The 56,717-nt window shown below is 59.2% G+C and carries 52 protein-coding genes and 1 pseudogene (2 of these 53 cut by a window edge); 27 read left to right on the forward strand and 26 right to left on the reverse strand.

Annotated elements, in window-relative coordinates:
* A protein-coding gene (gene gorA / locus ACX1DW_RS07040; RefSeq protein ID WP_458993087.1) for a glutathione-disulfide reductase crosses the window boundary here: on the forward strand, positions 1–482 show its 3' end. The gene continues 877 nt to the left of window position 1, outside the view; the window shows 482 of its 1,359 coding nt (coding positions 878–1,359); the start codon falls outside the window, past its left edge; it ends in the stop codon at positions 480–482.
* Between the two features lie 43 nt (positions 483–525).
* On the opposite strand, the gene ACX1DW_RS07045 is transcribed toward gorA, so the two are convergent.
* Positions 526–1,029, reverse strand: a complete 504-nt coding sequence (locus ACX1DW_RS07045) for a copper chaperone PCu(A)C (RefSeq protein WP_063542938.1) — start codon at positions 1,027–1,029, stop codon at positions 526–528.
* A gap of 153 nt (positions 1,030–1,182) precedes the next feature.
* Here ACX1DW_RS07045 and groL point away from each other — a divergent pair, with 153 nt between their 5' ends.
* The gene (groL, locus tag ACX1DW_RS07050; RefSeq protein ID WP_458993088.1) at positions 1,183–2,796 is read left to right on the forward strand and encodes a chaperonin GroEL; all 1,614 of its coding nucleotides are present in this window, start codon (positions 1,183–1,185) and stop codon (positions 2,794–2,796) included.
* Between the two features lie 24 nt (positions 2,797–2,820).
* Here groL and ACX1DW_RS07055 read toward each other — a convergent pair whose 3' ends face one another.
* The 5 genes from ACX1DW_RS07055 to ACX1DW_RS07075 form a co-directional block, all read right to left on the reverse strand.
* Positions 2,821–3,516, reverse strand: coding sequence for a hypothetical protein (locus tag ACX1DW_RS07055; protein WP_458993089.1), 696 nt, complete (start codon positions 3,514–3,516; stop codon positions 2,821–2,823).
* Positions 3,497–5,908 (reverse strand): Lon protease family protein, encoded by a 2,412-nt coding sequence (locus ACX1DW_RS07060; RefSeq protein ID WP_458993090.1) that lies wholly within the window; start codon positions 5,906–5,908, stop codon positions 3,497–3,499. The genes ACX1DW_RS07055 and ACX1DW_RS07060 overlap by 20 nt, the downstream gene beginning before the upstream one ends.
* A gap of 127 nt (positions 5,909–6,035) precedes the next feature.
* A complete protein-coding gene (locus ACX1DW_RS07065; protein WP_458993091.1) occupies positions 6,036–6,779 on the reverse strand; it encodes a cyclic nucleotide-binding domain-containing protein in 744 nt (247 codons plus the stop codon).
* A 95-nt stretch (positions 6,780–6,874) separates the two neighbouring features.
* Positions 6,875–7,828: a ribose-phosphate diphosphokinase gene (locus tag ACX1DW_RS07070; RefSeq protein ID WP_458993092.1), complete on the reverse strand. Its 954-nt coding sequence runs from the start codon at positions 7,826–7,828 to the stop codon at positions 6,875–6,877.
* Positions 7,825–8,892 (reverse strand): phosphotransferase, encoded by a 1,068-nt coding sequence (locus tag ACX1DW_RS07075; protein WP_458993392.1) that lies wholly within the window; start codon positions 8,890–8,892, stop codon positions 7,825–7,827. The genes ACX1DW_RS07070 and ACX1DW_RS07075 overlap by 4 nt, the downstream gene beginning before the upstream one ends.
* 252 nt (positions 8,893–9,144) lie before the next feature.
* Here ACX1DW_RS07075 and acsA point away from each other — a divergent pair, with 252 nt between their 5' ends.
* The 6 genes from acsA (at position 9,145) to ACX1DW_RS07105 (ending at position 15,090) form a co-directional block, all read left to right on the forward strand.
* Positions 9,145–10,902, forward strand: coding sequence for an acetate--CoA ligase (gene acsA, locus ACX1DW_RS07080; protein WP_458993093.1), 1,758 nt, complete (start codon positions 9,145–9,147; stop codon positions 10,900–10,902).
* Entirely contained in the window at positions 10,902–11,894 is a 993-nt protein-coding gene (pdhA, locus tag ACX1DW_RS07085; protein WP_208218501.1) for a pyruvate dehydrogenase (acetyl-transferring) E1 component subunit alpha, read from the forward strand. Before acsA ends, pdhA begins: the two co-directional genes overlap by 1 nt.
* Positions 11,891–12,865 carry an alpha-ketoacid dehydrogenase subunit beta gene (locus tag ACX1DW_RS07090; RefSeq protein ID WP_458993094.1) on the forward strand — a complete coding sequence of 325 codons (975 nt, stop codon included), beginning with the start codon at positions 11,891–11,893 and terminating at the stop codon, positions 12,863–12,865. The genes pdhA and ACX1DW_RS07090 overlap by 4 nt, the downstream gene beginning before the upstream one ends.
* 25 nt (positions 12,866–12,890) lie before the next feature.
* Positions 12,891–14,054, forward strand: coding sequence for a dihydrolipoamide acetyltransferase family protein (locus tag ACX1DW_RS07095; protein WP_458993095.1), 1,164 nt, complete (start codon positions 12,891–12,893; stop codon positions 14,052–14,054).
* Positions 14,055–14,066: 12 nt separating this feature from the next.
* Positions 14,067–14,327, forward strand: a complete 261-nt coding sequence (locus tag ACX1DW_RS07100) for an acyl carrier protein (RefSeq protein WP_110777010.1) — start codon at positions 14,067–14,069, stop codon at positions 14,325–14,327.
* Positions 14,328–14,460: 133 nt separating this feature from the next.
* On the forward strand, positions 14,461–15,090 hold the full coding sequence (locus ACX1DW_RS07105) for an SAM-dependent methyltransferase (protein WP_208218508.1): 630 nt from the start codon (positions 14,461–14,463) through the stop codon (positions 15,088–15,090).
* Between the two features lie 94 nt (positions 15,091–15,184).
* On the opposite strand, the gene ACX1DW_RS07110 is transcribed toward ACX1DW_RS07105, so the two are convergent.
* The 8 genes from ACX1DW_RS07110 to ACX1DW_RS07145 form a co-directional block, all read right to left on the reverse strand.
* Positions 15,185–15,781, reverse strand: coding sequence for a cytochrome b/b6 domain-containing protein (locus tag ACX1DW_RS07110; RefSeq protein WP_458993096.1), 597 nt, complete (start codon positions 15,779–15,781; stop codon positions 15,185–15,187).
* 1 nt (position 15,782) lies between these two features.
* Entirely contained in the window at positions 15,783–17,366 is a 1,584-nt protein-coding gene (locus tag ACX1DW_RS07115; protein WP_458993097.1) for a tetrathionate reductase family octaheme c-type cytochrome, read from the reverse strand.
* Between the two features lie 119 nt (positions 17,367–17,485).
* Positions 17,486–18,700: a TsoY family (seleno)protein gene (locus tag ACX1DW_RS07120; protein ID WP_458993098.1), complete on the reverse strand. Its 1,215-nt coding sequence runs from the start codon at positions 18,698–18,700 to the stop codon at positions 17,486–17,488.
* A 23-nt stretch (positions 18,701–18,723) separates the two neighbouring features.
* The gene (locus ACX1DW_RS07125; RefSeq protein WP_458993099.1) at positions 18,724–19,704 is read right to left on the reverse strand and encodes an SLAC1 anion channel family protein; all 981 of its coding nucleotides are present in this window, start codon (positions 19,702–19,704) and stop codon (positions 18,724–18,726) included.
* 105 nt (positions 19,705–19,809) lie between these two features.
* Positions 19,810–20,454, reverse strand: coding sequence for a peroxiredoxin (locus ACX1DW_RS07130; RefSeq protein WP_458993100.1), 645 nt, complete (start codon positions 20,452–20,454; stop codon positions 19,810–19,812).
* 68 nt (positions 20,455–20,522) lie between these two features.
* A complete protein-coding gene (locus ACX1DW_RS07135; RefSeq protein ID WP_458993101.1) occupies positions 20,523–21,389 on the reverse strand; it encodes an MBL fold metallo-hydrolase in 867 nt (288 codons plus the stop codon).
* A gap of 149 nt (positions 21,390–21,538) precedes the next feature.
* Complete coding sequence (locus ACX1DW_RS07140; protein ID WP_458993102.1) at positions 21,539–21,727, reverse strand: YgaP family membrane protein; 189 nt, start codon at positions 21,725–21,727, stop codon at positions 21,539–21,541.
* Between the two features lie 36 nt (positions 21,728–21,763).
* The gene (locus ACX1DW_RS07145) at positions 21,764–22,303 is read right to left on the reverse strand and encodes a rhodanese-like domain-containing protein (protein WP_458993103.1); all 540 of its coding nucleotides are present in this window, start codon (positions 22,301–22,303) and stop codon (positions 21,764–21,766) included.
* A 260-nt stretch (positions 22,304–22,563) separates the two neighbouring features.
* Between ACX1DW_RS07145 and ACX1DW_RS07150 the strand changes: the two genes are divergently transcribed.
* From ACX1DW_RS07150 to ACX1DW_RS07160, 3 genes are all read left to right on the forward strand, one after another.
* Complete coding sequence (locus ACX1DW_RS07150; RefSeq protein ID WP_230485010.1) at positions 22,564–24,384, forward strand: Mu transposase C-terminal domain-containing protein; 1,821 nt, start codon at positions 22,564–22,566, stop codon at positions 24,382–24,384.
* Positions 24,381–25,244: a TniB family NTP-binding protein gene (locus ACX1DW_RS07155; protein WP_053069166.1), complete on the forward strand. Its 864-nt coding sequence runs from the start codon at positions 24,381–24,383 to the stop codon at positions 25,242–25,244. The genes ACX1DW_RS07150 and ACX1DW_RS07155 overlap by 4 nt, the downstream gene beginning before the upstream one ends.
* 107 nt (positions 25,245–25,351) lie before the next feature.
* The gene (locus ACX1DW_RS07160; RefSeq protein ID WP_230485009.1) at positions 25,352–26,296 is read left to right on the forward strand and encodes a hypothetical protein; all 945 of its coding nucleotides are present in this window, start codon (positions 25,352–25,354) and stop codon (positions 26,294–26,296) included.
* 221 nt (positions 26,297–26,517) lie between these two features.
* On the opposite strand, the gene ACX1DW_RS07165 is transcribed toward ACX1DW_RS07160, so the two are convergent.
* The 4 genes from ACX1DW_RS07165 to ACX1DW_RS07180 all read right to left on the reverse strand — a co-directional run bounded on the left by ACX1DW_RS07165 (position 26,518) and on the right by ACX1DW_RS07180 (position 29,449).
* Complete coding sequence (locus ACX1DW_RS07165; RefSeq protein WP_230485008.1) at positions 26,518–27,117, reverse strand: DUF6088 family protein; 600 nt, start codon at positions 27,115–27,117, stop codon at positions 26,518–26,520.
* Positions 27,118–27,131: 14 nt separating this feature from the next.
* The gene (locus tag ACX1DW_RS07170) at positions 27,132–27,395 is read right to left on the reverse strand and encodes a BPSL0761 family protein (protein WP_230485007.1); all 264 of its coding nucleotides are present in this window, start codon (positions 27,393–27,395) and stop codon (positions 27,132–27,134) included.
* A 66-nt stretch (positions 27,396–27,461) separates the two neighbouring features.
* On the reverse strand, positions 27,462–28,862 hold the full coding sequence (locus ACX1DW_RS07175; protein ID WP_230485006.1) for a DEAD/DEAH box helicase: 1,401 nt from the start codon (positions 28,860–28,862) through the stop codon (positions 27,462–27,464).
* Positions 28,859–29,449: a hypothetical protein gene (locus ACX1DW_RS07180; RefSeq protein ID WP_048329182.1), complete on the reverse strand. Its 591-nt coding sequence runs from the start codon at positions 29,447–29,449 to the stop codon at positions 28,859–28,861. Before ACX1DW_RS07180 ends, ACX1DW_RS07175 begins: the two co-directional genes overlap by 4 nt.
* Before the next feature lie 101 nt (positions 29,450–29,550).
* On the opposite strand from ACX1DW_RS07180, the gene ACX1DW_RS07185 reads away from it, so the two are divergent.
* The gene (locus ACX1DW_RS07185; RefSeq protein ID WP_048329181.1) at positions 29,551–29,781 is read left to right on the forward strand and encodes a helix-turn-helix domain-containing protein; all 231 of its coding nucleotides are present in this window, start codon (positions 29,551–29,553) and stop codon (positions 29,779–29,781) included.
* A gap of 80 nt (positions 29,782–29,861) precedes the next feature.
* Here the strand turns inward: ACX1DW_RS07185 and ACX1DW_RS07190 are convergent, their stop codons facing one another.
* Positions 29,862–30,851, reverse strand: a complete 990-nt coding sequence (locus ACX1DW_RS07190) for a DNA-binding protein (RefSeq protein WP_230485005.1) — start codon at positions 30,849–30,851, stop codon at positions 29,862–29,864.
* Between the two features lie 179 nt (positions 30,852–31,030).
* Here ACX1DW_RS07190 and ACX1DW_RS07195 point away from each other — a divergent pair, with 179 nt between their 5' ends.
* Positions 31,031–31,990, forward strand: coding sequence for a site-specific integrase (locus ACX1DW_RS07195; RefSeq protein ID WP_230485004.1), 960 nt, complete (start codon positions 31,031–31,033; stop codon positions 31,988–31,990).
* A 28-nt stretch (positions 31,991–32,018) separates the two neighbouring features.
* On the opposite strand, the gene ACX1DW_RS07200 is transcribed toward ACX1DW_RS07195, so the two are convergent.
* The 3 genes from ACX1DW_RS07200 to ACX1DW_RS07210 form a co-directional block, all read right to left on the reverse strand.
* Complete coding sequence (locus ACX1DW_RS07200) at positions 32,019–32,915, reverse strand: hypothetical protein (RefSeq protein WP_230485003.1); 897 nt, start codon at positions 32,913–32,915, stop codon at positions 32,019–32,021.
* Positions 32,916–33,304: 389 nt separating this feature from the next.
* A complete protein-coding gene (locus ACX1DW_RS07205; protein WP_230485002.1) occupies positions 33,305–34,681 on the reverse strand; it encodes a heavy metal sensor histidine kinase in 1,377 nt (458 codons plus the stop codon).
* A 2-nt stretch (positions 34,682–34,683) separates the two neighbouring features.
* Positions 34,684–35,361 (reverse strand): heavy metal response regulator transcription factor, encoded by a 678-nt coding sequence (locus ACX1DW_RS07210; protein ID WP_003452340.1) that lies wholly within the window; start codon positions 35,359–35,361, stop codon positions 34,684–34,686.
* A gap of 204 nt (positions 35,362–35,565) precedes the next feature.
* On the opposite strand from ACX1DW_RS07210, the pseudogene ACX1DW_RS07215 reads away from it, so the two are divergent.
* The 7 genes and pseudogenes from ACX1DW_RS07215 (at position 35,566) to ACX1DW_RS07245 (ending at position 42,961) form a co-directional block, all read left to right on the forward strand.
* Positions 35,566–35,921: pseudogene (locus ACX1DW_RS07215) on the forward strand (co-regulatory protein PtrA N-terminal domain-containing protein).
* 165 nt (positions 35,922–36,086) lie between these two features.
* Complete coding sequence (locus tag ACX1DW_RS07220) at positions 36,087–36,629, forward strand: cupredoxin domain-containing protein (RefSeq protein ID WP_230485001.1); 543 nt, start codon at positions 36,087–36,089, stop codon at positions 36,627–36,629.
* A 79-nt stretch (positions 36,630–36,708) separates the two neighbouring features.
* On the forward strand, positions 36,709–36,957 hold the full coding sequence (locus ACX1DW_RS07225; protein WP_009686142.1) for a DUF2933 domain-containing protein: 249 nt from the start codon (positions 36,709–36,711) through the stop codon (positions 36,955–36,957).
* Between the two features lie 5 nt (positions 36,958–36,962).
* A complete protein-coding gene (locus ACX1DW_RS07230) occupies positions 36,963–39,332 on the forward strand; it encodes a heavy metal translocating P-type ATPase (protein ID WP_081711492.1) in 2,370 nt (789 codons plus the stop codon).
* Positions 39,333–39,518: 186 nt separating this feature from the next.
* A complete protein-coding gene (locus ACX1DW_RS07235) occupies positions 39,519–41,246 on the forward strand; it encodes an ATP-dependent nuclease (protein WP_230485000.1) in 1,728 nt (575 codons plus the stop codon).
* The gene (locus ACX1DW_RS07240; protein WP_336315966.1) at positions 41,236–42,663 is read left to right on the forward strand and encodes a UvrD-helicase domain-containing protein; all 1,428 of its coding nucleotides are present in this window, start codon (positions 41,236–41,238) and stop codon (positions 42,661–42,663) included. The genes ACX1DW_RS07235 and ACX1DW_RS07240 overlap by 11 nt, the downstream gene beginning before the upstream one ends.
* Before the next feature lie 97 nt (positions 42,664–42,760).
* The gene (locus ACX1DW_RS07245; protein WP_003246756.1) at positions 42,761–42,961 is read left to right on the forward strand and encodes a heavy-metal-associated domain-containing protein; all 201 of its coding nucleotides are present in this window, start codon (positions 42,761–42,763) and stop codon (positions 42,959–42,961) included.
* Positions 42,962–42,980: 19 nt separating this feature from the next.
* On the opposite strand, the gene ACX1DW_RS07250 is transcribed toward ACX1DW_RS07245, so the two are convergent.
* Both ACX1DW_RS07250 and ACX1DW_RS07255 read right to left on the reverse strand, forming a co-directional pair.
* Entirely contained in the window at positions 42,981–43,295 is a 315-nt protein-coding gene (locus tag ACX1DW_RS07250; RefSeq protein ID WP_004374672.1) for a hypothetical protein, read from the reverse strand.
* A 287-nt stretch (positions 43,296–43,582) separates the two neighbouring features.
* Positions 43,583–43,861 (reverse strand): hypothetical protein, encoded by a 279-nt coding sequence (locus tag ACX1DW_RS07255; RefSeq protein ID WP_230484998.1) that lies wholly within the window; start codon positions 43,859–43,861, stop codon positions 43,583–43,585.
* 47 nt (positions 43,862–43,908) lie between these two features.
* On the opposite strand from ACX1DW_RS07255, the gene ACX1DW_RS07260 reads away from it, so the two are divergent.
* From ACX1DW_RS07260 to ACX1DW_RS07280, 5 genes are all read left to right on the forward strand, one after another.
* A complete protein-coding gene (locus tag ACX1DW_RS07260) occupies positions 43,909–44,085 on the forward strand; it encodes a hypothetical protein (protein ID WP_458993393.1) in 177 nt (58 codons plus the stop codon).
* A gap of 610 nt (positions 44,086–44,695) precedes the next feature.
* Positions 44,696–47,311 carry an AAA family ATPase gene (locus tag ACX1DW_RS07265; protein WP_230484997.1) on the forward strand — a complete coding sequence of 872 codons (2,616 nt, stop codon included), beginning with the start codon at positions 44,696–44,698 and terminating at the stop codon, positions 47,309–47,311.
* Between the two features lie 369 nt (positions 47,312–47,680).
* On the forward strand, positions 47,681–50,167 hold the full coding sequence (locus ACX1DW_RS07270) for a tellurite resistance TerB family protein (RefSeq protein ID WP_230485242.1): 2,487 nt from the start codon (positions 47,681–47,683) through the stop codon (positions 50,165–50,167).
* Positions 50,164–51,459, forward strand: a complete 1,296-nt coding sequence (locus ACX1DW_RS07275) for an ATP-binding protein (RefSeq protein ID WP_230484996.1) — start codon at positions 50,164–50,166, stop codon at positions 51,457–51,459. The genes ACX1DW_RS07270 and ACX1DW_RS07275 overlap by 4 nt, the downstream gene beginning before the upstream one ends.
* Positions 51,434–53,653, forward strand: a complete 2,220-nt coding sequence (locus tag ACX1DW_RS07280; protein WP_230484995.1) for a DEAD/DEAH box helicase — start codon at positions 51,434–51,436, stop codon at positions 53,651–53,653. The genes ACX1DW_RS07275 and ACX1DW_RS07280 overlap by 26 nt, the downstream gene beginning before the upstream one ends.
* 265 nt (positions 53,654–53,918) lie before the next feature.
* Here the strand turns inward: ACX1DW_RS07280 and ACX1DW_RS07285 are convergent, their stop codons facing one another.
* A complete protein-coding gene (locus ACX1DW_RS07285; protein WP_230484994.1) occupies positions 53,919–54,596 on the reverse strand; it encodes a transmembrane anchor protein in 678 nt (225 codons plus the stop codon).
* Between the two features lie 12 nt (positions 54,597–54,608).
* Positions 54,609–55,346 carry a HupE/UreJ family protein gene (locus ACX1DW_RS07290; protein ID WP_033985547.1) on the reverse strand — a complete coding sequence of 246 codons (738 nt, stop codon included), beginning with the start codon at positions 55,344–55,346 and terminating at the stop codon, positions 54,609–54,611.
* A 495-nt stretch (positions 55,347–55,841) separates the two neighbouring features.
* Between ACX1DW_RS07290 and ACX1DW_RS07295 the strand changes: the two genes are divergently transcribed.
* Positions 55,842–56,135 carry a metal-sensing transcriptional repressor gene (locus tag ACX1DW_RS07295; protein ID WP_003246772.1) on the forward strand — a complete coding sequence of 98 codons (294 nt, stop codon included), beginning with the start codon at positions 55,842–55,844 and terminating at the stop codon, positions 56,133–56,135.
* Between the two features lie 8 nt (positions 56,136–56,143).
* A protein-coding gene (locus tag ACX1DW_RS07300; protein WP_230484993.1) for a nickel/cobalt efflux protein RcnA crosses the window boundary here: on the forward strand, positions 56,144–56,717 show its 5' portion. 548 nt of this gene lie beyond the right edge of the window; the window shows 574 of its 1,122 coding nt (coding positions 1–574); the start codon lies at positions 56,144–56,146; its stop codon lies beyond the right edge, outside the window.

The raw sequence follows: 56,717 nt of genomic DNA on the forward strand, positions 1-56,717 counted from the left end.
CGGTGTCTTCGATCCTGGCGATCGGCGACGTGATCGGTCGCGTACAGCTGACCCCGGTTGCGCTTGCCGAAGGCATGGCGGTCGCCCGTCGACTGTTCAAGCCCGAGCAGTACCGCAAGGTCGATTACTCCACCATCCCGACAGCCGTGTTCAGCCTGCCGAACATGGCAACCGTGGGGCTGACCGAGGAAGAAGCCCGTGAGCAGGGCTACAAGGCCACCATCTTCGAGAGCCGCTTCAGACCGATGAAGCTGACCATGACAGACAGCCTGGAAAGAAGCCTGATGAAGCTGGTGGTGGACGCCGAAACCGACCGCGTGCTTGGCTGCCACATGGCCGGGCCGGAGGCTGGGGAGATCATGCAGGGGTTGGCCGTGGCGCTGAAGGCTGGCGCCACCAAGCAGGTGTTCGATGACACCATGGGCATCCACCCGACCGCAGCGGAAGAATTCGTCACCATGCGTACGCCTGCCGCTGTCTGAAGCGGGCCAAGGGCATGGTCAGTCGCATGCCCTTGGCCGACGGTCAGTGGTGATGGCCTGATGCCGAGCCGCCACTGACCGGGGCGTCTTCCTCGATGCTGACCTCGGCGGTGAGCTCGCTGCCGTTTTCGAACTGCAGCGTGATCGGGAAGCTCTCGCCGGCCACCAGCGGTTGCTTGAGTCCGAACAGCATCACATGGTTGCCACCGGGCTTGAATTCCACCTTGCCCGCGGCCGGCACCTCGACCGACGGAATCTGCTGCATCTTCATCATGTCGCCCTGATGGACATGGGTATGCAGCTCGGTTTTCCCGGCCCGCGGAGTCTGCGCGCCGACCAGCTTGTGCGCTCGTTCGCCACGATTCTCCAGCACGAAGTACACCGCGCCCGTGGGTGCGCTGGGGGGCATCGCCCGCGACCAGGCCTGGCTGACCACCAGCTCGCTGGGGGCTGCTTGCGTCGGGGCGTGATCGTGGTGGTGATCCTGCGCGAAGGCAGGCTGGCAGAGCACGGTCAAGGCGCCTGCGGCCAGTAAGCGAAGCAGCATGTGAATACTCCAGTTCCGGTTGAGAGAAGCGCCATATTACGCCGCTTGGTGCGACCCGGCAGTTCTCCCGTACTGACCGGACGTTGATTCCGATCAAACACGGCGCACCTACTCTGAACAATGCTGCTGGCAATGCCCAGGAGGATGCGTTCGATGAGCCATACCAAGCTTCTGTTTCGTAGCGCCGCTCGCGAAAAAGTGCTGCACGGCGCCAACCAACTCGCCGAGGCGATCCGCATCACCCTCGGCCCAAAATCGAAATCGGTTCTGATCCAGAGCGTCTATGGTGCGCCGAGAGTGTGCAACGACGGTGTCACGATCGCCAAACTGGTCAAGCTCGAAGACCCCGAGGAAAACCTGGGTGCACAAATGCTGCGTCAGGCAGCCGAGCGGACAGGCGATGCCGTGGGCGATGGCACCAGCACGGCGACGGTTCTGGCTCATGCCATCCTCACCGAGGGCATTCGCAACGTCGTGGCGGGCGCCAGTGCCATCGACATCAAGCGCGGGCTCGACAGGGGGCTGCGCGTGACGGTCGAATCGCTCCATCGGCAGTCTCGTGAAATCAGGACACGCAAGGAAAAGGCGCAGATCGCTGCCATCTCCGCACACAACGACCCGGAGACCGGCGAGCTGGTGGCCGATGCCATGGAACGGGTCGGGAACGAGGGCGTCATCACCGTCGAGGAATCCAAGACCACCGAGACCGTACTCGACGTGGTCGAAGGTATGCAGTTCGATCGCGGCTACGTTTCGCCGTACTTCATCACCGACAGCGAGAAGATGGAGGCCGTGCTGGAAGACGCGTTCGTGCTTCTCTGCGAGCAGAAGGTCGGACTGCTCAAGGACCTCATACCCCTGCTGGAAACCATCGCCAAAAGCGGTCGGCCGTTGCTGCTGATCGCCGAGGACATCGAAGGTGAGGCGCTGGCGACGCTGATCGTCAACCATATCCGCGGGGTGTTGCGGGTGGTGGCCGTGAAGGCGCCCGGCTTCGGTGACCGACGCAAGGACATGATCCAGGACATCGCGGTGCTCACTGATGCGCAAGTGGTGTCGGCTGATCTCGGTATTGCCCTGGAACAGGTCGCGATCGAGCAGCTCGGTCACGTCCAGCGCGTGGTGGTCGATCGCGAGCATACGACGCTGATTGGCGGCGCGGGCGACCGCTCGGCAATCGATGCGCGCATGCAGCAGATCCGCACGCAGATTGAAAAGACCACCAGCGACTACGATCGCGACAAGCTGCAGGAGCGCCTGGCGAAGCTGTCCGGCGGGGTTGCGGTAATCCGCGTCGGTGCACCGACCGAGTCGGAAATGAAGGCCCGCAAGGATGCCCTCGATGACGCCATTTCCGCGACCAAGGCGGCCATGTCCGAGGGCATCGTGCCGGGTGGCGGGCTCGCGCTGCTACGCGGCGTCCCGGCGCTCAGCGCAGAGGAAGCCAAGGCCGAGGGTGATGAGCGAACCGGGCTGCAGATATTGCGGCGGGCCCTGGAGGCCCCGGTACGCACGATCGCCGACAATTCCGCCGTGGATGATGGCGTGGTGGTCGCTCGTCTGCTGGCTGAACCTGGCGATATCGGCTTCGATGCGGCTGCGAACCGTTATGTCGACATGTACGAAGCGGGCATCATCGATCCCACCAAGGTCGTGCGGGTGGCGCTGGAGAACGCCGTCTCGATTGCCAGCGTGCTGTTGCTGACCGAAGCCACGATGATCGAGGTGCCGGACAAGCAGGACCATGAACCGCCGCTGCCGACGTGATCGATCAGCGGCAGCGTGGGCCGGTCAGAACGGCGGAATCAGCAGGATCGGGCAATCCAGATGCTCGGTCAGCTGTCGCAGTTCCGCCGCGGACCAATCGCCAGCGGCACCGGCCAACAGCACCAGGGTTGGCTGGCGGCAACGGAGCAACGGCAGCGACTGTTCCGTGCTAGCCCAGCGCATCGCCTCCCAGGCCAGCCCAGGGAGGCGCCCATTCCGATCCAGCGATTGCATTGCGATAGCGGCGTTCTGCAGGGCTGACGGTTGGCGGTAGAGCACCACGCCATGCCGATCTGGCGGCTGTGTACGCCAGGGCGTCCGTTGAGCGCGGCCGAATACCGTCACGTCGCTTTGTCTGATCTCGTTCAACAGCGTCTCGAGGCCTGGACCGCGCAGACTGCGCAGGGACCAGGCGATCCCGCTGGGACCGATCTGCCGGGCCAGTTCTTCGCGCAAGCGGTCCGCGCGCACCCGAAGGCTGCGCTCGAGCGTTGCCGGGTCCAGCATGCGCTCGGTGCCGCTGTGGCTGATTTCCCTGGCAAAGGGCAGGGCGGCGGCGCGCAGCAGGGCCACATCCTCCAGCAGCAGACTGGTCAGCTCGGCACGCAGGGTGCGTGACAGCTGCACGGCGATCTGCAACGAGCCCGGGTTGATGCCCGCCGGTTCCAGCGCCAGCAGCACCCGGCGTGGAGCCGTTGGATCACGCGTCGCGCCGATCACGGCCGTTACCTGCGCCCTGGATGTAGCGCCGACGCAGCTCGCTGAGCTCATCCAGGCGGTGCTGGACGGCGGCGTTCAGCGTGTCGGGCGGATAGCGCCCGGTATTGTCGGCGGTGCCGGCGGGCAGTCCGGTGAGCAACTCCATCGCCTGGTCGACATCGCTGACCGCGTAGATGTGGAACTGCTGCTGGCGAACGGCGACGAGCAGATCCTGACGCAACATCAGATGTTTGACGTTACCTGCCGGCACGATCACCCCCTGGGTGCCGCTCAGCCCACGAGCACGGCAAATGTCGAAGAAGCCTTCGATCTTCTCGTTGACGCCGCCGATCACCTGGACGTTGCCGTGCTGGTTCACCGATCCGGTAATTGCCAGATCCTGACGCAGCGGCAGCCCGGCCAGAGCGGACTGCAGCACGCAGAGTTCGGCCACCGAGGCACTGTCGCCCTCGACCGGGCCGTAGGATTGTTCGAAGACCAGACTGGCGGCCAGCGACAGCGGCGCTTCAGGCGAATAACGACTGGCCAGATAGGCGGACAGGATCATCACGCCCTTGGAATGCAGTGCCCCGCCCAGCTCGACCTCTCGCTCGATGTCGATGACCTTGCCATCGCCGAGCCGCGCGGTCGCCGTGATCCTGACCGGATGGCCGAAGGCATGGTTGCCCAGCTGCACCACTGCCAGCCCGTTGATCTGGCCCACGGCACGGCCGCTGGTTTCGATCAGTCGCAGGTCGCGCAGTACCGCATCGTGCATGCGCTCGCGGATCTGATCGGCGCGGTGGATGGATTCAGCCAGGGCGCGTTCGACGTCCTCGCGGCGGATCAGCTCGCTACCGTGCTCGTTCGCCCAGAAATCCGACTCGCGCAGCACATCGAGCATGTTAGCCAGGTGCAGGGACAAGCGCTCGGCGTCGTCGACGTGGCGTGAGGCATGCTCGATCAACCGCGCAACGGCACCGCGTTCCAGCGGCTTGAGCTTCTCCCTTCGCTGCAGTGTCGCCAGCAGTCGCGCGTACAGCAGGATGTTCTGCGGGGTGCGCTCGAAATCCTCGGCGAAATCCGCTTCGACCTTGAACAGCAGAGGGAACTCGGGATCGTACTGGTTCAGCAGGTAATACAGGCGCCGCTCGCCGACCAGCACGACCTTGACGTTCAGCGGAATCGGGTCCGGCTCGAGGGAAATGGTGCTGGCCATGCTGAGCACCTGCTCGAGTGACTGCAGCCGCAACTCGCGCGCCTGCAGCGCACGTTTCAGCGCCTCCCAGGCGAACGGCTGGCTCAACAGTTTTCGCGCATCGAGTACCAGATAGCCGCCATTGGCGCGATGCAGGGCGCCGCTCTTGATCAGCGTGAAGTCGGTAAGCAGGGTGCCCATCTGCGCCAGATGCTCGATGCGACCCAGCAGGTTCTGGTAGCTCGGATGATCCTCGTAGACCAGAGGCGCGCCGCTACTGCCGGAGTTATCGACCAACACGTTGACGAAGTAACGGTTGAATGGCGTCAGCCGGTGGCTGCCGAGCACCTTGTCGGGCTCGACGTTGGCAAAGTGGTCTTCGCCTCGTTCGATGATGTCCAGCTTGACCTCGGCGAGAAAGGTCATCACGCCCGGAAGCGTTCGATAGCGCGATTCGAGTTCCGCCATATGGATGTCCACCGTGGCGCTGATGGTCTCCTGATTGAGTTGCTCGATACGCTTGTCGTGCTCCCGATGCCATCCAGCAATCAGCTGCAGCCCTTGGCGCAGCGTCTGCCGCAGCGTTTCGCTGCTCTGCTCGATGCGCTGCTTCTCTTCGGCAGAGAGCTGCTCGTACTCCGCCGGCCCCATCACTTCGCCGCTCTTGAGCAGCGGTGCCAGGGTATAGCCGCTGGGTGTGCTCATCAGCATGATGCCCGCCTGGCGGGCTTGCTCGCTGACCGAGCCGAACAGGGTTTCCTCGCGCGCCTTGAACTCATCCTTGATGGCCTGCACCGCATTGCGATAGTCGTCGCTGTCGAATGCTGCGGGCAGAGCACCGAGCAGGGTGCGGATGAGTCGGCGCATGTCGGCTTGCAGCGTGTTGCCGGTTCCGGCCGGAACACAGAGCACCAGCGGCTTGTGCGGTGCTCGGAAGTTGTTGATGTAGCACCAGTCCTGCGCCTGCGGTGCCTCGGCCGAACGCTGCTGCAACAGCTTGCGTACGATCGCGTGCTTACCCAGCCCCGGTGCGCCCATCACGTAGAGGTTGTAACCCTCGTGACGCATACCGATGCCAAGGTGGAGCGCGCCGAGGGCGCGTTGCTGGCCCAGGGTCTCGTCGAGTTCGGCCAGCTCCTCGGTGGTCGAGAAGTCCAGCTGCCCGTCATCGCAGGCGTGATAAAGGCGTTCTGCTGGTAGTTCGTAGGACTGCAAGGCAAACCTCCGCTGCGGCAGGCTGTAGCTTCGTCACAGGCAGGGCGCATGACGAAGGAGGGTAGGGTTCCGATTATTGCGTCGCGGCAGGACGGAGCCTTGATGGGGGTCAACCGCCTGCCACGTCTTACTCGGCCACGCACGACAGCCGCAGTGGTGCCGTTTCGCAGGCATTCCACAGGGAGCGTATATCCAGTAGGCGGATGTCACGCCCGTTGCTTTCGATCAGCCCCAGTTGGCGGTAGCGGGTGAACAGGCGACTGACCGTTTCCGTGGTCAGGCCCAGGTAGCTGCCGATCTCCGCTCTGGTCATCGGCAGCGTGAACCTCGTTGCCGACAGCCCACGCCGGGCGAAGCGTGCGGAAATCTCGAGGAAGAAGGCAACGAAGCGCTGTGCGGCGCTCTCGCGGTGATGCCTGAGGTGTGCCTGTTCGACGAGCAGTTCGTGGCTGATCGACTTGAGCACGCGGCTGCGCAGCCGTGCGCTGTTGGTCAGCAATTCTTCGAGCGCCGAGACCGGAATGGCACACACCAGTGAAGGCTCCAGCGCCATGGCATGGTTGACGCAGCGATCGCCGGCGAACGCATCCAGGCCGACCAGTTCGCCGGGGAAAACGAAGCCGGTTACCAGCTCCTTGCCGTCGCTACCGGTCAGATAGGTCTTGAGCGAACCACTGCGCAATGCATAAACGTGAGTGGCCGGTTCATTCACTCGGTACAGGTGCTGCTGCCTGGCGACACGCCGGTTGTGCCGAATGATCGCTTCCAGGCACTGAAGTTCGGCATCCTCCAGTGTCGCCGGCAGGCATATTCGGCGCAGCGAACACTCGCGGCATCTCAGCGTCTTGCAGGCCTTGAACGTGGCATCCATGACGGTCCCCCGGACGTGCGTGGCGGTTCCTGGCTCCTTGCATGACTTTAGCCAAGAATTCGTCGGCGAGCAGCGTGGACACCACAACCATGACGTCAGCGGTACTCGGCGGCGAGCGCCGCGGCGACCGATGCGCTGCTATCCAGAATGGTCAGACGGCGTGCGACGAGCGCTGGGTCAAGCCGGAACGGGGGCACGGTATCGGCAACGACCAATCCGTCGAATACCGGGCTTTCCACTACTTCGGAACCACCGGTGAACAGGCCGTGCGTGGCGGCGGCGTGTACCTGCCGCGCGCCGGCATCCCGGCACGCCTGCCCAGCGCGCAGCAGCGTGCCGCCGGTGCTGATCAAGTCATCGACGATCACCGCGATCCGGTCGTGCACCTCGCCGACCAGCATGGCGCCGGTGACGATGTCGTTGCTGCGATACTTCTCCATGTAGGCGCTGCCGACTGCACGCCCGGTATGTCGCTCCAGCGCGCGGCGAAACGACTCGGCGCGCTTGGCGCCTCCTGCATCGGGCGAAACGGCTACCAGCTCGGTGTCGCCGGGCAGGCCGGCGAAGTGACCAGCGAACAGTTCGGCGCTCTCGATGTGCCGGGTCGGGATGCGGAACGCGTTGTCGAACGCGGCGACGTTGTGGACCTCCAGCGTGGTCAGCCGGTCGACCCGACAGGCTTCGAACAGCGCAGCCACGTAGCGGGTGATGATAGGGTCCTGATACTGCGTGCGACGCTCCTTGCGGGCGTAGCAAAGGTATGGTGCGACCACCTGGACGTGCCGCGCGCCGGCATCCTTGAGTGCGCCGCAGAAGAACAGCAGGCGGCAGAGCTTGTCGTTCACGCTGCGCTCGTCGTCACCATACAAGCCGTGGAAGACGACAACGTTGCGATTCTCCACCGGCGTCAGCGCCCGGCTCTTGTGCTCGCCATCTTCGAAGGCCCGTTCTTCCAGGTCGGCCAGCACGAGCCCCAGGTGCCGCGCGACCCGCGTCGCGTAATCACGGCTGCCATGTAGGGCGAACAGGAGAGGGGAGTGTGCGTTCATGAGCGGCTCCTGGTGGAACGAGATGGGTCGGGTGCCAGCTGCGGATAACCCAGGCCCAGGGCCTGGTGATCCAGCAGATAAAGCTGTGCCTGCTGCAAGAGCGCGCGGGCTTGGCTGGCCTTCGCCTGCGCCGCCTCGGAAGAGGACTGGCGCAGGGAGCTGCCGGCCAGGGTGAAGCAGCGGGTCGCTGCACGAACCGAGAGAAACAGCGGCAGCGGCAGGCAATCATCCGCCTCACCGCTTTCGTCCAGATAGGCCCGCAGCACCACCGGCGCGAGCTCACCAAGTCCGTGGTGCTGCAGGTCCATCAATACGAAAGCGAGGTCGTGCAGCACGTCTATGCAGGCGATCTCGTCGCTGAACTCGATGCCATCGAACAGTGTCGGGTGGCCGGCGAACAGGCAGATATTGGCCAGACGCATGTCGCCATGGCAGCGTCGTACCTGGCCAGCCAGGCGCCGCCGCTCGAGTTCGGCAGCCTGCTGTCGGAGCAGATCCAGCTGGTCGCGATACAACGCATTTACGCTGGATGCGTCGAGCAGTTGCCGGTAGCGAGCCAGTTCGACGTGATTGCTTTCGATCGCCTGACGAATCCCGGCGCTGCCGCCGAATGCCGGCGTGCGTTCCGCTGCGGCATGGAAGCGGGCGACTTCCTTGCCTAACGCTTGCATCAACGGGGGCGTCAGCCGGCCAGCCAGCGCCATGCGCTCGAACAGCGCCGATTGAGGGAATCGGCGCATGACCACGACCCAGTCGAGCACTTCGCCGTCTCCGCCAAAGGCGAGCCGACCGTCACGGCCGCGAGTAACTGCACGCACCTCGAGGTAGATGGCCGGCGCGGTCCGTCGGTTGAGGCGCAGCTCGGCATGGCAGGCGCGCTCGCGTTTGTGCAACGTCCGGAAGTCCAGCGAGGCATAGGCAATCTCGCGCTTGAGCTTGTAGGCGCGTTCACCGCACAAAAAGATCAACGAGCCATGGGTGTCGATGCGCTCGACGCTGTCGCCAGCCTGCCCGTAACTTTCGGCGCGGGAAAGAAAGTCGATGACCTCTTGCTGATCGCTCATCTGTTCCTCACGGTCGGCTCTGCGCATGGCGATGCCACCAGCTGGTGGTCGGGGACTGGATCAAGCACTGCTGCCAGCGAGTCTAGTCGCCCCGTCTCGGCGTGCCCGACTGCCGGACGGCCGTCGCCGGGCGTTGATCGGGATCAAACCCTTTTTCGATTTCAGTTCTAGCCTCTGAATAGCGGCTGTGCTGCCTCATGCCAATCTGCCTGGGTGTCGCACCGCGGCACGACCTGCTCAGGGGACCGCCTCATGCGTTCAGCGACCATTGAAAAAACATCTCGGGACCTGGCGGTAAAACCCAACTGGCCCGACGCGGCCTTCGACGTCAGTCGGTTCAGCTGGCAGGCCGCTGCCGGCGCGCTCACCGGCCTGCCAGGGGGAGGATTGAATCTGGCTCATGAAGCGGTCGATCGCCACGCTGCTGGCACGCGGGCGGGCCATCCGGCCCTGCGTTTCCTTGAACGCAACGGCAGCCGTCGCGAGCTGAGCTACCTGCAGCTCAAGCGCCAGACCAATCGCTTCGCCAACATGCTCGTCCAACTCGGCGTCGCTCCGGGCGAACGGCTGTTCGTGCTGTGCAATCGTGGCGTCGAGCTCTACCTCGGTGTGCTGGGCGGATTGAAGAACGGCTGCGTGGTCTCGCCGCTGTTCGCCGCATTCGGTCCCGAGCCGCTGGAAACTCGCATGCGTCTGGGGGAGTGCAGCGTTCTGCTGACCAGCGAGACGCTGTATCGCAAGAAGGTCGCCGGGCTGCGCGGGCGGCTGCCGTTGCTCAAGCATGTGCTGATCTATGACGAGAGCGGCGGTCACACCGGCATCGACGGCACACTGGACCTGCACCAGCTGCTGTCCAGCGCCAGCGAGGATTTCGAGATCGTGCCGACCACGGCCGACAGCCCCTCGCTGCTGCATTTCACCAGCGGCACCACCGGCACGCCGAAGGGCGCGCTACACGTACATGGCGCCGCACTGACTCACTATGTCACCGGCAAGTACGCGCTCGACCTGCACCCGGAAGACATCTACTGGTGCAGCGCCGATCCGGGCTGGGTCACCGGCACGTCCTACGGCATCCTCGCGCCACTGCTGCTGGGCGTAACCAGCGTGGTCGACTGCGGCGAGTTCGATGCCGAGCGCTGGTACGGCATCCTCGAGAAGGAGCGCATCAGCGTCTGGTACACCGCGCCGACCGCCATTCGCATGCTGATGAAGGCCGGACCGGAGCTGGCGCGTCGGCATTTCCATCCGCAGTTGCGCTTCGTCGCCAGCGTCGGCGAGCCGCTCAACCCCGAGGCGGTCTGGTGGGGCAAGGAAGTGCTCGGCCTGCCGATCCACGACAACTGGTGGCAGACCGAGACCGGCGGAATCATGATCGCCAACCTGCCAGCCATGCCGATCAAGCCGGGCTCCATGGGCAAGCCCCTGCCGGGCGTCGAGGCGGCGATCGTCCGCCACGGCGAAGACGGCAGCCTGATCCTCCTTGGCGACGAGGAGATCGGCGAGCTGGCCCTGAAACAGCCGTGGCCGGGCATGTTCCGCACCTACCTTGGTCAGGAGGAGCGCTATCGGCGCTGCTTCGCCGGCGATTGGTACCTGAGCGGCGACCTGGCCCGGCGCGATGCCGATGGCTATTACTGGTTCATCGGCCGTAGCGATGACGTGATCAAGTCCGCCGGCCATCTGATCGGCCCGTTCGAGGTGGAAAGCGCGCTGATGGAGCATTCCGCGGTGGCCGAAGCGGCGGTGATCGGCAAGCCCGATCCTCTGCTGGGCGAAACGGTCAAGGCGTTCGTCTCACTGAAGCGCGGCCGCGAGGCCAGCGAGGCGCTGCACGACGAGCTGATCGGCCATGCGCGCAAGCGCCTGGGGGCGGCCGTCGCGCCGAAGGAACTGGAGTTTCTCGCCAGCCTGCCGCGCACCCGCAGCGGCAAGCTGATGCGCCGGCTGCTCAAGGCCCGGGAGCTGGGGCTGCCGGAAGGCGATACCTCGACACTGGAGAACCCCTGATGAACACGCCGGCTGCCGTGAGCTATCCACCGGACCTGGCGCTGACCCTGCTGCGCGACATGCTGCGTATCCGCCTCATGGAGGAGCGCGCCGCCGAGCTGTACGGCGAGGGCAAGATCCGCGGTTTCCTGCACCTCTACATAGGCGAAGAGGCGGTGGCGGTAGGGGCACTGCATGCGCTGGCCGCCGATGATGCGATCGTCGCCACCTATCGCGAGCATGGCCACGCGCTGATTCAGGGAGTGTCGATGAATTCGATCATGGCCGAGATGTTCGGACGGCAGGAGGGCTGCTCGCATGGTCGCGGCGGCTCCATGCACCTGTTCGATGCGCGGACCCGCTTCTTCGGCGGCAACGCCATCGTCGCTGGCGGCCTTCCATTGGCGGTCGGGTTGGCGCTGGCCGAGCAGATGCAGAAGGGCTCGCGCATCAGCGCCTGCTTCTTCGGCGAGGGCGCGATGGCCGAGGGCGCGTTCCATGAATCGATGAACCTGGCGGCCCTGTGGCAGCTGCCAGTGCTGTTCTGCTGCGAGAACAACCTGTACGCGATGGGCACTGCCCTGGCCCGTTCGCAGTCGCAGACCGACCTGTGTGCCAAGGCCGCGGCCTATCGGGTGGCCGCCAGCGCGGTCGACGGCATGGACGTGGTCGCCGTGCACGACGCCACCCGTGACGCGGTGGCGCATGTGCGCAGCGGGCAGGGGCCGTACTTCCTGGAGCTGCAGACCTACCGCTTCCGGGCTCATTCCATGTTCGATCCGGAGCTGTATCGCGACAAGACGGAAGTGGAGCAGTGGAAGCAGCGCGACCCGATTCAAACCTACAGCGCGCGGCTCAGGGCGCAGGGCGTCCTCGACGAGCCGGGCTTTCTCGCCATCGAAGCTGGAGTGCGGCAGGAGGTGGAGCAGGCCGTGGCCTACGCCGAAGCCGGCGCGCTCGAGCCCATCGAGCAGCTGTATAGCGACGTCTACGCCCCGCAGGTGCAGCCATGAGCAGCCGGATCAGCTACCGCGAAGCCCTGCGGGAAGCGTTGCGCGACGCCCTGCAGCGTGACGAACGCGTTTTCCTGATGGGTGAGGATGTTGGTCGCTACGGCGGCACCTATGCCGTCTCCAAGGCGCTGCTCGACGAGTTCGGCGAGGCGCGCATCCGCGACACGCCCTTGTCCGAGCTGGCGTTCGTGGGGGCCGGGATCGGTGCGTCGCTCGGCGGCATGCGGCCCATCATCGAGGTGATGACGGTCAACTTCGCCCTACTGGCCCTCGACCCGCTGATCAACACCGCGGCAACGCTCAGGCATATGTCCGGCGGGCAATTTTCCGTGCCGCTGGTGCTGCGCATGGCCACCGGGGCCGGACGGCAGCTGGCGGCGCAGCACTCGCACAGCCTGGAGGGCTGGTTCGCGCATGTGCCCGGGTTGAAGATTCTGGCTCCGGCGACCGTCGAGGACGCACGCGGCATGCTCTGGCCGGCGCTATTGGACCCGAACCCCGTGCTGATCTTCGAGCATGCGCAGTTGTACAACCAGGAAGCCGATCTGGACGGCACAGCGACCGTCGACATTCACTCGGCGCGAGTGCGCCGGCAGGGCGATCACCTGACCCTGATCACCTACGGTGGCACCCTGCACAAGGCGCTTCAGGCGGCCGAGCAGCTGGCTGGCGAGGGCATTTCGGCGGAAGTCATCGATCTGCGCGTGCTGCGTCCGCTGGATGACGCGACGATTCTCGAATCGGTGCGCAAGACGCATCGTGTGTTGGTGGTGGACGAGGGATGGCGCAGCGGCAGCCTGTCGGCGGAGATCATCACGCGCATCATCGAGCAGGGCTTTTTCGAGCTCGACGCCCCACCGGCACGGGTATGCAGTGCCGAAATACCGATTCCCTACGCCAAACACCTCGAAGATGCGGCTCTGCCGCAGGTGCCAGGTATCGTCGAAGCGGCCAGACGGCTGCTCCAGTAGCCTCTACCACAGCCATGAGGTGTGCATGATCGTCTTCAAGTTACCTTCGCTGGGTGCGGACATGGATGAGGGCACGCTGCTGCAATGGAAGGTCGAGCCCGGCGAGCATATCGAGCGGGGCGAGGTGATCGCCGTGGTCGACACGGCCAAGGCGGCGGTCGATGTGGAGTGCTGGCACAGCGGCGAGGTGCTCGAACTGCTGGTCGAACCGGGTAGCAAGATCCCGGTCGGTACAGCCATGGCGATGCTGCTGGAACCCGGCGAAACCCGTGAAGCGGCCATGGCACAGCGCGCGGAGACGATTCCGGAGGTGGCAAGCCAGGCACCGATCGCGCCTGAAATGCGCGCGGCGTCGCCGGCCCAATCGGGGGGCGAGGCGGCGCGTCTGCGCATCTCGCCCGCGGCGCGCAAACGCGCAGCCGAGCTTGGCATCGACCCGGCAAGCCTTACCGGCAGCGGCCCACAGGGGTCGATCACGCTGCGGGACATAGACGCGGCCGCCGCCCGCACGTTAACCGTGGATCGACACACGGCGATGCGCCAAGCCATAGCAGCGGCCATGAGCCGCTCCAAGCGCGAGATTCCCCACTATTACCTGAGCGAAACCATGGCGTTCGGATCGGCCGCCAAGTGGTTGCAGGACTACAACGCCGAGCGCCCACCCGAGCAGCGGTTGTTGGCCAGCGTGGTACTGCTCAAGGCGGTGGCGTTGGCGCTGCGTGACTATCCGCAGCTCAACGGCTATTGGCGAGATAACGCCTTCCAGCCTGCGGAAGGCATCCACCTGGGGGTCGCGATCACACTGCGACGAGGCGGACTGGTCGCGCCTGCGCTTCGCGATGTCGCCGATCGCTCGCTGCCGGACCTGATGCAGGCGCTCAGCGATCTTGTTCAGCGTGCGCGTGCCGGATCGTTGCGCAGCTCGGAAATGAGCGATGCGACTCTCACCGTTACCCAACTGGGCGAGCAGGGCGTGGATAGCGTGTTCGGGGTCATCTATCCGCCTCAGGTGGCGCTGGTCGGGGTCGGGCGCATTGCCGAGCGCCCATGGGTGCAGGCTGGTGCACTTTGCGTGATGCCGACCGTGACGCTAAGCCTGGCGGCGGATCACCGCGTCAGCGATGGCCATTACGGCGCGCGATTCCTCGCCGAAGTGCACCGTCTGCTGCAGAGCCCAGACAGCCTGTGACAGGAGAGCGAGATGGACCAAGCGCAGATTCGCCACATTGCACTCGATGCGTTGCAACACATCGCGCCGGAAATCGACATGGAGACCCTGCGCCCCGACCGCCTGCTACGCGACGAGGTGGACCTCGATTCGATGGACTGGCTGCGCTACATCGCTGCGCTGCACCAGCAACTGGGGGTGAACATTCCGGAAGCCGATTACCAGTTGCTGACGAGCATTGATGCCGTTGTCGCCTATCTGCACGATCGCCTGCAGGAGCAGCCGCGCAACTGACTGCCAGCAGAGCAACTACCAGGCGGCTGACCGGTGGCCGTGCGGCTTGCCCTGATGGATACGGCAAGGGGTATATTGCGGGCAGCTTCCAGAGGCGTCGGCGACGCCGCATTCACGCTCAACCGGAGGGCGCATGGACCCAAAGATCGCAGAATGGAACGAACGCTACAGCGACGCGGAGTACCTGTTTGGTAAAGAGCCAAACGCCTTTCTGGCCAGCCAGCGAGAGCGTTTCACGCCAGGCATGAAGGTCCTGTCTGTTGCCGACGGCGAAGGCCGCAATGGCGTCTGGCTGGCTCAGCTGGGGCTGGATGTACTGGCCGTGGAGGCAGCGCCGCGGGCGATCGACAAGGCCCGCCAGCTGGCGGCCGAGCGGGGCGTCAACCTCGCTCACGAATGCGCCGATCTGCTGACCTGGGATTGGGGCAGCGAGCGCTTCGACGCGATTGTCGCGATATTCATCCAGTTCGTCGGCCCGGAGCTGCGTGCGCAGATGTTCGCCGACATGCAGCGCGCCTTGAAGCCCGGCGGGCTTCTGCTGCTGGAAGGCTATCGTCTCGAACAGTTGAGCTACGCCACCGGCGGCCCGAAGGAGCCGGCCAATCTCTACACCGCTGCAGCGCTGCGCGAGGCTTTCGCCGGCCTGCAGATCCTGCATCTGGCCGAATACGATGCCTACATAGAGGAGGGCAGCCGCCACCGCGGAATGTCCGCACTGATCGATCTGGTGGCGCGCAAGCCGACGGCTGAAATACCCGCTTGAGGCGGAACCTGCTGTAGCGGGCTAGAGGCATCCCTTTCGCAGCGATCGAATCGGGGCACTTCGGTGCCTCTACGTGATGGCGTCGAGCAACGTCTCAATGCCGCTCTTCCCAGCCTGTGATCATCGCCCTGATATGAGCCAATGGTGTCTGTCCGGTTGTGGTCAGGTACGCATGTACGATCAGGAAGATCAGCATCAGAAACGCGCCACCGGTATGTGCCAGGGCTACCGCCTCAAGGGCCAGCCAGTCAGGCAGCAAAGGCTCCAGGCGGCCCCAGAACAGATAGAGCAGCCCGCTGATCCAGATCAGCGGGTTGATCAGCACAAGTATGCCCAGGTAAGCGATGCGCTGAAGCGGATTGTGCTTGCGCTCGGCGGTGACCTTGTAAGGGTGCGGCGCGCCGATGAAGATGCCACGGGCGTAATAGAGCGCCACGCGTTGGATATTGGTCAGCGTCGGTATGTACTGCCTCCATTGGCCGGTCGTGAAGTGCCAGAAGATGGCGAAAATCCATAACGCGATGAGCAGCCAGGCGGCGACTTCATGAACCTCGACCGCAGTGCGGAAATCGAGCAGGGCGTGACTCCCATGAATGGCGAAGCCACTGAATAGCAGCGTGATGATCAACGCAGCTTGCGACCAGTGCCAGAAGCGCTCGAAGCGGGTGAACAGATAGAGGCGGTCGGCCATTTCAGTGTCTCCTTCGGCGCGCATGCGCGATGCCGCGAAGCATGGCGTGAAGCAGAACGCCGAGCAGGGCCAGCCCGGCCAGGCCGAAGCCGAGACGGTCGAGCAGCGGATTGCGATCCTTGCCGGGCAGCCAGATGCCGGGCACTGCCGCCAGCCGCCCTTTAGCCGCGTGGCACTGGGCGCAGTCGAGCGCTTGCTCCTTGGGCGCGACCATGTGGGTGATCGGCCAGAGCATCTGCGTATCGACAAAGCCGAACTGACCACTGTAGGGCGCGCCGGTGGCGTCGGCACCGGCCTGCAGCGCCTTGGCCCAATCGAAGTTGAACCAGAACGCCGTGTCATCGGGCAAGGCGGTATGTGGGACCAGCAAGGTGTGATGCACCAGGTCATACGGCTGGCGACTATGGAAAGTCTTAACCGGCCAGATCCGCGCATCCGCGGCGCCCGGCGTGCCGTGGAACGTATTGATCGGCACCAGGCTGTCCGGATCGATCCGGGTATCGGGCTGCACGTAAGTGACGGTGCCATCGAACCAGACATAGTCCGGCACCACGTTCTCGGCGAGGAGGAAGTCGCCCTTGCGGCTGTCGTAGATCACGTGGCCGTCGGCATCTCGGGTCAGGAAAGGCTTGCCTTCGGCGTTCATCTTGCCGGCTGTCGACCAGTCCCAGCCCATCTTCGTTGGCACGCCGCCTCGAGCGAAGGCCGGGATATGGCAGCTTTGGCAGGCCAGGACGCGGCTGTGATCGTTGAGCCGGCTGGCGTGTAGCAGGTCGCCCTGATGCGGACGCTCGCCGTGGCACGATTGGCAGGTCGAGGGATTGCGTGCGCTGCGCTCACCGCGCAGGATCGCCGCGTGAGGATCGGAGGCGGTGACACTGATGCGGCTCCCGGCGATTCGGTGCTCATCGGCGACGTGACAGGTCGAGCAGCTGAAATCCGGCCCCTGGCTGGACATATGCACGTCGAGGGTGCGCGGCGGATCGTTCAGAGAAGAGTCGAGATCGCCGTGCTTTACCCCGTCGCCGCCACCGCCGTAGTAGTGACAGGCGCCGCAGGTGCGGCGCGAGGTTGCGCCGACATTGCGGGCGACCGCGGCCAGGTTAACCGGTTCGACGAACTTGCCCGAGCCGGGTGAGGTTTCGGTGCGTACCAGGGGAGGGTGGCCGGCCAATCCGGCAAGTTTCAGGTAGCTGCCCGTGTTGTGACAGGCCAGGCAGTCGACCTTGGTTTCGTCCGAGAAGTCGAAGTTTGCATCCTTCCAGCCATAGCCGACGTGACAGGACTGGCAGAAGGCTTCGTTGGAGCGGTCACCGATGCAGAAGCCATTGAGCATGGTCTTCTTGCCCAGACGCTGGCCGGTGTCCGGGTTGGTGTAGTCCCACGTCCAGTGACGCGTGGCCATCACCTGAGAGGCAGCTTCGGTATGACAACCGAGGCAGGCTCGGGTGACTTCTTCGCCGCTGGTGAATGGTCCCTGCAACTGCCTGAAGCGGCTATGGTCGGCCGTGGCAGCCAGCAACGAAACAGGCAGCAGAAGGGCCAGGCATGCGAGCCAGGCCAGATCTCGGCGAAATACATTCATCGTTCCCGTCTCCATGGGGCGAAAATGCACAGCCTCTGCTGAAACGATAGTTCATCGCGTGGCCAGTATGGTGTTGGCATCAGGCTACGCGGCTTCCCAGATCCGGGCATTGAGGTGCGTCAGCCATCGACGCCGGCGATACGTACGTCTCGATGCAGCAACAGGTTCCAGGTCAGGCGCAACAGGGCCGCGACGGTGGCTACCTGGATCAGCACGAGCACCAGGATGGCCACCCAGTAGGCGGCGCCGAATGGCGCGATCAGGCCGCTGTTCACCCATACCAGGTGCCACCAGAACATGCCCATCACGAAGAGCGCAACGCCCGGACAGATCAGGCCGAAGCTCACTGGGCTGCGTGCTTGCCCCGAAAGGTGCGCACGCAGGTAACCGTTGAGCTGCATGACCCGGTAGCCGATCAGCATCACACCCAGTTGCAGCATGAAGATCGCGGTCAAGGTGACGAACGTCGTGGCGCTGCTCGCACCGCCGGAAAAATGGTGGCTGAGGCCATGCTGCAGGCGCAGCCATTCGATGCCGAGCAGGGTGAGAATCGGTACCAGCATCCAGATGCTGGGCGTCGCCTGGGATTGCAGGCCATGCGTCATCATCGCGCTGATGCCCGTTACCAGCACGATGATGCCGACCACCAGCGACAGTACGAGGAACAGAATCGACAGCGTCGCCGCCAAAGTCGACACCAGCTTCACGTGAGACATCGCGGCGGGCGCGGCGAAACCCACCGAGAGCATGGCGAAGGTGAATACGGCCAGCAGGGCGGACAGATGATTGTGCTCCTCGCTGCGATAGCCACCGCTCACCAGCATGCGGCTGAGGTAACGGCCGTAGATGCGCAGCGCACTCCAGGCTATGGCAGCAAAGGCGAGGAGGGCGAGCGGAAACAGGTACTCGACCACCGACCATAGTCCCGGAACGAACAAGGCGCCCAGCACGAAACAGACATTGACCGTCATGGCCAGGGTCAGCGGCACCGTCATCAGCTGCACTTCTGCCGGTGAGCTACGCAAGCTCACCAGCGAATTCTGACTGCTGGCGGCGCGGAACTCGCGGATGTTCCAGCCCAGCAGCAGAAAGTGCAGGACGGCCATGGCCGCGACGCCGCCACCAGCGATCAGCACGATTGCGGACAACGGCACCGGGCCGGCGGCGCCGTTGTGCCAGGCCGCTAGCAGGTGCTCCCAGGTGGGCATTGGATGATCCCGGTGCGGCACCATCCACATCAGGTACATGTAGAACGAAATCGCCAGCCCGCCTGCTCCGAGAGCGGCCAACCAGTAGCTGGGGTGATAAGGGATGTCCTGATTGCGCCGAAACATGTCGCAGCTCCTCTGCTGGTCGCTTACTCGGGTACGCAGATCCTGCCCTTGAGGGCGGCGGTCAGCGTCTTCCCGGCAAGTATTGCCACTACGCCGCTCAGCAACGCCAGCAAGGCCCAGCCCAGCCAACCGTAGAAAGGCAGACCGGTGCGAGCAGCCATTTCGAAGGTTGCCAGGGTCAGCGCTGCCATCGGGAACGAGTATGCCCAAGCGGAGATGAAGAACGGCACGCGGTAAAAGCGCGCAGCGTTACTGGCCAGCAGCAGGCCGAGGAACAGCGCCGTGAAGTACAGAGTGCGAGCAAAGGCATCCAGGCTGTCGGTCAGTGCCAGATAGGCGAGAAAGCCGACCGAGGGCGGCGCGAGAAGAATGAACAGGGTTGGTGTCAGGCGCACGGGCATCGGTTCGTGAAAGAACAGCCGGTACAGCACGATGGTCAGCAGCACCAGCCAGAAAACCAGGCCGATGCTGAAAAAGAACCAGCTGATGTCGCTATGAGCAAAGCTCGCGCCAACGACCGGCACCAGAATGTTGCCCACCACAGGGATGAACCAGGCCGGATTGACGTGCTTGATCTCGAAATGGGCGTGATGGATCCAGCCGCTCATTGCCAGCAGGGTAAAGACCAGGTGCGATGCGGCACCTAAGTTCCACAGCCATTGCGCCACGCCTGGTGCGGCATGGGCCCAGGCGATGGCGAGCAGAAGAACGCCGATGGAAATCGCAGGAAAGAAGTTCTGCTTGAGCGGATGTGCGCGTTCGGCCATTACCGCTGTGGGGTGCCGCGAGAGCTTGAGCACATAGACGAAGAGCAGGAATGCGAACAGGCCAGTGGCAGCCCAGCGTAGGCCACCGCCGATAGCCTCGGGCACCAACCCTGTCTGGGCGGCCTTGAGCCAGGCGATCGCCAGGCCAGCGACACCCATCACGCTGGCGAACAGCGCGACAGGAAAATGAGCGAGTCGGTGCTGAGCATCGATGCGGGTATCGATCGTGGTATCCATAACAAGCCTCGGCTTCCAGGCCGAAAGACATTTGCAGCGGGTCCGCTGACACCGCCAGCCGCCCCCGCGCTGAGCCTGGATATACGCGGAGGCGAGCTGATTGCTTCAGAGCGTCTTGGTCGAGTAGTACCAATCGACGGTGTCGTAGCCTTCCTTGCTGCGTTTTTCGGCATCATCGGCGGTCTTGGGCGGCGGCACGATCACCGGCTTGCCTGGGCACCAGTTCTCCGGCGTTGCCACACCATGGGTGTCGGATGTCTGCAGGGCCTCCAGCAGACGCACGAACTCATCGATGCTGCGGCCGTTGCTCATCGGGTAATAGACCATGGCGCGCAGGATGCCGTTGGGGTCGATCAGAAAGGTCGCGCGCACGGCCTGGGTATCGGCGGCGCCGGGGTGAACCATGCCGTAAGCGCTGGCGACCTTCATCGATATGTCTTCGATGATGGGGAAGGGGATTTCAACCCCGAACTTCTCCTTGATGTTGCGCATCCAGGCCAAATGGAAAAACAGGCTGTCGATCGACAGACCGAGCAGTTCGCAGTTCATCGCGGCGAACTTCGGTGCAGCCTGGGCGAAACCGATGAACTCGGTGGTGCAGACCGGTGTGAAGTCCGCCGGATGGGAGAACAGGATCAGCCATTTACCGCGGTAGTCTTCCAGCGAGCGATCGCCGGAGGTGGTACGTGCGCTGAAGGCCGGTGCCGGCTCGTTGAGACGAGGGAAACTGATTTGCGGTGCGTTATCCATTTTTCCTGACCTCTGCTTCGTTTGGTTGGTACTGAGGTGTGTCGCTGGTGGAGCATCCCGGCGTTGCGCTAGAGCACGTCGAGCGGAATCTTCAGATAGCGGGAGCCATTGCCTTCTGCTGGCGGCATGTCGCCGGCGCGCATGTTGATCTGCACCGATGGCAGGATCAGCGTTGGCATGCCGAGCGTGGCGTCGCGGCTCTGGCGCATGGCGACGAACTGCTCCTCGTTCACCTCGGCATTGATGTGCACGTTGCCGGTACGCTCGGCGCCAATTGTCGTCTGGTGCTGGAATTCGTCCCGCCCTGGCGCCTTGTAGTCGTGGCAAAGGAACACGCGGGTCTCATCGGGCAGCTGGAACAGCTTGTCGTGGATCGAGCGATACAGAGTGTGGGCGTCGCCGCCAGGGAAGTCGCAACGAGCCGTTCCATAGTCGGGCATGAACAGCGTGTCGCCGACGAAGGCAGCATCGCCGATGAGGTAGGTCATGCAGGCCGGGGTGTGCCCGGGGGTGTGAATGGCGCGGGCCGGAAGATCGCCAACCCGAAACGCCTCGCCATCGCGGAACAAGCGGTCGAACTGGCTGCCGTCAGTGGGGAAGTCAGGCCCGGCGTTGAACAGCTTGCCGAATGTGCTTTGCACGACGGTGATCTGCTCGCCGATGCCGATCTCGCCGCCCAGTTGCTGACGCAGGTAGGGCGCTGCGCTCATGTGATCGGCATGAACGTGGGTCTCGAGTATCCACTGCACAACCAGTCCACGTGAGCGGACGTGCTCGATCAGGCGATCGGCGCTGTGATAGGACGTGCGGCCCGAGGCAGGATCGTAGTCAAGTACCGAGTCCACCAACGCACAGCGTTGCGTGGCAGGGTCGCTGACTACGTAGCTATAGGTATAGCTCGCAGGATCGAAAAAGGCTTCGACATTGGGGGTCATAGCAAAGCTCCTCCTGTTCTTAATACCCCTGGGGGTATCGGATTGAGGTCAGCCTGACACATCCATCGGTTGAAGACTCGGGGGTTTTCTCTATCGGCTGGATAGGCCGGGCCAATCGTTGGCAGATGTGACCCGGCGGATGCAGCGCGCTACTTTTTCAGCGGACAGGCCTTGATGCCGAGCAACGAATAGGCTGGGCACCAGCCGAGCAGTCCGGTTGCCAGCGGCAGTACACCAATCCAGGCCCATACCGGACCGCCGAGCGCGGCCCATACGAGCAGCGCAACGCCAATCACGATGCGAGCGACCTTGTCGATACCGCCAATGTTCTTTTGCATGATTTGATTCCTCTGGTGACCCCGGATGGGCCGGCGTTACGGGCGGTACATCTTTTCGGCGTTCATCTTTGGCGACCATGGCAGGTTCGAATTCTGCCAACCGCTCAGCAGGCGGAACCCGGCCTGTGGGCCTTCCTTGATCGCTGGGCCCTGGAAACCGTCGATCACGTAGCGGGCGTTGGGAAAGCCGTTGTCGCGCAGGTAGTCGGCGCTGGGCTTGCCGCGTTCACTGCCGGAGCGGCACATGGTGATGATCTCGGCGTTCTCGTCGAGGCCGCGTTTCTTCAGTTCCGTGCGGATTTCAGAAAGGAAATTGGGGTTCTGCGAAACCTTGTAGGTCCCGCGTTGTTCGTCCCAGGTGTTGCGGTCCACCAGCAGGTAAGGGACGTTCACATGCACCGCATCGGTGAAGCCGACGAACATGATCTCCACCGGATCGCGCACGTCGACAAACAGCAGCTTCGATTCGTTCTGTTGAACGCGGTTATAGACGGCCTGAGCGGTAACACCGAGATCATCGGCACTGGCGGCAAAGGCGCAGAAGCTCAGCGCGCTGGCTAGCAGAAAACGTTTCATGGGATTCTCCTTCATCAATTCATTCGGCGAAGGCGGGGGCTGTCGATCGACGGTGTGATGCCTGCTCAAAAAAGAGACTAGATTTTTCATATATAAATCAGTGACATAGTTTCGTTTCAGTTTAAAAAAAAGACAAAATTGGCGAAATAACATCTCATAGTCTATTTTTTAAATGCCGTCTGCGTTGTGACAGGCAATATCACCCTTGGCGATATGTTGCCGAAAGATGTTTCTCTCCAAATTTTGCAGCGAAACTATATATGACAGATCAACTAAGTGTTGGGGAGCTAGTAGTCGCAAAGGGAAAGCTTGCCACAATTCAACAGATTCTTAGCGTAAAGAGCATTAGGGTAGTCGTTAAGGCAACTGGCGAAGCTTTGATGGTTTCTCAGCGCGATATTGAGAGGATTGTTGGTCTCACAGGAGGGGTGGCTGGGGGTAATGTAATAAATTTGAATGTGAATGATTATGGAGAAGACGAGCTATCGCTAGCTGTAGAGCGGTACAACGTTATTAGCCAGTGGAGGGTGAAGGAAGTAACAACCGCTCAAGCTTGTGTGAAGCTGAATTTGTCGCGGAGCTATTTTTTTCGTTTGGCTAAGATGTGTGATGAGGAAATTGGTCCTCTGTCATTGGTTCTTCAGCGGCGTGGGGTTAAGAAAGGAGTTACTAGATTAGATGAAGCTGTAGAGGTAATTATTTTTGATGCGACTCATAAAGTTTACAATTCGAAAGGTGCTAGCTATAGCAAAGTGTGGCTCGAGGTAGATGTCGCATGTAAAGAGCAGGGGTTACCATCCCCTTGTAAAGCTACAGTTTTACGACGTGTAGAGTTAATTCTCTCAGAGAAAAAAAGAGTCAAAATCAAAGCCGGGGCCGATGCCGCAGCACAACAGTTCTCGGCGCGACCGGGAAAGAAAAAAGTCGAAAGGCCGTTGCAATGGGTGCAAATGGATCACACGTTGGTCGACATTATCCTTTTAGCGGATGATCGTATCAATGTGATTGGCCGCCCTTGGTTGACGGTGATAATTGATATATATACAAGAGTGATTGTCGGCTATTACCTCAGCCTTCACGTTCCGTCGTCAGTTTCTGTGGCGTGTGCACTTAGTCAAAGTGTGCTTCCTAAAATAGGTTTTGCCAAAAGCATGGGCATAGATCCCGTAGACTATCCCTATTATGGTAAGCCAGACGTTTTGCACATGGATAATGCTGCGGAGTTCACCAGCCCCAAATTTAAAGCTGGATGCGAGTCATTTGGAATACATCCCGAATATCGACCAGTTGGTGAAAAGCACTTTGGTGGTCATGTTGAACGATTGATTGGTACTTTCATGACGACAAAAGTCCACCTCTTAAAAGGAACAACAATGTCGAACTCAGTTGCACGAAGAGATCTCGACAGCGAAAAGAATGCCACAATGACATTCTTCGACTTTTCTCGTTGGTTTGCACGCGAAGTGGTTGTTTATCACTCGACCATTCATAGTGCGTTGAAAGTTAGTCCGCGGCAAGCTTGGTATGACTATTTTGCTCCCTCCGGTGGGCTTCCGTATCCACCGAAAATTTCAGAACCGGAGCAGCTGAAGCTTTGGTTTATGCCTCAAGAAGTACGAAAAATTAACCCCGAAGGTATAAAGTTACACGGCCAGACGTATTGGGATCCTATTTTAGTGCCCTTTGTTGGGACTAATAAGGCGGTTGTTAAATTTGATCCGTTTAATTTGAATGAGGTGTGGGTTAAGTTAAATGGACAGTTCTGCTCAATTCGTCTATCCGACTTAACGATCCAAGCACCAAATTATGAAGAATATCGTGCAAGCAGGTTAAATAGGCGGCCAGTTCGAGTCGGGGCAATTGATAGTGCTGGAGGGCTTAAAGCCTACAGGGAAAAGCAGGGCATCGAGAAAGAGAGCATCGTCTTAACGCGTAAGCAAAGACGCCGAAAAGCTGCGGAAAAAGCCTATCTTGATGCCTACCCTGGTCCTATTGGCGACAATCCGGCAGTTAAGCCCGAAAAAGTCAAGCCTGACTATTCAGCTCTTCCGGAAAGATTCAGATCTGGGGGGAGCAAATGAGTAGCGAACACGTTCGATCTGACATACAGAAGTATTTATCCGCCGATGTGGATACTCGAATAGCCGCAATTCATAATGAGCTTTGGGTTGATAATAATTCCAGCGAAGCTGTTTTTAGAATGATGAATAATATTGCGGAAGTCCCAGATCGCATTAATGCCCCCGCGCTGCTCGTGATCGGCCCTGGTGGTTCGGGGAAAACGGCCATAATATCACAAATCCCGAAGCGAATTAAGAATAGTGAAGGGTTGGTTGTTATATCCATGGCCGAGTCGCCTGAGATAAGCGTCAAGAAAAGCCTTAAAGCCGAACTCGCCTTGGCTCTCGGTTTGCCTCTAGCCTCTGGGGTGAGACCTAAAAGCGGCTCGGATATTATCCCAAATGAAATTAGAGAGGTTATCAGGCTTAGAAGAGTTTGGGGCTTGGTTATCGATGAATTTCATGATGCACTTTTGCGTCCTAAGCAAGAGCAGCGAGTTAATATGTCAATCCTCAAGAAATTACTTGGGGTTGAGTATGGATTGAAGTTATTTTGCTTTGGCACCGTTAGCGCGCGGAATGCCCTGCAGTCCAATGATGAATTTAAAAGGCGATTTCATGAGGTTACGCTTACGGATTGGTGTGAAGATGAGGGTTTTAGATCGTTCTTGCTAGAAGTCGAGGAATCATTGCCATTGCGAATGCCATCGCAGCTCTATTCTGAGGAGATGGTAAGGTCGATTTTATCTATTACCTATGGCCGAATGGACAAGACTCTCGAGTTGATTAGAAGTGCTGCATGTTATGCAGTAAAGCTAGGCGTTGAGAAAATTGATCTGAATATGCTGCAGCGTGCAAACAAAAATCTCTGGGGCTACTAGATGTGAGATTAAGTGCGCTACTAACGCCGAATTTTGACGAGACGCTATCGTCATGGCTTTTTCGGTGCAGCCTTAATCGGCATATAATAAAATTTACGCGCCTGGAATTGGCCGAACGCCCGTTGCATTGGTGGGAAGGGCTAGAGTTCAGGTCCGCTGATCCAGATGTTGATTTTTTTTCAGCGTCTCAACGCCTGGGGGAAGGGCGTGAGGACATTAATCCAGAATGGTTGAGTGTTTATTTCGGTTTACGTAATGGAACTGCAGTTGAATGGAGTTATCGCCGTTTCTTTTGTCCGGACTGTTTGCGAAATGACGTAGCCAATGGTCATTTACCTATATGGCGAAAAAGTTGGTGCTATTCCCATTCATGTATTTGCAGTATGCATAAAAAGGAATTGGTCGCGCTATCTGATGCGTCTCGTTACTCGAAAGCGTGGGATGCTTTTGTCCAAGAATGTAATTCGGTCTCAAGAAGTAATGTGGCGGAAGACCCATGGTTTTCACGTTTCCGCTCTACCACTCTTATGAAGATTGAGCACTTTCTTACTGGTAGCAGAGCTAGTCGGAGATATATCGTGGTTGATTTATTCAATAAGTTATTCTGTATTTTTCTTCAAGCTCCTTTTCATGGTGGTCGAGGTGGATCTGCGAGAATCCATTTTCAGACAGAGAGAGGTATGCGGTTTTCTGATCCGACCTCCTTTGAGAAAAGCATATTCAAGGGGGCTTCCATCGCGGACCCGCCAAGTAGATTTGGAAGCATGATATTTGCTGCTTCATTGCTAGATATTATTCCTTATTCAAGATTTTTGATGTTCATTGAAGCGTGTGAGGATGCAAAGATTGGTCTACTAATACCTAGGGACTTACATCGGGCTGCAGCCTTTCCTTATGTCGATGGGGCCGGGTATAGAGCACTGCATCGTTATTTGGGTGGTTTTCCCAGGAAGGACTTTCCGTTATTGGATCGCCACCTTCAACTCCAAGAGGTCAGATATGCTCGTGAGGGTGTGCTCGGCCTGCATTTGTTCGGAACAGTTCTTGACTAGCGGTTGTTAGTCTACGCAACTCTGTTCGTGCATAAATATGACAAATCGTGAATCTTGTTTCTGCCTATGAAAAGGTATTTTGGTACTGCGGAAAATTGACAAGCTGAAGCAAGTAATTCCTATCCTTACTTGTCAACTCAAAATCCTTCAATGATCGGTCGATACCGATCGCATTGGGCATCAAGGGGCGCTGTACCAGGGCGTTTTTTCATTAGGGCAGGTTATGCCTCCAACGCAACGCGCATCCATTTTGGCATTTTGGATGTCATTAGTTTCGCTAGGTCTTCAGGTCTAAGCGCCTTTTTAATTGTGACAATACACTCCGGGGTAGAGTTGTCTTTACCGAGGTAAAATAATGCGCTGATGGCGGTGCCTACCTCGGTTCCGCAGTGCTGCATGACCATTGGCGGAGCATGAACCAAACGGATTTCAGCTTTCCCTATAAAAATTGATCGACTGGGGCCGCTTGTGTAATAGATCGGAATAAGCGGCATTTGGGTGCTCAGTCCAAACAATCTGACCGCATCTGCGCCATGAAGCTGCAGAACCTGGTGGTTCTGGCTGGCAATCAAATTTGTCACTTGCCATACGTTTGGGCGAACCCATGCTGTGTATTGACCGGATTTCGGTCGCATGTAGATTCCTCGATACACCCGCTCAAGTTCACCTCGGTTGACCAGTCGATTTATTGCTTTGGATACGGCGCTTCTCGTTCCAAATTCCGCGAATCGCCGGATACTGAATGGCTGTCCTTTGGGAGTCAGCTTGACTCGTTGAGCAACGCGGGCAGTTACCGAAAGGACTCTATCAGCGCGGATCATTACTTACCCTATGGCTATAGCGTGTAGTTTAATGACGAACTGAAGAGCGACTGATGTAAAGCAATTACCCTTCGTCGATATTCATCATCTTGCGCATCAATCACCAGGCACTCTTCGAGGCGCCCTAACGAGAAAATTTGGTTAGCTGACGGGTAATGCCTGAGCAGGCTTTTTGCATAGCTGCGGATGTCCTGGGGCAGCTCGGTGTTGCGAGAGAGTTCTCGTAGGAACTCTTCGGTCTTGATGACGCTGCGGGTTCTCTCGTGGGGAAGGGTCAATGCGTTGCCTCCTGATTCAGCCAAACACAAAAGCCGACGTCTGAGCTCTGATATCTACATAAGAAATCAAAAGCAAGCCAGCAACTGCTGACGATAGTGCTTGGAAAAGCTGACCTGGTAGCTTGGTTCGGGGGCAGAGTCTTCCAGAGAGATGCGGGACGTAGCGACGGCTCCAAATACCTGTGCGTTGCTATTTTCAGTACTGCCATCCACTCTGTCGACATTGTCGGCAGACCCAATCAAGCCGGAAATGGAGCTTGAGGTATAGGTTGGCATCTGGACCTCGTTAAGCACCGCCAGGTCATCCGGCAGATCATCTGCAATTCTTTCCGCCATGCACTTCAATGCCGGCTCCGCCAACATGAATAGCCACGCTTGATCATCGGGCTCGCCTGTGCGTCGAAGCACTCGCCCTAGTACTTGTCGGTAATGCAGCTCGGTGCGGATGCGGCTCAGGTAGCAACATACCTGAAGGCGTGGGATGTCCGTACCTTCACTGATCATTCCCACAGCGATAATCCAGCGGCAGTTGCTGTGTCTGAACTCATTGATCACTTGTTGTGCGGCGGGAGTTATGTTGGTCACGATGCGGCAATCGTCACCCCGGGCTTCCAGGGCCCGGGCAATTTGCTGGGCGTGTTCGATATCGGTGGCAACCACCAAACCTGCTGCATCAAGCTTGATCAGGCGAAGCTCATCCAGCTTGCTGCACCCACGACTGAGCAACTGATCGATCACTTCGTCATGGCGCAGCAGCTCTTCGTAGGTGACAGGGGATTCGCCCAATAGTTTGGCGATGCTCGGAAACATCCTGACAGTGCACTCTGTGTCCAGCTCTTCGGTAAGTTTCACCTTTTGATTGTCGAGCAGGACAATGCGGGGAGCGCGGCATACCTGATCAGTGATGGCTTCTTTCAGTCCGTAGCGGTAGTCGCAGATCAGATGCCCTTCGGGGCTCGAATAGCGAGCCAGAGCAATGGGCCGGTCGTCTGAACGCCAAGGCGTACCAGATAGCGCCAAGGTGAAAGTGGCCCTGTCTTGTATTCGCTGAAGAATTTGCTGGCCCCAAGAGTTGCTTAGTGATAGATCGTGGCCGGCGCAGTGGTGAATCTCGTCAAACACCGCAAACACTCGATAGTCAGTGAGGAGTTGCCAGAACGCCTCATCTCGGTACTCCATGGCCTGATAGGTGAACGCTGCGCCTGCTGCGCCGAGTTGGCCGTCAAAGCGTCTACCGAGAACGGCAGCAAAGGATGCGCGAAAGCCCTCGACCACCTGGCAAGATGGCGCGAAGCAGAGCACCAGATCGATTTTGCCCTGACCAAGTAGCCTGCTGGCCAGTTCAGCCGCCATGCGCGTCTTGCCGGCGCCTGGCGTCGCTTGGCAGAAGAAGTGGGGTGTGGATTTAAATTGTTCAAGCGCTTTGTCGATGCAGCGGCGCTGCCAGTTTCGCAGTTGTGTGGTCATCGTGCGGAGGCAAGTGTCTTGAGCGTCTTTTCGATGGCGCGGAGATGGCCCAGCAGGCGTGAGCTTCGGTCTCTGGCCTCCAGATACTCGCTTTCGACCTTGTCGCGGAGATGCGGCATATCCTCAAGAAGCAGCTTATATCGCTCCGCCTCGCCCATCGATGCCAGGAAGTCCAATCGGACCTCTTTGAGAAGCGTCTCCAGATGCTGATCCATACCGGGTGAGGGTTCAGGCGACACTGCTGCATTATCGGAAGTTGATGGTGCCCGGTCTGGCTCACCAGCAGTCTTACGGCTGTTCTCGAACCCGTTGTCAATCAACTCTAGCTGCAGATGTGTCGGGATGGATAGGAGGTGGTAGACCTGTCCCCGTACGCGGCGCTCTTCGTCATGCACGAGCCAACCTATGCGTAACATTCGGCGTATCTGTTCATACACATAGCGGCGCACATCGCCGATGCGATAGGTCATGCCTTCGAGGCGCTTGGCGTAGGCATCGCGCAGTTCACGAATCGTGAATCGTGTGCGGCCTTCCTCCTGAAGCAGCTCATACAGCCGCCTGTCGAAGGTGAACGAGGCTGATTTCATTGCGGCACCAGAGAGGATAGCGCGAAAAATACGGATTATAGTCCGTGGCCTGTGCGTCCGTAAACGCATGATATTGCCGTCTCAGCGGAATTGAGACGGTCATGGATAAGTTGGCGAAAGCGTTGGGCGAACGCATCCGAGCGCAGAGAAAGGCCTGCCGGATTTCTCAGGATGCCCTGGCGCTGGCCTGCAGCATCGACCGCAGCTATATGGGGCGGATTGAGCGGGGTGAAGTAAGCATCACCGTAGAGAAGCTGTATCGAATTGCACGCCAGCTCGCCTGTGACCCGGCCTATCTGCTACCTAAACTGTCCGAACTGAAACCAACCTGAATGATCCTGGGTTGAAAGTCGCAGCTGACCGCCGCGCGGCGGGGCAAGTGATCCACGTCCTCGAGTATTGGTTTGCCGATCTAGTCGTCTCGGCCAGCTTTGCTTTTTGCTGGCGGAGCCGATTTATCTACTGCCACGGTTGCGCGCTCGGCATTCCGTGGCTGTCGGCGGGTGCCTTGCCTGGCCTTGGACTTGCTCAAGCGGTCCAGTTCGCCCTGTAGATCCTGATTGCGCTGCTCCAGGACCAGCTTGATTGCTTCTATCGCGCTGAGTTGGCTCTGCAGAGCTTCAAGGGCCAGAGCTTTCTGATCCAGCAGACGTTGCTGGGCCTGCTGATCCTTGTGCAGCTGCCTTGCTTCGGTGATAAGGCGCGCGTTGTCGCGATTCAGCTGGGTCAGTTCGTCCTGCTTGACGATTAACGTCTGCTGCAGCTGACGCGTTTCCAGTTGCAACTGCTGCACCTGCGACTCGTGTCGACGCTGTTCCTGTTCGCGCTGTTCCTTGCTGGCCTGCCGGTAGTGCTCCAGGGTGTCGCGTGCATGTTGGTGCTTTTGCTCTAGCGAATGGATCTGTGCGTCGCGATCCTGTAGCCGCTCCTCCAGATCGCGATTGGCCTGCTGCAGGCGGGCGTTCTCGACCTCGGTCTGCTGCCGCTGCTCGCGTGCTTGCTGCAGCTCGTGATGAGTCGCCTGAAGTCGTTCGGCGTCGAGGGCAGCCTGACCTTCCAGCTGTTGGATGCGGCTTTCGGCCTGTCGAATCCGCTGCTGGTAGTCGATCCGTTCGCGGCCCAACTGTTCCCGCTCGCCGGCGACGGCGGCTTGCGCCTCCTCCTGCAACTGGTCGGCCAGTTGGCTCACCAGGTTGGCTAATTGCTCGCTCAGCGAAAGCGGTACCGCCCCGCGGCTGCGGTCGGCGGGTTCCAGCTCTTTCAGGTAGCGGTGAATGGTGGTCTTCGAACCGGTATTGCCCAGTTCAACCCGTATCGCATCGATGCTCGGGTGCTCGCCGCGGGCGAGGAGGGCGGTGCGAGCCTTCTGTACCACCGCCTTGTTGATACCGCCACGCGCCATGTTGGCCTCCTACAATTACGTACTGTATTACATACCCTGTATTTACATTCTATGTTCCAGCGAAAGTTTGCACTAGAAGGAAGCTGAATTAAAATTTAATAATCACGAATTATCCAAGGTGAGGCGGCTTTTGGGTCGTTTGGCGGTCGCTCACCGGTACACCAGGGGGATGTGCGCCGATGGGCCAAGAGATTGAGCGGTACCTGCAGGCCGGCACCCGCGCTAGCACGCGGCGCAGCTACCAACAGGCGCTCGAGCACTTCGAAGTGACCTGGGGCGGCTTTCTGCCGGCAACCAGTGATGCCATCGTGCGCTACCTGGTCGATCACGCCGCCATGCTGTCCAGTAACACCCTCAAGCTGCGCCTGGCGGCACTGGCGCAGTGGCACGTCAGCCAAGGCTTCCCCGATCCGACCAAGACCCCACTGGTTCGCCAGATCCTCAAGGGAATACGTACTCTGCACCCGCGCCAGGAGAAGCAGGCCGAGCCGTTGCAATTGCGCCAACTCGAACAGTGCGTGCTGTGGTTGGAACAGGCCGAGGGGAGAGCACGAGCGGAGGACGACTGGCCGCGGTTGCTGCGCTGTTGCCGCGACCGTGCGATGATGCTGATTGGCTTCTGGCGGGCGTTCCGCAGCGATGAGCTGTGCCGTCTGCAGGTCGAGCACATCCAGGTACGGCCCGGGGAGGGCATGCAGCTGTTTCTGCCCTGGAGCAAAGGTGACCGCGACAACCAAGGCCAGACCTTCAGCGCGCCGGCGTTGGCCAGGTTATGTCCAGTACAAGCCTACGTCGACTGGATCAGCGTGGCGGGCATCGCGCGTGGGCCGGTATTCCGTGGAATTGATCGCTGGGGGCATTTAGGTGAGCAGGGTTTGCACCCAAATAGCATTGTCCCACTCATGCGCGCCGTACTGCAGGCGGCAGGGCTGCCTTCGGAGCTGTACAGTAGCCACTCGCTACGCCGCGGGTTTGCCACCTGGGCCACCCGCAGCGGCTGGGATCTCAAAGCGCTGATGCAGTACGTAGGCTGGAGCGATGGCCAATCCGCATTGCGCTATGTGGAGAGCACAGGAGTGTTCCCTGGGCAGCTGAGTGCGCTACAACACATCTCAAACTGGCCCGAGGGACTGCCATAAGACCGCCTTCCGCTACCCCAATCCGCACCTAGCTGCGCACTGGGAACACCAGCTCGTCATGTGCGGTGCAAATGAGTCGATGGTCCAGCACATGGAAAATTGCGGGGTTCTTGGCATCCTGGGCACCCACAAAGAAGAGGTAACTGCGGGATGCCTGCTTGTCTTTTTTGGCTTTTATGTTCTCTTGGCGGGCTATTTCCAGCTCATTTTTCAGTCGCCCGCGGGCAGCTGCTGACCACTCGTTCCAAAGGACGACCACCTGGTAAGGCGTTAGTTTTTTTTCTTCCCATTCGCCCGCGTTGAGTGAAATGGTCAAGTGTTCGGGCGATTCAGCGGCTGGCGTCCAGGCCAGTTCTCCATAGAAAACACGCGCATTGGGACATGGCTCCAACCCTTTCGACCGGAGTTTCTTGAAGGCGGTTTGATAGGTCGTTGGGGCAATACCCGGGATGGCTAAAGAAAGATGCCTATCGAAGGGGAAGCGCAAAAAAGCACGGCAGATAGGGCGAATGCTGTTCGCTGCGCGTCGCCCCTCTCGGCGCACCAGGCCAGTAGCTCCATCCGACCGCCTGACGCTCTGTGTCTGACGCTCGGTGTGAGGTAGCGCAGGATCGACGATGGTACGGTCCTCAATCAGCTGCAGCCGGGCGGGCGATAAACCTGGCGAGGTCTCCAACTCCTGCTGAACACTGCCGCGCTTGCCCTGCGCTATTACCTTGGTTTCGCCTTCCACCTCACAACCTGAGACGTGAGGGTCGCGCAGTTGAAAGTGAGCCCGAACCAAGTTCTCCGGGCGATAGGAACGCGGGAAGGCCTGAGTTTTGCAACCAGGGCATTGGTAGCCATAGGTATCCACTGCCGCCAGCAGTTTAAGGTCCTCGGCCTCAACAATTTCCTGGGTAATACGATCACGAGCGTTGTCCATGACGCTGACGTCTCCATGGGGGTGGGTGTTCGGCTTATGCAGCTCACCGCATACTGTCCGAATGGATTGGACTAAATAAAGGGGTGAAATGGTGAGCGATGAGCTTTCGGCATGCACCTAGATGGCTGATGGCTCTTGGCGCTACTGGAGCGGGGGATGCCATTCGAGCATTGGCTGGGCAAGGCAAGGCAAGGCAAGCGTAGGTGATGCCGTTTCAAAGCTTCATAAACTACTACCCGAGAGCGAATGGCGGGCTCTAGTGTCAGCTCACCGCTCATTGCCTGCCTGGATGGCGAAAAAGCCATCTGCGCTCGGTCGAATTGCACCTGAGCTCGCTCTGTCAAGTTGGGCTCGCCGTCGGCTGTAGACTACTTACCGGCAGACCGATATCAGCTGGGATGGGGGAATTCAATGTGAAAGCCCGTGAGGCCAGCCGCTGAAGTGCACCAAATGCGGCCTTTGTGAGCCTCGATTATGGATCGGGTGATGGCAAGTCCGAGCCCGGCGTTGCTTGGGCTACCTTCGCGTCGAGCAGGGTCGACCCGGTAAAAGCGGTCGAAGAGCTTCTCTAGATGCTCCGAGCTGATTGTGTTACCTGGGTTCTCGATGCTGAAGATAGTTGAGTCCGCTGTCTGGCGGATCAGAACCGAAATTGTCTTTCCCGCCGGCGTGTAACGCAGCGCATTGGACAGCAAGTTGGACAGCGCTCGATCAAGCATCAGCCGATCTCCTAGCACTTGGCCTTTCCCTGTGAGCGATAGTTCAATGCCGCGCTCTTCTGCCAGGAGGTGGTAGTAGTCGAACAGTTTGAAGACTACGTCTGCCAGTTCGATCCTGGCCTGCTCTGGGATGATCAGGCCATTATCAGCCTTGGCCAAGAACAGCATGTCATCGATCATGCGAGACATGCGCTTCAAGTCCTCCAGGTTCGAGTACAGATTCTCTTCATAGGCATTGATATCGCGTTTCTTGCTCAGCACGACCTCGGTGTGGGTCATCAGGTTGCTAACGGGCGTGCGTAGCTCGTGGGCAATGTCGGCCGAAAAATTGGAGAGCCTAACGAAGGCATCCTCTAGCCGAGCCAACATCGCATTGAAGGATAGAACCAGTTGCTGAAGTTCCCGCGGCACTGGTTCTAGAGGGATTCGTTCCTGTAACGAGCGAGCGGACATCCCGGAGGCTACATCAGTGACTTGCCGCAGGGGCCTAAGACCACTGCGAGCAACCACCCAGCCAAGCGCCGCACTGACCAAGGCACTGATGACCAATCCAATCCAGAACCATCGCTGCAGCGTGTCGAAAAAGTGCGTGTGATTGGTGACATCGAGAATCAGCAGAGCTGTAAGCGGTTCGGGTTGGTCAGTCACAGAGATTTGAGCCGTCATGCCCCGGTACATGTGCTCGTCTTTCTGCCACTCCCACATGCTCTGCTCATCGGCACGCCTGAAGCGTCCCGGCACTTCGACTGCTCTGGGGTCGGAAAAGAGCACTGCGCCGTCGCTGGCCAGGATGGTTGCGGCCAGATCCTGATGCGCCCCCAGTAAAGCTCGCAACTGCGGTAACTCCTCGGAGAGGTTAGCTCCGCTGCGAGCGTTGTTGAGAATGTGTTTGGCTGATTCGAGTTTTTCCACCAGGGCCTGCCGGTCCAGCATCTTAAAGTGGTGCTGGCTGAGCATGTTGAAGCTCAGCCCCGCTACTGTCAGGACGGCAATCACCGCGGACATGAACATCAAGCTCATCCGAGCGGTCAGCGAGAGGTGCTTCATATTCACTCCGGCGCATCCATCATGTACCCCATGCCGCGGGCGGTATGTATCAGCTTGAGATCGAAATCGTCATCGATCTTGGCGCGCAGCCGACGTACAGCGACCTCAATGACGTTGGTGTCGCTGTCGAAGTTCATGTCCCACACCTGCGAAGCAATCAGCGATTTCGGGAGCACTTCGCCGCGCCGGCGCAGTAGCAGTTCCAGCAGTGAAAACTCCTTCGCCGTCAGGTCAATTCTCTTCCCACCCCGGACAGCGCGCCGTTTCATCAGATCGACTTCCAGATCGGCAATTTTCATGGTGGTTTGCGTGGGTGAGCCATTGCCTCGGCGCAGCAGCGTTCTGACCCTGGCCAGAAGCTCTGAGAAAGCAAAGGGCTTGATCAGGTAGTCATCCGCGCCCAGTTCCAACCCTTTAACGCGATCCTCCACACCATCGCGTGCGGTCAGGAACAGCACTGGGACGTCTTTTCCGGCGGCGCGCACCATGCGCAGCACTTCCCAGCCATCCAGCCCCGGCATCATCACATCCAGGATCAGCAGGTCATAGGGCTCACTCAGCGCGTGCTGTAGAGCATCTGTACCGGTCATAACCCGGTCGACATTGAATCCCGCTTCGGTGAGGCCTTGCTGCAGATATGCACCGGTTTTGGGTTCATCTTCAGCTACCAGAAGTTTCATGCGAGCAGACTCCAAAAAACGGGTGGCCAGAGTTTGCAGGCAAACAGCGGCGCCAACCAGAAGCTTACGAAAATGTAATCCTGGTTTCAGGTCGCTGACAGGGTGGCTTGTCTAGGGTGCAAGCATGAGCACTAGGTTGTGCTCTCGGCCCTCGATAGAGAAAGCAGAGATGCCGGCCATAGTTTGCACTGCTTGAGACTGCCCATGAAATCGCTGAAACCTTTGCTTCTGGTTGGTTCGCTACTGCTGTCTTCTATGGCTTGGGCCGAAGAGGGCAGCGACCGTGTATTCGAACGCACCCAGCAGATGCGCGACAAAGCAGAAACTTTGCTGATCCAGGCGGAGAAGGCCCCAGCCAGCGAGCGACATGTGCACATGCAGGAGCACGAATGCTCGAAAACATTATGAGTCAGCTGCACGACGAACATCCTGCTCCGGGTATGTCGACCGAAGAGCATATGGCCTGGATGGAAAAGCATGACGAGCTGGTAGACGACGTGCTGGCTCAAATGATCCGCGAGCACAAGCTGATGATGGCCGACAAAGAGTGCCATCGATAAGGATTTTCCCATCTTCCAGGCCTTCCGTGATTGCTCCTTTGGCCTAGCGGCGCCTCTATGGCGCCGTGCTTTTTCCCAGCTGACGCAGTTGTAGATTTGGGGGCAGCGGCCTGGCAGCAAGCGAGTAATAGCATGAGATTTCCAGCATCCCAGCGAGGTCTAACCATGAAACGCCTACCCCTCAAATCCCTTTCTTTGATCACCACCGTGGGTTTGCTGCTCAGCGCAGCCAACGCGATGGCCAGCCCGGGCCACAACAAAGACAGCATCGGCCAGTCGGGAGATAGTCAGGCAGTAGATCGCACCATCGAGGTACGGATGGGGGACATCTTCTTTGAACCCAAGGCAATGGAAATCAAGGCGGGCGAGACGGTTCGCTTCGTACTGCTGAACGAGGGAGCCCTGCTGCACGAGTTCAACCTTGGCAAAGCGGCATCCCATGCTGCGCATCAGAAAGAGATGGCCGCGATGTTTCAGAACGGCACGCTGTCCCCGACTGCAGCGCATGACATGAGCAAAATGGACCACGCCATGGGCGGCATGAAGATGGTCGGCATGGAGCACGACGATCCCAACAGCGTTCTGGTCGAGCCAGGTGCACGCGAAGAGCTGATCTGGACCTTCTCCGACGCTACTGATCTGGAGTTCGCCTGCAATGTTCCTGGACATTATCAGTCGGGAATGGTCGGTAAGGTGACCGTACGCTGAACTCCATTGATACGCGTCAACTCTGCCTGGCCAGAGCAACCTATGCTGATTCTATGGTCATTGAACCGAGGCTATTGTCATGGATCACACGCACCACACTGGCACTACGGAACCACCTTTTTGGAAGAGCAAGATTGGCATCGCACTGATCATGTTGGCCGTAATCGGCATCTTCTATGTCGCGCGCGAGCATTACGGTCATCTTTCGCAGGCTTTGCCATACCTCATCCTGCTGCTATGCCCGCTGATGCATCTGTTTGGCCACAATCATGGCGGGCACTCCCACTCCAGCGGAGCCGCAGTTTCCAAGGACGAGGATAGGAAGTAACTCGAATGCAAAAGACCTCCTGCCATCATGACCAGGGCCATGCACATCACTCGCACGGCCATCCAGAGAGCCCACGCGATCCGGTGTGTGGCATGGAGGTCAAATCTGATAGTCCTTACCAGGAGAACTTTGAGGGAAGGGCCTATCGGTTCTGCAGTACAAAATGCCAGGAGAAGTTCCAGGCAGCCCCTCATCAGTACATGAGCCATCAATCGCATGCCGGGCACCACCAGCATGCCGCTCCGCCAGAGTACTCAACTCAGGCAGGACTGGGGGCTGAATACACCTGCCCGATGCATCCCGAGATTCGCCAACCGAGCCCTGGCAACTGCCCGATCTGTGGGATGACGCTCGAACCCGTCATTCCAGAGCTGGAGGACGAAGAAAATCCGGAGCTGAAAGACTTTTCGCGACGGTTCTGGTGGACCCTGCCATTGACCGTCATCGTGACCGTGCTGGCGATGGCTGGTCATTCCTTGCAGCTGTTCCATGGAACATCCCAGAACTGGGTTGAGCTGGTTCTGGCAACGCCCGTGACGCTTTGGGGTGGCTGGGTATTTTTCACTCGCGGAATAGACTCCATCCGGCAACGCAGCCCTAATATGTGGACCCTGATCGGATTAGGAACTGCAGCCGCCTACCTCTACAGCGTGGCAGCCACCCTGGTGCCGCAGTGGTTCCCGGCGGCCTTCGTTCAGGATGGACGCATCGGCGTCTACTTCGAGGCCGCCGCGGTGATCATCTCGCTCACGCTGTTGGGCCAGATGCTCGAACTCAAAGCCCGCTCGCAGACCTCTGCCGCCATTAAGTCACTGCTGGGATTGGCCCCCAAGACTGCCCGGCGCATCAGGCCTGACGGCCAGGAAGAAGATATTCCGCTGACCCACGTCCATCAGGGTGACCACTTGCGTGTCCGGCCGGGCGAAAAAGTCCCGGTGGATGGCACCGTGCTGGAGGGCGAGAGCGCTGTCGACGAGTCGATGCTCACCGGCGAGCCGGTGCCCGTCACCAAGCGGGCAGGGGATACCCTCATCGGTGCCACCCTGAACACCCACGGCAGCCTGGTGATGGAAGCGCAGAAGGTGGGCGCCGAAACCATGTTGTCGCAGATCGTCCAGATGGTGGCTAAGGCCCAGCGTTCCAAGGCGCCCATGCAGCGTATGGCCGATGCCGTGGCAGGGTATTTCGTGGTGGGGGTGATCCTGATCGCGATCCTGACATTTTTTGGCTGGGGGGTGTTCGGGCCGGAATCAGGTTGGGTATTTGGCCTGATCAACGCTGTGGCCGTACTGATCATTGCCTGCCCATGCGCCCTGGGCTTGGCAACGCCGATGTCGGTCATGGTCGCGACCGGCAAGGCCGCCAGCAGCGGTGTGTTGTTCCGCGATGCCAGCGCTATCGAGAACCTCTGCAAAATCGACACCTTGATCGTCGACAAGACCGGGACACTGACGCAGGGGCGGCCGGCCTTTCATAGTGCAGAGGGAACCGGGCCGTTCGACTCGGTCGAGGTTCTGCGCTTGGCCGCAAGCCTCGACCAGGGCAGCGAGCATCCGCTGGCGCATGCCATTGTCGATCATGCGCGTGAACAGGGTCTTGCCCTGGTGAAACCGGAGACCTTCGAATCTGGCTCAGGTATTGGTGTACGCGGACAGGTCGATGGCCATCAACTGCAGCTTGGGAACACAGCGTTGATGGAGGAGGCGGGCGTCGATATTACTCCGCTGCGTAACCGTGCAGAGCAACTGCGCCTGGAGGGCATCAGCATCATCTATCTGGCCGTCGATGGTCGCCTGGCGGGTCTCCTGGCCGTTTCCGATCCAATCAAACCGACCTCCCAACAGGCTGTTGCTCAACTCCAGAACGCTGACGTGAAGGTCATCATGGCCACTGGCGATGGCCTCACCACAGCAAGAGCCGTGGCGAAGCAGTTAGGCATCGAGGAGGTGCATGGCGAGGTGAAACCGCAGGACAAGGAGAAATTAGTCGCCGAACTGCAGAGCTATGGCCGGCGTGTTGCCATGGCGGGCGACGGCATCAACGATGCGCCGGCCTTGGCCAGGGCCGACGTAGGCATCGCTATGGGCACGGGCACCGACGTGGCGATGAACAGCGCCCAAGTGACCCTGGTCAAGGGAGACCTGATGGGCATCCTGCGGGCGCGCACCTTGTCGGTGGCCACGGTGAAGAACATGAGGCAGAACCTTGCCTTTGCATTCCTCTACAACGCGATGGGAATCCCGCTAGCGGCCGGGCTGCTGTATCCGCTGACAGGACATCTTCTGTCGCCCTTGATCGCTGCTCTGGCAATGAGCGTCAGTTCAGCCTCGGTGGTTTTCAATGCGCTTAGGTTGAAAGCAACGGACGTTGGCTAGTCTGCTAGACAAGACGATGTGCCTACCTGCAGGGCGATTTTTTAAATGCGCATCTGACCGGAAAATACCGTACGGTAGCTTGCAACTTGACCTATCAGTCGCATCACCTGATGACGAGGGGACGTTCTATGGATCGTTCCCGCTGCGAGTAGGAGACTGACAGTCGTTACCCCATGAGGATTCTCCGTGGCCCGCATTCGCCGACTGCAAATTAGCAACTTCCGGTCTATCCAGGCGCTCGACTGGGTGCCGGCCCCCGGAATTAACTGCCTCATTGGTCCGGGTGACAGTGGGAAGTCCAGCATCCTGGACGCGATTGACCTTTGCGTCGGCGCCCGCCGAGGCGGCACGTTCGGCGACATGGACTTCTTCGCATTAAACGTCGATGTACCCATCACCATCAGCGTGGCGCTTGGCGATCTGCCGTTATCGCTAATGGATATCGATGTCTACGGCGAGTTCTTGCGTGGATTCCATCCCGGTACGGGGGAAGTCGAAGACGAACCGCGAGCGGGGCTGGAGACCGTCATCACCTTGCGTCTGCAAGTTGGTGCCGATTTGGAGCCTGTTTGGACACTTTTCTCCGAGCGCGCGGAGCAGCAGCAACTTGAACGCACTCTTCCCTGGAAAGAACGAGCGGCACTAGCGCCCGCCCGTATCGGCAGCTTTGCGAGCTCGAACCTGTCGTGGAGTCGTGGCTCAGTGCTCAATCGACTTACCGATGAGCGCGCCGAGCTTGGTGCTGAACTGGCGCGCGCCGCTAGGCAAGCAAGAGCGAACTTTGGCAATCAAGCAGCCGAACATCTGACCCAGACGCTTGAGGTCGTGCAACGCACAGCACAGCATCTTGGCGTTTCGGTCGGGGCTATGCCTCAGGCGCTCCTTGACGCACATTCTGTGTCGATTGGCGAGGGGGCGATCGCGCTGCACAGTGAAACAGGTATTCCGCTGCGCTCCCTCGGCACGGGCTCGTCACGCTTGCTAGTGGCAGGGCTTCAAAGGGCTGCGGCCAGCGCCGCGCCAATTGCCCTGGTTGATGAGGTGGAATACGGGCTTGAACCTCATCGGCTCATGCGATTCCTGGACTCGCTGGGTGCAAAGGACGCTGCCGCTCCGTTGCAAGTGTTCATGACGACGCACTCGCCGGTCGCGCTGCGCGAGCTGTCCGGCAGCCAGTTATTCGTTGTTCGGTCAGCACCTCAGCGCCACAGTGTTATGCCAGCTGGGGAAGCCAACGAGGTACAAAGTACCCTTCGGAAGGACCCCGAAGCATTCCTCGCCAAATCCATCATCGTTTGCGAGGGGGCCAGCGAGGTTGGCTTCGCGCGTGGCCTTGACCAATGGTGGGTCAGTCTTGGCGCTACCTCATTCCTGGCCCATGGCGGCGCGTATGTGGACGCCGGCGGGGGAAGCCCCGATAACAGTCTTATCCGGGGAACAGCACTTCTGAACTTGGGTTACCGCGTGATGGTTTTTGTAGATGCCGACAAGCCTTCGACCGCGGGGCTCGCTGAAGCATTCTTGGCCGCCGGCGGGCAAATTCTTACATGGCGACCAGGCCTCACGTTGGAGGACGAGATCTTCCGCCATCTCAGTGAGCAAGCACTCGATGCACTTCTGGCGAAAGCCGAAACAATAGTGGGTGCAGAGCTGATGAACGCACACATTCAGACGAAGTCCCAAGGCCGCGTGACGCTGAACGATATCCTCGCCGAGCGACTCGTGGATGGGTACTCACCTGAGAGACGAGAGCTGCTGGGAACCGCATCCCGTATCCGCAACAGCGGCTGGTTCAAGTCGCTGACAACTTATCAGGAGGTTGCAAGGGACATCGTCGGTCCGTCTTTACAGAACGCCGAACCGGGCTTCATGGCAGTCACGAATCAGCTCTGGACGTTTACAAGTGCCCCCTGAGATTGATCTTTTCGCTATCGAGCGTGGCTCCATAACGGCCCCCGCAGGTTGTGGAAAAACGCAATTGATTGCCGAGACGCTCATCGCGCATACGCAGAGCAAACCCATCCTCGTCTTGACACATACGAACGCCGGCGTTGCGGCCTTACGGGCGCGCCTGAGACGAGCCGGTGTTCCTAACTCCGCATATCGAGTCTCCACCATTGACGGATTCTCGATGCGCCTGATCGCTAAGTTCCCAGCGCGAAGCGGCCATAACCCGCAGATCCTACAGCTGCATCAACCCAATACTGACTACCCGGCAATTCGGGAGGCCGCCATGCAGTTGTTGCAGGCCGGTCACCTCGCTCAGCCCCTTCGCGCCACCTATGCACGGTTGCTTGTCGACGAGTACCAAGACTGCAACGTCGTCCAGCACGCCATCGTGTCTGGTTTGGCCCAGGTGCTTCCGACCTGCGTGCTCGGTGACCCGATGCAAGCCATATTCAGCTTCCGTGGCAATCGACTGGTGCATTGGGCGAATGAGGTGCAACCCCTGTTTCCCGCAGCGGGAGAGTTGAGGATACCGTGGCGCTGGCGGCTGGCTGGAGCTGAGAACCTCGGGCAGTGGCTGCTCGCCATAAGGCAACAACTTCAAGCTGGTCAGCCGGTGGATCTGCGCACGGCTCCAGCAGAAGTGCGTTGGGTGCAGCTAAACGCCGGAACCGAAGTTCAGCAGCGACTGGTGGCCGCGAGAACCGAAGCTCCCAACGCTCAGGGTAGCGTCCTCATCATCGGGGACTCCATCAACGTGCAAGGTCGCCATCAGCTCACGAGCCAGACACCCGGTGCCATGGCCGTAGAAGCCGTCGACCTGAGAGATCTCGTCAACTTCGCCAGGAACTTTGACTTGCAGGGTGCCAATGCTCTGGCACAACTTGTGGAGTTTGCTTCCAGCGTAATGACGGGGGTAGGTGCAGCAAACCTGCGAACGCGCGTGGAGTCGCTGCGTGCAGGAAGGGCCCGAACGCCTCCGACCGCGGCCGAGGCTGCGGCGATCGATTTCATAGCAGCGCCAACATTGGGGCAAGCGCTCCGTGTGATCGATACGCTCGCTGAGCAGCACGGGGCACGTGTATACCGACCGGAGGTTCTGTACTGCTGCCGGTCTGCAATGCAAGCGGTGGTGGGAGGTGCTGCCGACTTTCTGAGTGCAGCCATTCAAGCGCGAGAGCGCAATAGACACCTTGCCCGACCGATCGCAAGACGCTCTGTAGGCAGCACATTACTTCTCAAGGGGCTGGAGGCGGATGTCTCGGTTGTCCTGCATCCTGAGCTTATGACCCCCCAGAATCTATACGTCGCACTGACGAGGGGCGCAAGGCATGTCGTGGTGTGTTCACCAACCCCCATCCTTACGCCCGTGGTAAACGGCTGATCCTTTTGTAGCGCTTACGGGCTTGACCTTGCCATCGTGTCAAGGTCGATGCTGTCCGTGCGGTAACTTGAGCCGCGGACGAAATTAGGTGAAAGACATGTTTAGTCTGAGTGTTGCGGGGATGGGCTGTGGCAGTTGCGTGAGCAAAATCACGAAGGCCATTCAAGCTCTGGATCAGGATGCACGAGTAGAAGTGGATCGAGCGGCCGGCAAGGTCACCGTTGAGAGCACAGAAAGTGCCGAATCGATCCGCGAACTCATCCAGGAGCTTGGCTATTCGGCCCAGGTCAGCGCTTGAGCGCTGACCTGCTATCCCACTAAATCTCCAGTTCTGAGAGCTCTTTTAGCCCTGGAATACTGGTGACCTCGTTGGTCATACCTTCTGAACCATCTCGGCCGCGAAGCCAGTTTGAGTGATCGCCTGGCTCGCGCATTTCCAGCGTGTCATAGGAGTACCGCTTGCGCTTGAACAGGCTTTTCAATGCAGCGAACTCGTGGCTTTTTTCGTCTTCTATGCCGACGACTTCTCCTGCAAGCCGCTCCCAGTGACCAACGCCGTCGGCCAGCATTGCCTGATAGGTCTCCGGGTCAAGCAAGGCTTGCTGTTTGAAATGAATGATGCGGTGAGTCATAGAAGCGCTCGGAGTGGCCAAAGAGAGAGCGCTAGCCTAAAGGTTCCGGGTCATTCGTGTAATATGAGTATTCGCATGAAAACCGTCAGGCGTTCGCATCGGCCGCCGCCATTCAGCCGCACGCAAAACCGACAGGCTTTCGCATAGTCCGCCACTAGGGTCTTGGGTCCTTTGGCCTCTTCCGTGCTCTACCCAATGAGCGGACAGCGCCAATTAGGCGCTCAGAGCGGATTCTATAATCGCTCTATAATCGACTATAAAGACCTATAAAGCCCTTCTAGAGCGGCTCAAGCCACCTCTACCACTGGCAGAGTGAAGAGCAACCGGGCTCGTTGCTGGCGTTTACCATCCAATACCTGCAGTGCATAGAAGGTCGGCAATCGACGAGCTGTTTGTGGTTCGGACTGAGCGCGTACTTCATCAGCCAGCAGACTCAGTAGGCGAAACCTTGTCAGGTAGTCGTAGTTTTCCAGTGCAATACGCTTCCCTGGAAGCACTACCAGGCTGAACACCCTAGAGACGTAAATTTTAAAGATCTGCTCTGCGATAGCACGGTCTTCGAACATCGGGCCCAACATAAGCACTGGGCCCCAGCCAGAGCTACATCAGTGCGATTGAGCGCGGCAAGTGGAAGCCTTCGCTGGAGAAGATCGAGCAAGTCGCAGCAGTTCTTTCGGTTCACCCAGCCTCCTTACTCATCCTGGCCTATCTAAAACAGGCGCCGGAGGGAGAGGCAGATCAGATTCTCAGCGGTATCCACGCTGAGATTGCGGATCTACGCTCTACCTGAAGGAGGCTCGGCGTGGCGGCATTGTCTTCGCAGTGACGCTTTGACCGGTGCTATTCTTGGTCCGTGCCCAAGAGCTTCCTCTCCCGGGTGTGAATACCGGTGATGAAACTTGGTTTGAGGCGGTCTCGTTGAGGCCGCCTTTGTCATTTCAGGGGAAGCATTCAGCGCTGAGCCGTCGACCAGCCCCTCAGGTCGTTGCTGTGTTGTGAAGGGGCTGATGCGGAAATGATGCTTCGACTCCGCTGTCCGCAGGGGCTCTGACTCAAGCCTTTGGGCAAGTTTTCTGTCCTCAAGACGGTTACGAATCGCGAGATTATCTGCAATTATCTCGACATAGATAATTGATCGCTTTCTAGCCAGCCGCACTCCGTCCAGTAGCCGAGGGTGCAGAGCGCCGTGTATTCTCAGCCTGCTCGCTCCGAGAAGTTGTTGGCGTTTAGCCTCCCCTTGGAGACATCCGAAAGCCCGCCTTGCTATGGCGGGCTTTTTATTTGTCGAGCATTCGCTCCGGGCACTTACCTCAGAGATCTAGTCCATCACCTGCAGCGGCCAACTGATGGCGCGGTGATAGTTCCTGTGCTAATCCCCTTTGGGGACACGGAGCATGGATATGGCCATTTACGAGGAAGTATTGGCGTGGGCGGATAGGCTGCCGCCGTGGCGCCACGATGCCCTGCGTCGCTTATGCGTTCAGGGCGGTTGGAGCGAAGAGGATCTAGGAGAAATTCTTGACCTCGCCAAGCAGCATCATGGAATTGCCAGTGCATTCGCACCTGCTCCACAGCCAATCAGATTCGCGGCAGAACACTTTCCCGCAGAAGCTAACCAAGACCAGGCCGTTATTCTCAGGTCTCTGCACACACTGACCAATGTGGGGAAAATCCCGAGCGACCAAGCTCTGGAGTTTCAGGCCCGGGGTCTCACCATCGTGTACGGGGGCAATGGCACCGGAAAGTCCGGCTATGCGCGAGTGTTGAAGCAGGCATGCAGAGCCAGGAGCCCGGGAACCGTCTATGCCAATGCCTATGCCGAGGACTATAAGCAGCTCACACCTAGCGCCACTATCGACTTCGAGCTGAACGGTGCCCCAGAGCAGACAATCTGGAGTGGTCAACGCGGCCATGTTTCGCGGTCCGAACTCAGAGGCATCTCCGTCTTCGATGGCGACTGCGCACGCCACTACCTCCAGTCGAGAGAGACCGCAACCTTTCAGCCGTCCGCTCTGACCTATCTCCAGCAACTGGCCAATGGGCTCAATCAGGCCCTGCGTCCACGGCTTCAGGCAGAGATCGCAGGTCTCGCTACAGACGTTACGCCGTTCAATGTCATCCCCGCCGATACCGAGGCCGGCCGGGCAGTGCACCCGATTGGTCCAACTACCGATCTCACGCGAGCCCGTGCGTTAGCCATGCTCTCCCAGGATGAGCAAGCAGAGCTCGCGCGACTACCGCAGGAGATTAGCGAGGCAGACCCCACTGCCAAGGCAGCAAACCTCGACAACGCTGCAACGAGGGTTGATGAGCTAGCCAACAACATCACCGCGGCAGCCGACATCGTGTCTGATGAAGCGCTGGATGCTCGGCAGTCGGCGTATCGAAATCTGGTAGAAGCAGAAGCTGCGGAGCGCGCAGCCTCTGAATTGCTGCAGGCAGAAGATGCCACGCAGTTGCTCGCCGGAACTGGGCAAGGCCCTTGGGCGTCACTGTTCAACGCCGCTCGCGAGTATTCGACCAGCACGGCATATCCTGGGCAGACCTTTCCGGTTACCGGTGAAGGATCTGTCTGCGTGCTTTGCCAGCAGGATCTGACGCCGGAAGCGAAGGATCGCCTGGAGCGGTTTGATCGCTATATTCGGGACAAGGCGGCAGAAGCCGCCCAGGTTGCGCGTAATGCTTGGCAGCAGATCGTACGCAGTGTCGGCCAGGCGAGCGTTGCCTTTGCTGCTCCTCCGAACATGTTGGAGAGCTTAGGCGCGCGTGTAGCAACGCTGCCGGACGAGATCCGATTCTTCCAGGAAGACCTAACCACTCGACTTCAGTGGCTCAGAGCTGCCGCTCTCAGCGGTGAATGGCAGGATCGCCCAGCGTATCGTGGTGCAAACCCAACGGCTTCACTCCACCAAATCGCCGATGCCCTCCGTGCCGAAGCAGCTCGATTGCGCGCCAACCTTGATGCTGCGGCCTTAGCGGCTAAGAGGCTGCGTCTGAAGGAGCTGGAGGCACGACGGATACTTTCCGAGCATATCGAAGCCATCGCGAGAGTGGCTGAAAACCTCGCTCAGAAGGCAAAGCTTCAACGCTGCCAGGAGGATATCGGTAACACTCGGGCTATCAGCACGCTCGCGGGACAACTGGCCAGGACATATGTCAGCGAGACGTTGGCCGGTACGATGAACGATGAACTCAACAGGCTGGATCTGTACCACATTCGTGCCGGTGTCAGCTCAAGCGGCGATGCGGGAGCGGTACGGCTCGGTATCCAACTCCAGGAGTGCCAGCTTGATCCCCATTTGGTCCTAAGCGAGGCGGAGCAGCGCATGTGTGCGCTCGCATACTTCTTCGCAGAACTCCAACAGTCTGGCTCTTCGTCTGGGATCGTGTTCGACGATCCGGTTTCTAGCCTTGATCACAACCACCGAACCGCCGTCGCGCGGCGGATTGTTCAGGAGTCCACCCTACGGCAGGTCATTGTGTTTACTCACGATGCAGTGTTCTTCGGAGAGCTGGTCACTTTTTGCCAAGATGCCCAGATGGTTCCCGAGGTGAGGTCGATCACCTACCGGGCTGAAGGGCCTGGGTACATCGATGCCGGTTTGCCTTATGACATGCGCAGACACCGTGAGCGCATTACACACCACCGTGCTGACCAGCAGCGCATTGCAGCGAACTTTAATAACCCGCCTGGAGATAACGAGCGGCTTGCGATGCGCAATGCTTACGACGATCTTCGCGTCACGATCGAAGTAGGCATAGAGGACACGATCCTCAATGAAACCGTGGTGCGGTTCCGCGACAGCATCTCGGTCGGGCGGTTAGATGGCGTGATGATTGTGCAGCAGGCTGATTACCGCGAAGTGCAGCGGTTACATGACAAGTGCTGCCGCAACGTGCGCGCGCATTCACATGCAGCCGGCCAGCAGCGACCTGTAACGCAACCAGCCGAACTCCTGCAAGATATCGAGGACGTCAACACCTTATTCCAGGATATCCGCCGACGAAGGGGTTAGGCTTCAAGCTATCCAGCAAATTAGTGCAGGGCAATGTCTGTTCTGGTCGGTAGAAGCCTCATACATAAGACCGCTTCCGGCCGATTCTGTTGAAAAAGTCCCGTCGCGTTATTTGCCGGTGAAAGAACGTGATCGACGTTGAAGTCTGGCTCGGTCAGAAGACGGAGCTGTCCTGGCTTTTACGTAGCAACGCCGAAATCGAGTGATTTTTAAGTGGCCGTGAAGAGGCGCTCTCAGAAACCGACTTTTCAACAGAATCGGCCAGAAGCGGACGCTGGTAACAAGCATCTATCGCCTAGGTATTGGCTGATGCATTCGAATTACCGATACTGCCAAACGGCCAGTATGGCTTTAGAGGGAGTCGAGGCGATGGCAAGGAAGCGTAGGCGCAGCAGCAAGTCCGGCGTATCTGGAGTGATGGTTCTGGGCGCCATAGTGATCGGGCTGCTTGCTTCCATTCCCAAGGGTGTGTGGGTTGTCCTGGGGGGAGTAGCCATTATTGGTTTGGGTGGGTGGCTGATCATCAAGGCTTTCAACAAATCACCAACCGTATCTTCGCCACCGACTAAGCAGCCGCTCCGTCGAGAGGTCGCTCGATCAAGCTCCTCTGATGCCCCCACGAGCACGGGGCTGACGTTCTCTTTGGACGAGGTTTTTCCCCTAGGTGAGCCGTCTGCATCGGCTCAAGTCCCGGCCTCGTCCCAGCAGGTTTCGGCAAAGCGGGACAGCTCTGGTTTCTTTACCGTAACACTGGAGGCCGCTGAGCGGCCTTCCCACCGAATTCCGAGTGCGCCTGCCGACCTGGCTAGTGCCAAGGTGCGCTGGCTTTCCGCTGGCGAAGCCATTGAGGTTGCTGGCGAGAAGATCTCTGGCGGCCTGATCTATGTCGGTGAAGATCGAAACAGCCGCTATGGATCTTCGGAACCCTCACTGATCAACCCGAAGCTGAAGGTCGCACGGGGCATCGTCGATATTGCTGAGCGTCTCACTTCCTACTGGCCCAGTTACGACAACATCACCCCTGAGGCTCGGCGCGCATACCTGCAATGGCTATCCAGTGGTCGGAAGGCTCCGCATGCCAACATTGGCTACGTGTTCCTGTTCTTCTATGGACTGGAGCGCAGGGCATTCGTCGATGCGAAGACGAATCAGGCTGCCGCCGCAGAGATACCTAGCATCATTGCCGAGGTCGAAAGACTGCTCTCGATCTACGACGAGAATCATTCGTTTAATACCTACGCCAGTCGCTTCGTAGACTTCCTCCGTCAAGGCCAAGTGCTTGATCGACGCTATCAAAAGGCGCCGCCGGCACCGTTGTCTTACGGCTATGAAATGCCCATAGAGCTACGTATTGGCCTGGGCCAGTCGGCTGCTGACAAGCAACCAATGCCGGCTGACTGGGCGTTGGCCTGGGTGCTGTCTGATCACAACATCGTGAAGCGAACACCTGTAACCCGCTGTAAAGAAGCGTTCGCCCAGTTGTTCTGCATGCGATACGAGGAACGTTATGGCGTCGGTATGGTGCTCCCCCAGAACAAGACCCGCTTGAGACTCCAATACAACACCGCTTCTGCGGGACTACCACCCCAAGAGCTGGATGGCCTATCCGGTATTCCTGATGTCACTGCGACCAGCGCAGCTCGGAAGAAGCTGCAGCAGTTGGTTGACGAATGCACGGTGCAGTTGGAGCCCTACAGTCGTTATCTCGGCCGCAACCCCGGCACTCCTGATGCACTAGAAGGGCTGCTACAGCTGCCCGTGAACCTGTGGCCGCCAACTGCTCGAACAGCGCTCGACGAGCTCAAGCAACGCATCGGCGACGGCATGGTGGTCATGAGCTTCGGTGAGCTGGCAGGGCGACTGCAGAGTGCAGGTAGTCTGTCGCGAGACAAGGTCCTGACGCTCGCGCGGGCGCTGGAGTCATTGCACATCGGTATCGAGCCAGATGTGCTGGCAGGCAGCCGAACCCCCAAGGCAGAGGACAATGTGGCGCTCTTTGCGACCCAGGCTGAAGATGGTGATCTGCGATCTTCGCCGGCGTATAACGCCGCCTCTGTGACGTTGGATCTCGCCTGTGCTGTGGCGGCTGCCGATGGTGACACGTCGCCGCAGGAAATTATGCTGCTATCCCAGCATATCGACTCTTGGAGTCACTTGAGCGGTGCTCATCGGAAGCGCCTGAAGGCCCACCTGCGTCTGCAACTTAACCAGCCACCAACCCTGCAAAGCCTGAAGAAGAAACTGGAGCCCCTGGCCGAGCCGGCGAAGAGGGTTGTGGCGGCTTTTCTCGCTCACTTGGCGCAGGTCGACGGCGAGGTTAGCCCCGCAGAGGTGAAGTTACTGGAGCGCGTCTACAAGACCCTGCAGCTGGATCCGCAATCGCTATACAGCGACCTTCATGCGGCCGCCAGTGGCAGCCCCGTTGGCTCATCGCAGAGAGCGCCTTCCATACCCGGATCAACTCCGTCCAAGCCCATTGGCGGATTTGCTCTGGACCAAGAGCGCATCGCTCAGTTGCAGCGTGAAACGGAGCAGGTATCTGCGCTGCTGGCTCAGGTTTTCGTTGAGGACAAGTCTGCCGAGCCGGATGAGGACGCTGTCGAAGAGACCGTCGAGAATACTTCCTCCATCTGTGGGTTGGACGCCGATCACTCAGCCTTCCTGCGTGTACTCGTATCCCGTACCGAGTGGGCTCGCGACGAGTTGGAGGCGGTTGCAAGCGATATGGAGCTCATGCTCGACGGAGCATTGGAGCAGATCAATGACATGGCCTTCGAGCATTTCGATATTCCAGTCACCGAGGGGGAAGACCCCTTCGAAATCAACCCTGAAGTCATGGACAAACTACCGCTATGAGCAGCATCAGAGCCAAGGACCGCGATGCGGTCATCCAGTCCCTGCGCGCCGGCGTCGTTCCCCGTGCAGGCCAGCACTTGATTCAGGTGGGGCGTGTCGGTGAGCTGGAGGCGCTCATTCGTGATGTGGAGCGCCTCGCGGAAAGTGGTTCCGCGTTCCGCGTAGTGATCGGTGAATATGGTGCAGGCAAGACGTTTTTCCTCAACCTGGTTCGCTCTATTGCGATGGAGCGCAAGCTCGTTACCATGCATGCTGATCTGAACCCTGATCGTCGGCTACATGCTACTGGCGGCCAGGCTCGCTCGCTTTATGCTGAATTGGCCAAGAATATGTCCACCCGGACTAAGCCTGATGGCGGCGCTCTACAAGGAATCGTCGAGAAGTTCATTGCACAGGCCAAAACGGAAGCTAAAGCGTCCGGCAAAGACAGTGAGGCTGTGATTCGTGAGCATCTCGACCAACTGACAGAGATGGTCAACGGCTATGACTTTGCTGATGTAATCGCGGCCTATTGCAAAGGCTTCGAAGAGGGCAACGAGCAGCTCAAGGCTGATGCTATCCGCTGGTTGCGTGGCGAGTTCACTACTAAGACGGACGCCCGCACTGCACTGGGTGTTCGAACCATCGTCGACGATGCGTCGGTCTACGATCAGCTCAAGCTGCTTGCGCGATTTGTTCGGTTGGCCGGCTTTAGCGGGTTGATGGTATGTCTCGATGAGCTGGTGAACCTGTACAAGCTATCCAATACCCAAGCTCGCAACGCTAACTACGAGCAGATTCTGCGTATCCTCAATGACTCCCTGCAGGGCTCCGCTGAGGGGCTTGGTTTTGTGTTGGGTGGTACCCCCGAGTTTCTCATGGATACTCGCCGCGGCCTCTATAGCTATCCGGCTCTGCAGTCGCGTTTGGCGGAAAACAACTTCGCAAAGTCCGGGCTGGTAGATCTGTCCGGTCCTGTCATACGCCTCACCAGTCTGACGCCTGAGGATTTCTACGTGCTGCTGCAGAAACTGCGTCATGTATACGCGGCAGGAATGAGCGAGCGATATTTGCTGCCCGACGAAGCATTGCCGCTGTTTATGGCCCACTGTAACCAGCGGATGGGCGAGGCCTACTTCCGGACCCCGCGGACGACCATCACCGCATTCATCAACCTGCTAGCGGTGCTGGAGCAGAATCCGGACGCTGATTGGCGCACCCTACTGGGGGCCGTAGAGATTGCACCGGATCGAGGTGGTGAGGCCGATACCCAGGTAGATACGGACGATGAGCTTGCCACCTTCCAGCTCTGAATCGGCTGGGTTCGAACTCCTTGAGCCACGAATCCAGCGCTGGATATGGTCCGAAGGCTGGACCTCCCTACGCGATGCCCAGGAGCGCGCTATCCCTGCGCTTTTGGGCGCGGATCAGGATGTCATCATCGCGGCGGCTACAGCTGCAGGGAAAACCGAAGCCGCGTTCCTGCCCATCCTTACCAACCTTCTGCAGGACACAGAAACGCCAGGGGCGGTGCTATACATCAGCCCGTTGAAGGCTCTTATCAATGATCAGTGGGATCGTTTGGCGAGACTTTGCGATGAGCTTGAACTTCCAGTCATTGCTTGGCATGGGGATATCTCAGCGAGCCGCAAACATCGCTTCCTCAAGTCCCCGGAAGGCATTCTGCTGATCACGCCGGAGTCGCTCGAGGCTCTTTTCGTCAACAGGGGGACCAGTCTAGCGGGATTGTTTGCCAACCTACGGTACCTGGTGGTGGACGAGCTCCACGCCTTTATCGGTAGTGAGCGAGGCAAGCAGCTGCAGTCACTCATGCATCGAGTGGAAACAATCCTTGATCGCCCCCTGCCCAGGGTCGGTCTCTCTGCCACGCTGGGCGACATGATGCTGGCCGCTGCCTTTTTGCGTCCCAATGCCCCTCATCATGTGTCGGTGATTGAGTCCAAGGGGAGTGGCCAGATACTTAAGGTTCAGATCAGAGGGTACGTGGAGTCCAAGCAGGCGCTCCCGATACAGCCTGAAGATGATGAGGTTTTTTCGCCGGACCATGCCATCGCAGAGCACCTCTTTCAGGTATTACGGGGCAGCAACAACCTGATCTTCCCCAACAGTCGAACTCAGGTGGAGTGGTTCGCTGACAATCTGCGGCGCCGTTGCGAGCAGGATGGTGTACCGAACGAGTTCTGGCCGCATCACGGCAGCTTGGCGAAGGACATTCGAGAGGAAACCGAGAAAGCGCTGAAAGCCGGTGACCGGTCTGCCACCGCAGTTTGTACTACCACGTTGGAGCTTGGGGTCGATATCGGCAGCATCAAGACGGTGGTGCAGATCGGGGCGCCGCCATCGGTAGCAAGCTTGCGTCAGCGCTTGGGTCGATCCGGGCGCCGTCCGGGAGAAGCAGCCATTCTCCGAAGTTACTGCAAGGAGCGTCAGCTGGACGATGGCTCGCCACTGTCGGATCGACTTCGCCAGGGTTTACTGCAAAGCATCGCAATGATTCGGTTGTTGATGCAGGGCTGGTTCGAGCCACCTCGTGTTCATGGCCTTCATTTATCGACACTGGTACAGCAGTGCCTCTCGGTGATAGCCCAGCGGGGTGGAGCTACAGCTGCAGAACTGTGGAGCACCTTGATACGCAGTGGCCCGTTCACTGGAGTGGAGCAGGGCAGCTTCCTCAGTTTGCTTCGTGCCCTCGGTGAGCGCGATTTGATAACCCAGGAAACATCGGGGCTCCTGCTGCCCGGCGTGGTGGGGGAACGCATGATCAACCACTACGACTTCTACAGTGCATTTGTCAGCAATGAAGAGTTCCGCCTGGTATGCGATGGCAAACCACTTGGCGCATTGCCCGTCTCCAGGCCACTGACCGTCGATCAGCGAATCATCTTTGCTGGGCGCCGCTGGCGGGTCACGAGCCTGGACACTGAAGCCAAGGTCATCGTCGTGAGATCCGATCCTGGTGGTGCTCCCCCATCCTTCGACGGACTTGGAGCCCGTGTACATGATCGGGTTCGGCAAGAGATGAAGACCGTCTTGTTGGAGACGGACGTCTACCCCTATCTCGATACTACGGCACAGGAGCTACTGGCTCAGGCACGTATCGCTTTTTCGGACCTTGGACTGGCACATTCGAGCATGACCGAAAGCGGAGGTAAGACTTACCTTTTCACCTGGCAAGGCGATTGGACGAACGATGCCCTAGCCATCTTGTTAACGCACACCGGACTAGCCAGTGAGAACAGCGGGTTGGTCATCGAGGTTGAGGGAGATCGGACGTCGCTTGAAAGCAAGCTGCGCGAGATCGCCGAGTGGGACGGTATTGATGAGTCCGCTGTTCTGGCGGATGTACAGAACATGGCACAAGAGAAATGGGATTGGGTGCTTCCGTCAGCGTTACTCATGCAGTCATACGCCACGATGCAGTTGGACTTGGATGGAGCAAAGGCATTGGCGTTGGGGCTGGTGAGCCAGCCCAAGGTGACGGCTTGACGTTTAACTTATTCACGTGATGTCTGCTTCGGCCGATTCTGTTGAAAAACTCGGTGTGCGACAGAGCTGCTTGCTCGTGGCCTGAAAAACGTACAAATCGAGCGCTTCTACGCGAAATCTAGAGCAGCTCGACCATCGCAACGATTCAGATTTCAGCCTCAGCCATGCACTTCCGGCGAAGAAAGTCGCCGAGTGAGTTTTTCAACGGAATAGGCCAGCAGCGGACAGTGAGTGGCAGCCCCGGGTAGGGCTGCCTGACGAGGCGTCAGATCACGCGTTTGATGCTGATGTAGTCGCCCTGAGTGCGCAGGGTGACGGTCACCGGTTTGCTAGTGCGATTACGCCAGAACCAACCGTGCTTGCCATCGAATGCGGCCTCCAAAACACCCGAGTCTTCCGGGGTTGAACGTCCTTTCCCATAGCCGTGGTAGAAGTCGCGCGGCGCGTTGTAAGGATCGCCGTGGGTGTCGTAGTTAACGACGCCGCCATTGGCAGTCCAGCTATAGTTCACCTTGGCACCTTGCTTCATTTCCAGCTTCACTTCGGCGCCCTGGTTCGGGCTCAAGGTGATGCTCATTTCATGCTGCAGGGCAGCCTGCTCAGGCGCAGCCGGTTGCTCCGGAGCGGGAATGACCTCGGCAGGAGTGGCCGTGGTAGTGGGAGGGGCTGCAGGTGCTGCGGCGATATTTTCAGCTGGCAGCGGAGTTGGCGTCTGAGCTGCGGCCTCATCGGCGCGGGCCTCTTCAGCCAGCTGGATCTTCACCTCACCCATCTGTGTGAGACCCAGTGCTCGGCCCACGCCAGTGGGATCGATCGCATACTCCGAAGGCATCACCACGGTAACCAGAAGCACGCAGGCAATGATTGCCGCGATGATCGTGGAGCGCAGTAGCTGTGCTGTCGAGGGGAGTTCGTTGAGGGTCGGAAGCTTGGTATTGAACATAAAAAGAATTCCTTACTGAGAGACGATCAGGCCGGTGATCTGGTAGCCCATGAGCAAGAAGCCGGCGCTCATCATGGCAACGTTGGCGGTGTAGGCATGGCGCCAGAAGCTGGCAGTACGTCGCCAGTAGCCCATCAGAATGAGAATGCCGCCAAGGGCCAGTAGCTGGCCGATCTCGACACCTACGTTGAAGGCAATCAGGTTGGCGATCAGGCCATCAGGAGAAATCTCGAACTCCTGGATCTTGGTGGCCAGACCGAAACCATGAAGCAGGCCGAAGATCAGCGTTGCTGCGCGGGTATCGGGCTGGTACCCAAACCAGCGCTGGAAGGCGCCGAGGTTATCCAGGGCCTTGTACACGACCGAAAAGCCGATGATCGCGTCGATCACATACGAGCTGATGCTGATGTTGCTAAGCACTCCAAAGAGCAGAGTGATCGAATGGCCAACTGCGAACAGCGTGACGTACAGCCCTACGTCCTTCAGACGGTAGAGAAAGAAGATCACGCCGAACAGGAACAGCAGATGGTCGTAGCCGGTGATCATGTGTTTGGCACCCATGTAGATGAAGGGCACCAACATCACGCCGGTACTTTCCTGGATGAAGCCCTTGTCTCCTTCGGGAACTCCGTGGGCCAGCGCCTCAGGCATGACTGCCATCAGTAGAGCGAGGGTAAGCAAGGGCAGAAAGAGTGATCGACGCAGGCGTGCGATCAGCGCCGTTGCCCTGCTTAGGGGAAGCGAATTCATAACGATTTCCTAGGCTGTAGTGGTCTGGGGCCGCGAGGCGGCCGGTTTCAGAGCACGAACCTAGAGCGTGGTGGCCGTTCGATCAGGTAGATCGGCACTTCAGGGACAATTGCCCGCAACGAGCTGGGAGGGGTTTCCCGCTCGGGGCGTGACAGTAGTGTCAACGCCGACCCGAGATAGGGGATCTCATGGCTATGGTCAGCTGCATGTTTGTGGCTCGGGAATGCCGGCGCGTCCACGTCATGGGAATGACCATGGGACACAGCGCCAGAGTAATCCCCCGGTATCAGCGGTGCTTTGATGGCGGCCAGCGAATGCCCTACCCAGGCCAATAGCAAGGCCAGTATCAATGCGATAACGGGTTTCTTCGAGGCACTACGGCGAGCCATTTTCCTATGTCTTGCAGCTTGCAAAGGACCAACAGGGTCGTTTGACCGTATCCCCCCCAGGGGGATAGGATGCGAGCGTAAATCATCGAGGCATAGGACTCAAGGCATGAGCGATCACGAACACAGCCATGGCCACCGACACCAAAGCCACAGCGATGTCATGAAGCGCCTGAAACGCGCCGAGGGCCATCTGCGCAGCATCATCACCATGATCGAAGATGGCCGTGAGTGCGTGGATATCGCGCAGCAGCTGCATGCCGTGGAGAAGGCCGTATGCCAGGCCAAGCGCACTCTGATTCAAGATCACATCGATCACTGCCTGGAGCACACGATGGACGCCCTCGCTACTGGCGAGCGCACCTCCCTTGAAGACTTCAAGCAGATCACGAAGTACCTGTAGGTATCACCATGTCGAGCTTTGCCGAATTGCTGCAGCAGGATGCGTCTCACGCCTGGCTGTACTTCCCCAGCGCCATCCTCCTAGGGGCATTGCATGGCCTGGAGCCAGGCCACTCGAAGACCATGATGGCGGCCTTCATCGTAGCCATCCGCGGCACCGTGAAGCAGGCGGTATTGCTGGGGCTGGCGGCAACCATTTCGCACACCGCGGTGGTCTGGCTGGTGGCCATGGGCGGCATGTATCTGGGCCAGAACCTGAATGCTGAAACGACCGAACCCTATTTCCAGCTCGCGTCCGCCGCGATCATCATCACCATCGCGCTCTGGATGCTGTGGCGAACCTGGCGTGGCGAACAGATGTGGCGTTTCGAAGAAGGTGATCATGCGCATGATCACCACCATGGCGAGCTTCGCCGAATCGATACCGGACACGGGCGAATCGAACTCTCGATCTTCGAGGAAGGGGTTCCCCCGCGCTGGCGTCTGCGCACTCTGACTGGTCACTCTTGGCCAGCAGAAGACGTGAATCTGTCGACGACGCGTCCTGATGGGACAGCTCAGCTGTTCCGCTTTGTGCATCGCG

It is taken from the genome of Stutzerimonas sp. KH-1 (assembly GCF_054483855.1).

Bases quoted from the DNA above. Each gene is read 5' to 3' on its own strand.
- ACX1DW_RS07255 (WP_230484998.1), bottom strand. From the start codon at position 43,861: ATGTTCGAAGACCGTGCTATCGCAGAGCAGATCTTTAAAATTTACGTC.
- ACX1DW_RS07200 (WP_230485003.1), bottom strand. From the start codon at position 32,915: ATGGACAACGCTCGTGATCGTATTACCCAGGAAATTGTTGAGGCCGAG.
- ACX1DW_RS07210 (WP_003452340.1), bottom strand. From the start codon at position 35,361: ATGAAACTTCTGGTAGCTGAAGATGAACCCAAAACCGGTGCATATCTG.
- ACX1DW_RS07125 (WP_458993099.1), bottom strand. From the start codon at position 19,704: ATGGATACCACGATCGATACCCGCATCGATGCTCAGCACCGACTCGCT.
- ACX1DW_RS07100 (WP_110777010.1), top strand. From the start codon at position 14,067: ATGGACCAAGCGCAGATTCGCCACATTGCACTCGATGCGTTGCAACAC.
- ACX1DW_RS07265 (WP_230484997.1), top strand. From the start codon at position 44,696: ATGGCCATTTACGAGGAAGTATTGGCGTGGGCGGATAGGCTGCCGCCG.
- ACX1DW_RS07180 (WP_048329182.1), bottom strand. From the start codon at position 29,449: ATGAAATCAGCCTCGTTCACCTTCGACAGGCGGCTGTATGAGCTGCTT.
- ACX1DW_RS07270 (WP_230485242.1), top strand. From the start codon at position 47,681: ATGGCAAGGAAGCGTAGGCGCAGCAGCAAGTCCGGCGTATCTGGAGTG.
- ACX1DW_RS07295 (WP_003246772.1), top strand. From the start codon at position 55,842: ATGAGCGATCACGAACACAGCCATGGCCACCGACACCAAAGCCACAGC.
- ACX1DW_RS07105 (WP_208218508.1), top strand. From the start codon at position 14,461: ATGGACCCAAAGATCGCAGAATGGAACGAACGCTACAGCGACGCGGAG.
- ACX1DW_RS07275 (WP_230484996.1), top strand. From the start codon at position 50,164: ATGAGCAGCATCAGAGCCAAGGACCGCGATGCGGTCATCCAGTCCCTG.
- ACX1DW_RS07230 (WP_081711492.1), top strand. From the start codon at position 36,963: ATGCAAAAGACCTCCTGCCATCATGACCAGGGCCATGCACATCACTCG.
- ACX1DW_RS07245 (WP_003246756.1), top strand. From the start codon at position 42,761: ATGTTTAGTCTGAGTGTTGCGGGGATGGGCTGTGGCAGTTGCGTGAGC.
- ACX1DW_RS07205 (WP_230485002.1), bottom strand. From the start codon at position 34,681: ATGAAGCACCTCTCGCTGACCGCTCGGATGAGCTTGATGTTCATGTCC.
- ACX1DW_RS07220 (WP_230485001.1), top strand. From the start codon at position 36,087: ATGAAACGCCTACCCCTCAAATCCCTTTCTTTGATCACCACCGTGGGT.
- pdhA (WP_208218501.1), top strand. From the start codon at position 10,902: ATGAACACGCCGGCTGCCGTGAGCTATCCACCGGACCTGGCGCTGACC.
- ACX1DW_RS07095 (WP_458993095.1), top strand. From the start codon at position 12,891: ATGATCGTCTTCAAGTTACCTTCGCTGGGTGCGGACATGGATGAGGGC.
- ACX1DW_RS07155 (WP_053069166.1), top strand. From the start codon at position 24,381: ATGAGTAGCGAACACGTTCGATCTGACATACAGAAGTATTTATCCGCC.
- ACX1DW_RS07120 (WP_458993098.1), bottom strand. From the start codon at position 18,700: ATGTTTCGGCGCAATCAGGACATCCCTTATCACCCCAGCTACTGGTTG.
- ACX1DW_RS07185 (WP_048329181.1), top strand. From the start codon at position 29,551: ATGGATAAGTTGGCGAAAGCGTTGGGCGAACGCATCCGAGCGCAGAGA.
- ACX1DW_RS07130 (WP_458993100.1), bottom strand. From the start codon at position 20,454: ATGGATAACGCACCGCAAATCAGTTTCCCTCGTCTCAACGAGCCGGCA.
- ACX1DW_RS07110 (WP_458993096.1), bottom strand. From the start codon at position 15,781: ATGGCCGACCGCCTCTATCTGTTCACCCGCTTCGAGCGCTTCTGGCAC.
- ACX1DW_RS07150 (WP_230485010.1), top strand. From the start codon at position 22,564: ATGACAGATCAACTAAGTGTTGGGGAGCTAGTAGTCGCAAAGGGAAAG.
- ACX1DW_RS07195 (WP_230485004.1), top strand. From the start codon at position 31,031: ATGGGCCAAGAGATTGAGCGGTACCTGCAGGCCGGCACCCGCGCTAGC.
- ACX1DW_RS07280 (WP_230484995.1), top strand. From the start codon at position 51,434: ATGAGCTTGCCACCTTCCAGCTCTGAATCGGCTGGGTTCGAACTCCTT.
- ACX1DW_RS07190 (WP_230485005.1), bottom strand. From the start codon at position 30,851: ATGGCGCGTGGCGGTATCAACAAGGCGGTGGTACAGAAGGCTCGCACC.
- ACX1DW_RS07065 (WP_458993091.1), bottom strand. From the start codon at position 6,779: ATGGATGCCACGTTCAAGGCCTGCAAGACGCTGAGATGCCGCGAGTGT.
- ACX1DW_RS07115 (WP_458993097.1), bottom strand. From the start codon at position 17,366: ATGAATGTATTTCGCCGAGATCTGGCCTGGCTCGCATGCCTGGCCCTT.
- ACX1DW_RS07140 (WP_458993102.1), bottom strand. From the start codon at position 21,727: ATGCAAAAGAACATTGGCGGTATCGACAAGGTCGCTCGCATCGTGATT.
- ACX1DW_RS07045 (WP_063542938.1), bottom strand. From the start codon at position 1,029: ATGCTGCTTCGCTTACTGGCCGCAGGCGCCTTGACCGTGCTCTGCCAG.
- ACX1DW_RS07285 (WP_230484994.1), bottom strand. From the start codon at position 54,596: ATGTTCAATACCAAGCTTCCGACCCTCAACGAACTCCCCTCGACAGCA.
- ACX1DW_RS07250 (WP_004374672.1), bottom strand. From the start codon at position 43,295: ATGACTCACCGCATCATTCATTTCAAACAGCAAGCCTTGCTTGACCCG.
- ACX1DW_RS07290 (WP_033985547.1), bottom strand. From the start codon at position 55,346: ATGAATTCGCTTCCCCTAAGCAGGGCAACGGCGCTGATCGCACGCCTG.
- ACX1DW_RS07070 (WP_458993092.1), bottom strand. From the start codon at position 7,828: ATGAACGCACACTCCCCTCTCCTGTTCGCCCTACATGGCAGCCGTGAT.
- ACX1DW_RS07075 (WP_458993392.1), bottom strand. From the start codon at position 8,892: ATGAGCGATCAGCAAGAGGTCATCGACTTTCTTTCCCGCGCCGAAAGT.
- ACX1DW_RS07225 (WP_009686142.1), top strand. From the start codon at position 36,709: ATGGATCACACGCACCACACTGGCACTACGGAACCACCTTTTTGGAAG.
- ACX1DW_RS07135 (WP_458993101.1), bottom strand. From the start codon at position 21,389: ATGACCCCCAATGTCGAAGCCTTTTTCGATCCTGCGAGCTATACCTAT.
- acsA (WP_458993093.1), top strand. From the start codon at position 9,145: ATGCGTTCAGCGACCATTGAAAAAACATCTCGGGACCTGGCGGTAAAA.
- groL (WP_458993088.1), top strand. From the start codon at position 1,183: ATGAGCCATACCAAGCTTCTGTTTCGTAGCGCCGCTCGCGAAAAAGTG.
- ACX1DW_RS07165 (WP_230485008.1), bottom strand. From the start codon at position 27,117: ATGATCCGCGCTGATAGAGTCCTTTCGGTAACTGCCCGCGTTGCTCAA.
- ACX1DW_RS07145 (WP_458993103.1), bottom strand. From the start codon at position 22,303: ATGAAACGTTTTCTGCTAGCCAGCGCGCTGAGCTTCTGCGCCTTTGCC.
- ACX1DW_RS07175 (WP_230485006.1), bottom strand. From the start codon at position 28,862: ATGACCACACAACTGCGAAACTGGCAGCGCCGCTGCATCGACAAAGCG.
- ACX1DW_RS07090 (WP_458993094.1), top strand. From the start codon at position 11,891: ATGAGCAGCCGGATCAGCTACCGCGAAGCCCTGCGGGAAGCGTTGCGC.